At 61.0% G+C, this 56,163-nt stretch carries 54 protein-coding genes, 2 tRNA genes and 1 pseudogene (1 of these 57 cut by a window edge); 25 read left to right on the top strand and 32 right to left on the bottom strand.

Features of this window, described 5'->3' with window-relative positions; all coding sequences use genetic code 11:
- The 4 genes from QA637_RS15905 to QA637_RS15890 form a co-directional block, all read left to right on the top strand.
- On the top strand, positions 1-117 hold the 3' portion of the coding sequence (locus tag QA637_RS15905; protein ID WP_283064985.1) for a prolyl-tRNA synthetase associated domain-containing protein. 393 nt of this gene lie to the left of the window's left edge; 117 of the gene's 510 nt are visible here — the last part of the coding sequence; its start codon lies beyond the left edge, outside the window; its stop codon occupies positions 115-117.
- A 58-nt stretch (positions 118-175) separates the two neighbouring features.
- Positions 176-1,153, top strand: a complete 978-nt coding sequence (gene trxA / locus QA637_RS15900; protein ID WP_153436746.1) for a thioredoxin — start codon at positions 176-178, stop codon at positions 1,151-1,153.
- Between the two features lie 125 nt (positions 1,154-1,278).
- On the top strand, positions 1,279-1,959 hold the full coding sequence (locus tag QA637_RS15895) for an LON peptidase substrate-binding domain-containing protein (RefSeq protein ID WP_153436745.1): 681 nt from the start codon (positions 1,279-1,281) through the stop codon (positions 1,957-1,959).
- Positions 1,960-1,968: 9 nt separating this feature from the next.
- Positions 1,969-2,157 (top strand): Trm112 family protein, encoded by a 189-nt coding sequence (locus QA637_RS15890; RefSeq protein WP_153436744.1) that lies wholly within the window; start codon positions 1,969-1,971, stop codon positions 2,155-2,157.
- A gap of 56 nt (positions 2,158-2,213) precedes the next feature.
- On the opposite strand, the gene QA637_RS15885 is transcribed toward QA637_RS15890, so the two are convergent.
- On the bottom strand, positions 2,214-2,648 hold the full coding sequence (locus QA637_RS15885; RefSeq protein WP_153436743.1) for a metallopeptidase family protein: 435 nt from the start codon (positions 2,646-2,648) through the stop codon (positions 2,214-2,216).
- 167 nt (positions 2,649-2,815) lie between these two features.
- On the opposite strand from QA637_RS15885, the gene QA637_RS15880 reads away from it, so the two are divergent.
- From QA637_RS15880 to bfr, 5 genes are all read left to right on the top strand, one after another.
- The gene (locus QA637_RS15880; RefSeq protein ID WP_283062287.1) at positions 2,816-3,763 is read left to right on the top strand and encodes an ImuA family protein; all 948 of its coding nucleotides are present in this window, start codon (positions 2,816-2,818) and stop codon (positions 3,761-3,763) included.
- A 40-nt stretch (positions 3,764-3,803) separates the two neighbouring features.
- Complete coding sequence (locus QA637_RS15875) at positions 3,804-5,219, top strand: DUF6504 family protein (protein WP_184108661.1); 1,416 nt, start codon at positions 3,804-3,806, stop codon at positions 5,217-5,219.
- Positions 5,216-8,569, top strand: coding sequence for an error-prone DNA polymerase (locus tag QA637_RS15870; protein WP_153436741.1), 3,354 nt, complete (start codon positions 5,216-5,218; stop codon positions 8,567-8,569). Before QA637_RS15875 ends, QA637_RS15870 begins: the two co-directional genes overlap by 4 nt.
- Before the next feature lie 289 nt (positions 8,570-8,858).
- A complete protein-coding gene (locus tag QA637_RS15865) occupies positions 8,859-9,170 on the top strand; it encodes a (2Fe-2S)-binding protein (protein WP_136505458.1) in 312 nt (103 codons plus the stop codon).
- Entirely contained in the window at positions 9,136-9,621 is a 486-nt protein-coding gene (gene bfr, locus QA637_RS15860) for a bacterioferritin (protein WP_153436740.1), read from the top strand. The genes QA637_RS15865 and bfr overlap by 35 nt, the downstream gene beginning before the upstream one ends.
- A 162-nt stretch (positions 9,622-9,783) precedes the next feature.
- Here the strand turns inward: bfr and QA637_RS15855 are convergent, their stop codons facing one another.
- The 10 genes from QA637_RS15855 to obgE form a co-directional block, all read right to left on the bottom strand.
- The gene (locus QA637_RS15855; RefSeq protein WP_283062285.1) at positions 9,784-10,311 is read right to left on the bottom strand and encodes an RNA pyrophosphohydrolase; all 528 of its coding nucleotides are present in this window, start codon (positions 10,309-10,311) and stop codon (positions 9,784-9,786) included.
- A gap of 135 nt (positions 10,312-10,446) precedes the next feature.
- A complete protein-coding gene (locus QA637_RS15850; protein WP_283062284.1) occupies positions 10,447-11,658 on the bottom strand; it encodes a divergent polysaccharide deacetylase family protein in 1,212 nt (403 codons plus the stop codon).
- 151 nt (positions 11,659-11,809) lie between these two features.
- Entirely contained in the window at positions 11,810-13,132 is a 1,323-nt protein-coding gene (locus QA637_RS15845) for a S41 family peptidase (protein WP_153436737.1), read from the bottom strand.
- A complete protein-coding gene (locus tag QA637_RS15840; protein ID WP_283062282.1) occupies positions 13,122-14,549 on the bottom strand; it encodes a murein hydrolase activator EnvC family protein in 1,428 nt (475 codons plus the stop codon). Before QA637_RS15840 ends, QA637_RS15845 begins: the two co-directional genes overlap by 11 nt.
- Positions 14,550-14,659: 110 nt before the next feature.
- Complete coding sequence (gene rlmH, locus QA637_RS15835; RefSeq protein ID WP_283062280.1) at positions 14,660-15,142, bottom strand: 23S rRNA (pseudouridine(1915)-N(3))-methyltransferase RlmH; 483 nt, start codon at positions 15,140-15,142, stop codon at positions 14,660-14,662.
- 160 nt (positions 15,143-15,302) lie between these two features.
- Entirely contained in the window at positions 15,303-15,782 is a 480-nt protein-coding gene (gene rsfS / locus QA637_RS15830; RefSeq protein WP_153436735.1) for a ribosome silencing factor, read from the bottom strand.
- A gap of 56 nt (positions 15,783-15,838) precedes the next feature.
- The gene (locus tag QA637_RS15825) at positions 15,839-16,429 is read right to left on the bottom strand and encodes a nicotinate-nucleotide adenylyltransferase (protein ID WP_283064982.1); all 591 of its coding nucleotides are present in this window, start codon (positions 16,427-16,429) and stop codon (positions 15,839-15,841) included.
- A gap of 58 nt (positions 16,430-16,487) precedes the next feature.
- Positions 16,488-17,771 carry a glutamate-5-semialdehyde dehydrogenase gene (locus QA637_RS15820; RefSeq protein ID WP_283062279.1) on the bottom strand — a complete coding sequence of 428 codons (1,284 nt, stop codon included), beginning with the start codon at positions 17,769-17,771 and terminating at the stop codon, positions 16,488-16,490.
- Positions 17,764-18,945, bottom strand: coding sequence for a glutamate 5-kinase (gene proB / locus QA637_RS15815; protein WP_283062277.1), 1,182 nt, complete (start codon positions 18,943-18,945; stop codon positions 17,764-17,766). Before proB ends, QA637_RS15820 begins: the two co-directional genes overlap by 8 nt.
- Position 18,946: 1 nt before the next feature.
- A complete protein-coding gene (obgE, locus tag QA637_RS15810) occupies positions 18,947-19,957 on the bottom strand; it encodes a GTPase ObgE (RefSeq protein ID WP_283062276.1) in 1,011 nt (336 codons plus the stop codon).
- Between the two features lie 69 nt (positions 19,958-20,026).
- Here obgE and QA637_RS15805 point away from each other — a divergent pair.
- Positions 20,027-20,886 (top strand): annotated as a pseudogene (locus tag QA637_RS15805) (endonuclease/exonuclease/phosphatase family protein).
- A gap of 43 nt (positions 20,887-20,929) precedes the next feature.
- On the opposite strand, the gene QA637_RS15800 reads toward QA637_RS15805, so the two are convergent.
- The 4 genes from QA637_RS15800 to rplU form a co-directional block, all read right to left on the bottom strand.
- Complete coding sequence (locus QA637_RS15800; protein ID WP_283062274.1) at positions 20,930-21,514, bottom strand: GNAT family N-acetyltransferase; 585 nt, start codon at positions 21,512-21,514, stop codon at positions 20,930-20,932.
- Positions 21,511-22,143 carry a GNAT family N-acetyltransferase gene (locus QA637_RS15795; RefSeq protein WP_167528129.1) on the bottom strand — a complete coding sequence of 211 codons (633 nt, stop codon included), beginning with the start codon at positions 22,141-22,143 and terminating at the stop codon, positions 21,511-21,513. Before QA637_RS15795 ends, QA637_RS15800 begins: the two co-directional genes overlap by 4 nt.
- A 132-nt stretch (positions 22,144-22,275) precedes the next feature.
- Positions 22,276-22,545, bottom strand: a complete 270-nt coding sequence (gene rpmA / locus QA637_RS15790; protein WP_012709652.1) for a 50S ribosomal protein L27 — start codon at positions 22,543-22,545, stop codon at positions 22,276-22,278.
- A gap of 33 nt (positions 22,546-22,578) precedes the next feature.
- Positions 22,579-22,953: a 50S ribosomal protein L21 gene (gene rplU, locus QA637_RS15785; protein WP_283062270.1), complete on the bottom strand. Its 375-nt coding sequence runs from the start codon at positions 22,951-22,953 to the stop codon at positions 22,579-22,581.
- 305 nt (positions 22,954-23,258) lie between these two features.
- On the opposite strand from rplU, the gene QA637_RS15780 reads away from it, so the two are divergent.
- From QA637_RS15780 to QA637_RS15770, 3 genes are all read left to right on the top strand, one after another.
- Positions 23,259-23,348, top strand: a tRNA-Ser gene (locus QA637_RS15780).
- 173 nt (positions 23,349-23,521) lie between these two features.
- Positions 23,522-24,046, top strand: coding sequence for an ImmA/IrrE family metallo-endopeptidase (locus QA637_RS15775; RefSeq protein WP_283062269.1), 525 nt, complete (start codon positions 23,522-23,524; stop codon positions 24,044-24,046).
- Positions 24,047-24,105: 59 nt separating this feature from the next.
- Positions 24,106-25,209: a hypothetical protein gene (locus QA637_RS15770; protein WP_283062268.1), complete on the top strand. Its 1,104-nt coding sequence runs from the start codon at positions 24,106-24,108 to the stop codon at positions 25,207-25,209.
- A gap of 57 nt (positions 25,210-25,266) precedes the next feature.
- Here the strand turns inward: QA637_RS15770 and QA637_RS15765 are convergent, their stop codons facing one another.
- Positions 25,267-25,959, bottom strand: a complete 693-nt coding sequence (locus tag QA637_RS15765) for a DUF6998 domain-containing protein (protein ID WP_283062267.1) — start codon at positions 25,957-25,959, stop codon at positions 25,267-25,269.
- Between the two features lie 56 nt (positions 25,960-26,015).
- Positions 26,016-27,032: a hypothetical protein gene (locus QA637_RS15760; protein ID WP_283062266.1), complete on the bottom strand. Its 1,017-nt coding sequence runs from the start codon at positions 27,030-27,032 to the stop codon at positions 26,016-26,018.
- Between the two features lie 175 nt (positions 27,033-27,207).
- Here QA637_RS15760 and QA637_RS15755 point away from each other — a divergent pair, with 175 nt between their 5' ends.
- The gene (locus QA637_RS15755; RefSeq protein ID WP_283062265.1) at positions 27,208-28,200 is read left to right on the top strand and encodes a site-specific integrase; all 993 of its coding nucleotides are present in this window, start codon (positions 27,208-27,210) and stop codon (positions 28,198-28,200) included.
- Between the two features lie 1,201 nt (positions 28,201-29,401).
- On the top strand, positions 29,402-29,935 hold the full coding sequence (locus QA637_RS15750; protein ID WP_283062263.1) for a hypothetical protein: 534 nt from the start codon (positions 29,402-29,404) through the stop codon (positions 29,933-29,935).
- A gap of 15 nt (positions 29,936-29,950) precedes the next feature.
- Here the strand turns inward: QA637_RS15750 and QA637_RS15745 are convergent, their stop codons facing one another.
- Positions 29,951-30,532 carry a recombinase family protein gene (locus QA637_RS15745; protein ID WP_283062261.1) on the bottom strand — a complete coding sequence of 194 codons (582 nt, stop codon included), beginning with the start codon at positions 30,530-30,532 and terminating at the stop codon, positions 29,951-29,953.
- Between the two features lie 222 nt (positions 30,533-30,754).
- On the opposite strand from QA637_RS15745, the gene QA637_RS15740 reads away from it, so the two are divergent.
- Positions 30,755-31,126: a hypothetical protein gene (locus QA637_RS15740; RefSeq protein WP_283062260.1), complete on the top strand. Its 372-nt coding sequence runs from the start codon at positions 30,755-30,757 to the stop codon at positions 31,124-31,126.
- A gap of 220 nt (positions 31,127-31,346) precedes the next feature.
- On the opposite strand, the gene QA637_RS15735 is transcribed toward QA637_RS15740, so the two are convergent.
- The 5 genes from QA637_RS15735 to QA637_RS15715 all read right to left on the bottom strand — a co-directional run bounded on the left by QA637_RS15735 (position 31,347) and on the right by QA637_RS15715 (position 39,201).
- Complete coding sequence (locus QA637_RS15735) at positions 31,347-31,649, bottom strand: hypothetical protein (RefSeq protein ID WP_283062259.1); 303 nt, start codon at positions 31,647-31,649, stop codon at positions 31,347-31,349.
- 147 nt (positions 31,650-31,796) lie between these two features.
- On the bottom strand, positions 31,797-33,251 hold the full coding sequence (locus QA637_RS15730; RefSeq protein WP_283062257.1) for a type I restriction-modification system subunit M: 1,455 nt from the start codon (positions 33,249-33,251) through the stop codon (positions 31,797-31,799).
- A 9-nt stretch (positions 33,252-33,260) separates the two neighbouring features.
- Positions 33,261-34,940, bottom strand: a complete 1,680-nt coding sequence (locus QA637_RS15725; RefSeq protein ID WP_283062255.1) for a DUF262 domain-containing protein — start codon at positions 34,938-34,940, stop codon at positions 33,261-33,263.
- 56 nt (positions 34,941-34,996) lie between these two features.
- A complete protein-coding gene (locus QA637_RS15720) occupies positions 34,997-36,463 on the bottom strand; it encodes a restriction endonuclease subunit S (RefSeq protein ID WP_283062254.1) in 1,467 nt (488 codons plus the stop codon).
- Entirely contained in the window at positions 36,463-39,201 is a 2,739-nt protein-coding gene (locus QA637_RS15715) for a type I restriction endonuclease subunit R (protein ID WP_283062252.1), read from the bottom strand. Before QA637_RS15715 ends, QA637_RS15720 begins: the two co-directional genes overlap by 1 nt.
- 142 nt (positions 39,202-39,343) lie before the next feature.
- Between QA637_RS15715 and QA637_RS15710 the strand changes: the two genes are divergently transcribed.
- Both QA637_RS15710 and QA637_RS15705 read left to right on the top strand, forming a co-directional pair.
- Entirely contained in the window at positions 39,344-40,288 is a 945-nt protein-coding gene (locus QA637_RS15710; protein ID WP_283062250.1) for a DUF4357 domain-containing protein, read from the top strand.
- A gap of 95 nt (positions 40,289-40,383) precedes the next feature.
- Positions 40,384-40,473, top strand: a tRNA-Ser gene (locus tag QA637_RS15705).
- Positions 40,474-40,500: 27 nt separating this feature from the next.
- On the opposite strand, the gene QA637_RS15700 is transcribed toward QA637_RS15705, so the two are convergent.
- Positions 40,501-41,301: a DUF429 domain-containing protein gene (locus tag QA637_RS15700; RefSeq protein WP_283062248.1), complete on the bottom strand. Its 801-nt coding sequence runs from the start codon at positions 41,299-41,301 to the stop codon at positions 40,501-40,503.
- A gap of 37 nt (positions 41,302-41,338) precedes the next feature.
- Positions 41,339-41,848, bottom strand: a complete 510-nt coding sequence (locus QA637_RS15695) for a hypothetical protein (protein ID WP_283062246.1) — start codon at positions 41,846-41,848, stop codon at positions 41,339-41,341.
- A 470-nt stretch (positions 41,849-42,318) separates the two neighbouring features.
- Here QA637_RS15695 and QA637_RS15690 point away from each other — a divergent pair, with 470 nt between their 5' ends.
- Positions 42,319-42,480, top strand: a complete 162-nt coding sequence (locus tag QA637_RS15690) for a hypothetical protein (RefSeq protein ID WP_283062244.1) — start codon at positions 42,319-42,321, stop codon at positions 42,478-42,480.
- Between the two features lie 17 nt (positions 42,481-42,497).
- Here QA637_RS15690 and QA637_RS15685 read toward each other — a convergent pair whose 3' ends face one another.
- Positions 42,498-43,805, bottom strand: coding sequence for an amidase (locus tag QA637_RS15685; RefSeq protein WP_283062242.1), 1,308 nt, complete (start codon positions 43,803-43,805; stop codon positions 42,498-42,500).
- A gap of 226 nt (positions 43,806-44,031) precedes the next feature.
- On the opposite strand from QA637_RS15685, the gene QA637_RS15680 reads away from it, so the two are divergent.
- From QA637_RS15680 to ppa, 5 genes are all read left to right on the top strand, one after another.
- Positions 44,032-44,253 (top strand): KTSC domain-containing protein, encoded by a 222-nt coding sequence (locus QA637_RS15680; RefSeq protein ID WP_153436725.1) that lies wholly within the window; start codon positions 44,032-44,034, stop codon positions 44,251-44,253.
- Positions 44,254-44,545: 292 nt separating this feature from the next.
- Positions 44,546-46,108, top strand: a complete 1,563-nt coding sequence (locus tag QA637_RS15675; protein ID WP_283062240.1) for an alkaline phosphatase D family protein — start codon at positions 44,546-44,548, stop codon at positions 46,106-46,108.
- Between the two features lie 199 nt (positions 46,109-46,307).
- A complete protein-coding gene (gene typA, locus QA637_RS15670) occupies positions 46,308-48,134 on the top strand; it encodes a translational GTPase TypA (RefSeq protein ID WP_153436723.1) in 1,827 nt (608 codons plus the stop codon).
- Between the two features lie 326 nt (positions 48,135-48,460).
- A complete protein-coding gene (locus QA637_RS15665; protein WP_153436722.1) occupies positions 48,461-48,967 on the top strand; it encodes a GNAT family N-acetyltransferase in 507 nt (168 codons plus the stop codon).
- 293 nt (positions 48,968-49,260) lie between these two features.
- Positions 49,261-49,794, top strand: coding sequence for an inorganic diphosphatase (gene ppa / locus QA637_RS15660; protein WP_153436721.1), 534 nt, complete (start codon positions 49,261-49,263; stop codon positions 49,792-49,794).
- Between the two features lie 172 nt (positions 49,795-49,966).
- On the opposite strand, the gene QA637_RS15655 is transcribed toward ppa, so the two are convergent.
- Together QA637_RS15655 and QA637_RS15650 are read right to left on the bottom strand one after the other, a co-directional pair.
- Entirely contained in the window at positions 49,967-50,278 is a 312-nt protein-coding gene (locus QA637_RS15655; RefSeq protein ID WP_283062237.1) for a DUF167 domain-containing protein, read from the bottom strand.
- Positions 50,279-50,575, bottom strand: a complete 297-nt coding sequence (locus QA637_RS15650) for a YggT family protein (protein ID WP_136505441.1) — start codon at positions 50,573-50,575, stop codon at positions 50,279-50,281.
- 133 nt (positions 50,576-50,708) lie between these two features.
- Between QA637_RS15650 and QA637_RS15645 the strand changes: the two genes are divergently transcribed.
- Positions 50,709-51,953 (top strand): MFS transporter, encoded by a 1,245-nt coding sequence (locus QA637_RS15645; RefSeq protein WP_283062234.1) that lies wholly within the window; start codon positions 50,709-50,711, stop codon positions 51,951-51,953.
- A gap of 7 nt (positions 51,954-51,960) precedes the next feature.
- Here the strand turns inward: QA637_RS15645 and QA637_RS15640 are convergent, their stop codons facing one another.
- Genes QA637_RS15640 through QA637_RS15625 form a run of 4 tightly spaced genes read right to left on the bottom strand, consistent with a single transcriptional unit; the run spans position 51,961 to position 56,126 of the window.
- The gene (locus QA637_RS15640) at positions 51,961-52,719 is read right to left on the bottom strand and encodes a glutamine amidotransferase (RefSeq protein WP_153436719.1); all 759 of its coding nucleotides are present in this window, start codon (positions 52,717-52,719) and stop codon (positions 51,961-51,963) included.
- 1 nt (position 52,720) lies between these two features.
- A complete protein-coding gene (locus tag QA637_RS15635) occupies positions 52,721-53,203 on the bottom strand; it encodes a tellurite resistance TerB family protein (protein ID WP_153436718.1) in 483 nt (160 codons plus the stop codon).
- A gap of 24 nt (positions 53,204-53,227) precedes the next feature.
- The gene (locus QA637_RS15630) at positions 53,228-54,844 is read right to left on the bottom strand and encodes a heme biosynthesis protein HemY (RefSeq protein WP_283062232.1); all 1,617 of its coding nucleotides are present in this window, start codon (positions 54,842-54,844) and stop codon (positions 53,228-53,230) included.
- Positions 54,845-54,863: 19 nt separating this feature from the next.
- Positions 54,864-56,126, bottom strand: coding sequence for a COG4223 family protein (locus QA637_RS15625; protein WP_283062230.1), 1,263 nt, complete (start codon positions 56,124-56,126; stop codon positions 54,864-54,866).
- Between the last annotated feature and the right edge of the window lie 37 nt (positions 56,127-56,163).

The raw sequence follows: 56,163 nt of genomic DNA, 5'->3' as shown, positions 1-56,163 counted from the left end.
ACGATCAACGGCCACCCGCTCTCGAACGACCAGACGACCTCGATCGCGTCGAAAGACATGCTGCGTTTCATGGAAGCGACAGGGCATGAGCCGCTTGTCTTGAAAGTGACGAGCTGACATACGATCTTTGGCGCGGATGCATGAAGTCGGACGGCAAGTCCGCGAGGAGAGAAGAATGAGCGGTAGCGACAATCCCTATGCAGGTTCTTTCGGCAACCAGATGACGGCTTCGGCTTCGTTCGGTGGCCAGCCGGCGCCGAAGGCCGCAGCCGCAGGCGATCTGATCAAGGAGACGACCACCGCCACCTTCTCCCGCGACGTGCTGGAAGCCTCGCGCCAGCAGCCGGTCCTCGTCGATTTCTGGGCGCCCTGGTGCGGACCCTGCAAGCAATTGACCCCGGTGATCGAAAAGGTCGTGACGGAAGCTGCCGGCCGGGTGAAGCTCGTCAAGATGAATATCGACGACCATCCCTCGATCGCGGGCCAGCTCGGCATCCAGTCGATCCCCGCCGTCATCGCCTTCGTCGGCGGACGCCCGGTCGACGGCTTCATGGGTGCGGTTCCCGAAAGCCAGATCAAGCAGTTCATCGACCGTATCGCGGGACCCGCCGTGAGCGATGGCAAGGCCGAGATCGAAGCCGCACTGACCGATGCCAAGGCATTGCTCGATGCCGGTGAGGCGGAAAACGCCGCCGGCCTCTATGGTGCCGTCCTCCAGGCGGAGCCGGAAAATGCGACCGCCATTGCCGGCATGGTCGAATGCATGATTGCGCTCGGCCAGCTTGCCGAGGCGCGCCAGGCGCTTTCGGAATTGCCGGAGGAGCTTGCGAAGGACGCCGCCATCGGCGCCGTCTCGAAGAAACTCGACCAGATCGAAGAAGCACGCAAACTCGGCGATCCGACGGCGCTCGAGCATCAGCTGGCGCTCAATCCGGATGACCACGCGGCGCGGCTGAAGCTTGCCAAGATCCGCAATGTCGAAGGCGACCGGAATGCGGCGGCCGACCACCTGCTTTTGATCATGAAGCGCGACCGCAGCTTCGAGGACGATGGCGCCCGGCGCGAGCTCCTGGGCTTCTTTGAAGTCTGGGGACCGAAGGATCCGGCGACGGTCGCGGCGCGGCGCAAGCTTTCGTCGATTCTTTTTTCTTAAGCGGCAAGACTGCAGCAGGATCCGCGTCTTTTTCCCTTGAGATTTTCAAGGGACGCACCATTTCTTGATCGGGGGTCGTGCCTGCGATGAGGCGCGGCAATCCGGTATCTGCAAGGTCTACCAGAATGCATGTCGGAAATGCGCGCTACCTCGGTCCTCAGGACTTGCCGGAGATCCTTCCGGTATTTCCGCTGACGGGCGCGCTCCTGCTTCCAGGCGCGCAACTTCCGCTCAATATCTTCGAACCGCGCTATCTTGCGATGTTCGATGACGCGCTTGCCGGAAACCGGCTGATCGGCATCGTCCAGCCCTCCTTCTCCGAGGGGCGCAACGATATCGACTCGGGGCCCGTGCCGGCGCTTTGCCAGGTCGGCTGCATCGGCCGCATCACCTCCTTTGCGGAGACCGGTGACGGGCGCTACATCACCTCGGTCACCGGTGTGTGCCGCTACCGCCTCTTCGCCGAGGTGGCTGGCTGCCGCGGCTATCGCCGCTTCCGCATCGGCCCCTTCGCAACCGATCTCGAAAATCCCGACGATGAGGGCCTGGTCGACCGCGAGGCGCTGCTCGCCGCTTTCCGCGCCTATCTCGACGCCAACAAGCTGGAGGCGGACTGGGAGAGCGTCGAGCGGGCGAGCAACCGCACGCTCGTCAATTCCATGGCGATGATGTCGCCCTACGGCCCGGCGGAAAAGCAGGCGCTGCTGGAAGCGCCTGACCTGAAGACCCGCGCCGAAACGCTGATTGCGATCACCGAGATCGTGCTTGCCCGCAATTTCGGCGACCTCGACAACATCCTCCAGTAGGGCAAAGCCATGGATGTCAATGCCATCAAGGTCGATCCGAAACTCCTCGAACTGCTCGTCTGCCCGCTGACGAAGGGGCGGTTGAGCTATGACGCGGAAGCGCAGGAACTGATATCCGAAAAGGCCCGTCTCGCTTATCCGATCCGCGACGGCGTTCCGATCATGCTCGTGTCGGAAGCGCGCAAGATCGAAGACTGAGGCTTGCGTTGAAAGTCAGGTGAGGGACGGAAAACTGTTACACGCTTTTTCCTGGACTACCCGCCCACGTGTTCGACGCTGGCCTCGATCCGCTCCATGTCGTCGTCGGAAAGGCCGAAATGGTGGCCGATCTCATGGATCAGCACATGGGTGATGATGTCACCCAGCGTTTCCTCGTTTTCCGCCCAGTAGTCGAGGATCGGGCGGCGATAGAGCGTGATGCGGTTCGGAAATTGGCCAGTCTCCATGGTGAAGCGTTCGCCGATCCCGCGGCCTTCGAACAGGCCAAGCAGGTCGAAAGGCGTTTCAAGCGCCATGTCTTCGAAGACGTCGTCGCTTGGAAAATCGGCGACTTCGATCATGAGATCGGTCGTCAGCTTGCGGAATTCCTCCGGCAGATGGCTATAGGCTTCGAGCGCAAGCAGTTCGAATGTGCTGAGCGTCGGTGCGTGGCGTTCCCGCCAATCATCGGTCTGGTCAATGCGGGCCATGGGCACTCCTTGTTGCCCTTCATATAACGATTTCTCCTTTGTTTTTCGAGTGTTGAATTCTGCCAGGGCAGGATGAGGAATAAATTCTCAAACATCGTTGTTGACTCTTGCGGCGGGCTCTGGAATCCATAGGAACATAAAGTGAACATCTGGTGGAGCCGACCGTCATGGCCGAGAAAGCCGTGCAGCGGGAAACCGTTCTTTCCCTCCGCGAAACCATTGCGCAGATTGAAAATCGCCGGCTGCCCGGGGTCCTGCGTGCAGCCAAGGCGGCCGATCCTGCCGGTTTCCGGCGCCAAAGAGAGGAGGCATCCCGCAACAAGATCCTGCCCCTTGGCGTCCCGCCGCTTGATGACGTGCTCGAAGGCGGGCTGCCGCTTGCGGGCATGACGGAAATCCGCAATGCCGAAACGCGCGATGCGGGTGCAGCCGCCGGTTTCGTGACGGCGCTTGCGGTGCTCTGTCAGCGGCGAAAGAAGGAGAAAGGTCATCTGGCACCGGTCCTGTGGATCAGTCAGGCGCTTGCCTCTCGTGAGGCCGGATTTCCATATGCGCCGGGCCTCAAATCCTATGGGCTCGACATCGAGCGCTTCCTGTTCGTTTCGATACGTACGGTCAAGGATGCGCTCTGGGTTGCCGAAACGGCTCTTTCGGTACCGGTCTTTGCGGCCGTCGTTCTGGAAATCCGCGGCAATCCCGCCTGTCTCGCCTTGAGCGAGAGCAGGCGCCTGCATGTAAGGGCCCGGGCGGGCGGAGTGCCTCTTTTCCTCTTCCGGCAGGCGGGCGAGGAGGAGGCCAGCAGCGCCTTTTACCGGCTACAGATCAAGCCGGCATCGGCCGGCGAGCGACCTCTTCCCGATGGCGCGATGCTTTGCGGCAGCATCGGTCATCCAGCCTTTCACGTCCTTGTCAAAAAAAGCAGGGCTTACGCCTCTGCCGATATCTTTCTGGAATGGAATGCCCATGACCGCCGCTTCTACCCCATCGAGCAGTCCGTCGCTTCTCAGGCAGACGGGCAATCAGAGAATTCTGTCGATCCATTTTCCGCATCTGTCGGCCGATCGAGTGGCGCGGATTCGATGGGGCGCCTCCTGGCTTACGCAAGGGCGTCCTGATCATCCGCCCGTCGTGTTCGCTGCCAAGATCGACAATGCCATGCGGCTGGTCGCTCTCGACACGCTTGCCGAACGGGTGGGCCTGAAGCGGGGCCAGGGGGCGGCGGACGCCCGCGCCATGTGTCCGTCGCTCGACGTGATCATCGACGATCCGGCGGCGGACCGGGCCCTTCTGGAAGGGCTTGCCGACTGGTGCGATCGCTATACGCCGCTGGTCGCGCTCGACGGAAAGGATGGCCTGTTCCTCGACATCACCGGTTGCGCCCATCTTCACGGTGGCGAGAAAGTGCTGGTCAATGACGTGCTTTCGCGTCTCTTCCTGCTCGGCGTCGAGGCGCGTGCGGTGATCTCCTCCTCTGCGGGCCTCTCCTGGGCGGTTGCCCGCTACGGCAGTGCGGCCGTCATCGCGCCCGAGGATGCCGAACGGGTTCTCGCACCCTTGCCGGTCGCCGCCCTGCGCCTGCCGGAGGAAACCGTCGCCTTGCTCGATCGGGTCGGGCTGAAAGAGATCGGTGATCTTCTTCAGGCGCCGCGCGCGCCTCTTACCCGCCGCTTCGGCTCCTTGCTTCTCCTGCGGCTCGATCAGGCGAGGGGCCACGCGGACGAGCCTCTCTCGCCCCGTCTTCCCGTTCCGAGCTTTTCTGCCGAACGCCGCCTTGCCGAACCGCTTCAGGACGAAGAGCACATTCTTGAACTGGCGCGGCATCTTTCCGGTGATGTCCGTCTCTCGCTGGAGCGGCATGGCGAAGGCGGGCGCCTGTTCGAGCTTCTTCTCATTCGCGTCGATGGCCGGGTGTTCCGCATTCAGGCGCATGCGGCCGTCCCCTTGAACGACGCCGATCGGATCGCGGCTCTCTTTCGCGAGCGGTTGCAGGCGGTTCATGATGACCTCGATGCCGGATATGGTTTCGAGATCCTTCGGCTGTCCGTCCTTAGAAGCGAAAGGCTCGATCCTGCCCAGGATGACTTTTCCGGCGTTCCCGATGAAAGCCAGCCGCTCGCCGCCTTCGCCGACAAGCTGTGTGCCCGCTTCGGGCCGGATTGCCTGACCTTTGCGACCCTTGCCGAAAGCCATCTGCCGGAACGCGCGGGCGGATTTGCGCCCCTGACGGATGTCGCGACGGTCATCGGATCTCGTCCGGTCGATGAAAAAGCCTGTCCCGAAAACCGCCCGCTCCGGATTTTTACGCATCCCGAGCTTGTCGAAGCGACGGCCGAAGTGCCCGATGGCGCGCCGCGCAGCTTCAACTGGCGCAAGACCCAGTATCGTGTCGCCCGTGCCGAGGGACCGGAGCGCATCGCCGCCGAATGGTGGCTCGATGGGGAGGGGCATCCGACCCGCGACTACTTCCGGGTCGAGGATCAGGAAGGCCGCCGTTTCTGGCTGTTCCGCGAGGGTCTTTACGGACGGGAGACATCCTCGCCCCGCTGGTTCATGCATGGAGTTTTCGCATGAGCGCGGATCCTGCCTTCTACGAACTTGGCGCGCGTACGAATTTCTCCTTTCTGGAAGGAGCAGCACCCGCCGAGGAGATGATCGTCTTTGCCAAGAAGGTCGGGCTTGCCGGCCTCGGCATCGCCGATCGCAACAGCGTCGCGGGCGTCGTCCGGGCCCATGCCAAGGCAAAAGTGGAGGGCTACCCTTTCCGGCCGGGCGCCCGCCTGGTTTTTGCCGACGGCACGCCGGATATCCTCGCCTATCCAAGAAACAGGAAGGGGTGGGGGCATCTGTGTCGCCTGCTCAGCGCCGGAAACCTGCGCTCAAAGAAAGGGGAGTGCACGCTTTATCTCGCGGATCTTTTCGAGTGGCAGGAGGATCTTCTCCTTATCATCATGCAAGGCGAGGGGCGACCGGACGCAGGCTTTCTTGGAGGTATCCTGGAGAAGCTGCAGCAACAGGCGGGCAACCGGCTCTATCTCGGAATGACGCCGCGTTACGACGGCTTCGACCGGCATGATTTCGCCGTTCTTGCCGCTCTCGCCCGGAAGGCCGGTGTCCGGCTTCTGGCCACCAATGACGCGCTCTATCACGATCCGCAATACAGGCCGCTCGCGGATGTCGTCACCGCCATTCGGGAACATGTGGCAGTCGCGAGCGCCGGCTTCCTTCTCCAGAAGAATGCCGAGAGGCACCTGAAGGGCCCGAAGGAAATGGCCCGGCTTTTCAGCGACTACCCCGAGGCGATCGTCAATGCGCGCAAGTTCTTCAAGCGGCTCGCCTTCAATCTCGACGAGCTCAGCCACCAGTATCCGGATGAAAACGCCGAAGGCGAAACGCCGGCGGAAACCTTGAAGCGGCTCGTCGCCGAAGGTGCGGCCGAACGCTATCCCGCCGGCGTGCCGGAAAAGGTGACGCGGCAGATCGAATATGAGCTGGAACTCATTAACGACAAGAAATACGAGCCCTATTTCCTGACCGTGCACAAGCTGGTGAAATTTGCCCGCGAGGAGAAGATTCTTTGCCAGGGGCGGGGATCCGCGGCCAATTCCTCGGTCTGCTTCTGCCTCGGCATCACCGATGTCGATCCGCAAAAGTTCACCCTGCTCTTCGACCGGTTCCTGTCCCGCGACCGTGACGAGCCGCCCGATATCGATGTCGATTTCGAACATGAGCGGCGCGAGGAGGTCATCCAGCATATCTACAGGACCTATGGCAAGGAGCATGCCGGCCTGACCGCCGCGGTGATCAGCTATCGCTCGCGTTCCGCCGGGCGCGAGGTTGCCAAGGCCTTCGGCCTTTCGGAGGATGTCCAGTCGGCGCTGGTGAGCTCGATCTGGGGCTGGAGTTCTTCGGCCTTCACCGAGGAGCAGGCAAAGGCTGCGGGTCTCGATGCCTCGGACCCGCTGACGAGGCGCGTTCTCGGCTATGCCAGCCTTCTCCTGAACTTTCCGCGGCACCTATCGCAGCATGTCGGCGGCTTCGTGATCACCCGCGACCGGCTCGACGAGGTGGTGCCGATCATGAACACGGCCATGCCCGACCGTTACATGATCGAATGGGACAAGGACGACCTCGACCATCTGAAGATCCTGAAGGTCGACGTGCTGGCGCTCGGCATGCTGACCTGCCTCGCCAAGGCCTTCAAGCTATTGGAAGCGCATTACGAGGAAAAGAAAGAGCTGGCTGAAATCTATCAGGATCAGAAGAAGGTCGTTTATGACATGATCTGTCGCGCCGACACGGTCGGGGTCTTCCAGATCGAAAGCCGGGCGCAGATGAGCATGCTGCCGCGTCTCCAGCCGCGCGAAATGTATGATCTGGTGATCGAGGTCGCGATCGTCCGCCCCGGCCCCATCCAGGGCAACATGGTGCACCCCTATCTGAAACGGCGCGAGGCGCAGCGTAGGGGTGAAAACGTATTCGATTTCCCGAAACCGGAGTTGAGGCCGGTCCTTGCCCGGACGCTCGGCGTGCCGCTGTTCCAGGAACAGGCGATGCAGATCGCGATCACCGCCGCCGGCTTTTCGCCCAGCGAAGCCGATCAGCTCCGCCGCGCCATGGCGACTTTCAAGCGGACCGGCACGATCCATACCTTCGAGCGAAAGATGATCGAGGGCATGGTCAAGAACGGTTACGACAGGGAGTTTGCCGAGCGCTGCTTCAACCAGATCAAGGGGTTCGGTGAATACGGCTTTCCCGAGAGCCATGCGGCCTCCTTCGCATCCCTCGTCTATGCCTCGTCCTGGTTCAAGGCCTATTACCCGGACGTCTTCTGTGCTGCGATCCTGAACTCGCAGCCGATGGGTTTCTATGCGCCGGCGCAGCTCGTGCGCGATGCCCGCGAACATGGGGTCAAGGTGCTGCCGGTCGACATCAATTTTTCGAGCTGGGACGCACTGCTTGAGGGCGAAGGCATGTTCAAAAAGGCCGCGATCAGTCCTCGTCATGCCGGGATGGCAGGCGTGATCCGGACTGAAAAGGCCGTCCGGCTGGGCTTCCGGCTGATCAAGGGGCTAAGGCAAGAGGATATGAATGCACTCGTTGCGCATCGCGACAGGGGATACCGCTCCGTCCATGATCTCTGGATGCGGTCCGGGCTTACCCGGTCCGTTCTGGAACGCCTTGCCGATGCCGATGCCTTCCGTTCCATCGGCCTTGATCGGCGTGCGGCCCTCTGGGCGGTGAAGGCGCTGGACGAGGCGTCAGCGGTCGAGCGCCTGCCGCTTTTCGATGGCGCGGGTTCCGCGGACCTGCAGGCCGAGCCGGCGGTCACTCTGCCCGATATGCCCCCTGGGGAGCATGTCATCAACGACTACCGCTACCTGACGCTTTCGCTGAAGGCTCACCCTGTTTCCTTCATGCGGGAGGATTTCTCGCGAATGGGCATAGTTGCCAATCGCGATCTGGCGAGGACCGCCGCAGGAAGAAGGGTCACGGTCGCCGGCCTTGTGCTCGTTCGCCAGCGCCCGGGTTCGGCCAAGGGTGTCATCTTCATGACGATCGAGGACGAGACCGGCGTCGCCAACATCATTGTCTGGGAAAAAATGTTCAAGAAATACCGGGCAGAGGTCATGGGCTCGCGGCTCGTGAAGGTCCGTGGCCGCTTACAGAGCGAAAGCGATGTCATCCATGTGGTGGCCGAGCATATCGAGGACATAACGCCCATGCTCGGCCTCTTGCGCACGCAAGCACGGCGTTTCGCAGCCAACGACCGTGCGGACGAGGCCTTGCGGCCGACAGCCGATGCCCGCGAAAGGAAAGCGCTTAAACAATTGCGCCTGGCCCTGCCCGCCCGCCCCAATCAGCACGCGGAAGCGACAACCGACGTGGCCGATGTCATACCGAAAGGGCGCAACTTCCACTGAGTTTAGGTGAGATCACGCCCTTCGCCTGGTGAGTTCCACAAGGTTTGCGGCGCCTGGGTTCGTCCTGTGTAAAAATGTCGCAGGCTGTTCGGCAAAAATTGCAAGTTCTGGAAAAAAAACCGTCTCCTTAGAATCGGCTAATGCGATGAAAATGCGATGATTTCCGTCAAGTTTAGAACCGATCTAACATACCCCTCAACTTTACGGGGAGGAGTTTTTTCTTGACGGCAAATATCCTCTTTTGCTTAATGCGAGAAATCAGGGCGTTGCGTTTGATAGGCAAGACGAGATGCTGGTTTGCAGCTGCAATTTCATCACTGAAAAAGAGATCGAAGATACGATCATCAGCCTCCTCGACGAAGACTGTTGGCAGTTGATCGTGCCGGCGAAAGTCTATCACGCGATGGAAAAGCGCGGCCGTTGCTGCGGCTGCTTTCCGAACGTCGTCGACATCATCATCCGCACCACCGAAGAATATCACGCCCGTCGCGACTCGACGGAAGCCGAGATATTTGATTTCATGATCCGCCTAAAACAATTCCACGAGGAAAACCGGAGGGCGGATTTTGAAAGGCGACAAAAAGGTCATCGAGCAGCTTAACGAAGCGCTCTTTCTCGAACTTGGTGCCGTCAACCAGTACTGGCTGCATTACCGCCTCCTCGAAGACTGGGGTTACACGCTGCTCGCAAAAAAAGAGCGTGAGGAATCCATCGAGGAAATGCACCATGCCGACAAGCTCATCGACCGCATTATCTTCCTTGAAGGCCATCCGAACCTGCAGACGGTCGCGCCGCTGCGGATCGGGCAGAATGTCAAGGAAGTGCTGAAGGCTGACCTCGCCGGCGAGTATGATGCGCGCAAGGCCTACAAGAATTCCCGCGATGTCTGTCACGCGGCCGGCGACTATGTCTCGATGAAGCTTTTCGAGGAGCTGCTTGCAGACGAGGAAGGCCATATCAACTTCCTCGAGTCGCAGCTTCAACTGCTCGACACGATCGGCGAGCAGAAGTACGGCCAGCTCAACGCCGCCCCCGCCAACGAAGCCGAATAAGCGTTGATCTTTCTCTGACGCGAGCGCCGTCGCCTTGAAAGGCGAGGCGCTCTTTCTTTACCGGTCGAACTGGGCGTCACCTCGGCCCGCCGCCCGCAGGCGGAAGGAAGGTTCCGGCAGCAGGATCAGCGGAGAAACGCGCGCGAAAAATCGCCGATTTCCTCAACGCACCAGATGGGAGAAGGCTGCAACGACTTCCTCGTACACCTTGCGCTTGAAGGGCACGATCAGATTCGGCAATTCGTGCATCGGCTTCCACTCCCACGCGTCGAATTCAGGATCGTGGCCGCCGGGCGGTGGATTGATGGCGATTTCGCTTTCCTCGCCTTCGAAGCGGAAGGCATACCAGCGCTGCGTCTGCCCACGGTACTTGCCCTTGAGGCCGATCCCGATCAATTGCGGCGGCAGATCGTAGTTGATCCAGTTCGGCGCCTCGGCCAGCAGTGATACCGAGCGAATGCCGGTCTCTTCGTAAAGCTCGCGGTAAGCGGCCTTGAGCGGATCCTCGCCCTCGTCGATACCGCCCTGCGGCATCTGCCACAGTTGCGGCGAGCCGTCATATTCCGAATTGCCGACGGCGAGCCGATGCCCGACCCAGACAAGGCCTTCGCGGTTCAGGACCATGACCCCGACGCAGGGCCGGTAGGGCAGGTCTTCCGCCTTCACGACCTTGCTTTTGTCCTTGCTCATACTGACTTCCTTCTCTCGCCCCCTACGGCGCCGCGCGTCTTACCAGATGCGGAAACATTGCAATGGGCCCCACAAATCAACGCCATAGCGATACAGCAGCCCGATCGGGAGCGCCTTCTCTTTCGCCCGCTTATCTCATTTTTGTTGCGGATCGTTGACGAGCGCCGAAACGCCGACGAATTCGATGCCGCGCCCGCCCGCCTCCTGCATCCATTCGGAGATTGCCGCCACGCTTTCATCGAAGGCGGAGGCGACGCCGATCGCCGTGCCGTTTCGCCTTGCGACGCGCTCCAGTTCGTCGAGCTTGCGCAGGATTGCGCCGCGGCTGAGCTCACTGTCGACAACGACATCGGCAAAACCATGCGGCACGTCGAAGGCACCGGCGAGCGTGCCCGAGAGTGACTGTGCCGATGTGCCGTCGTCGAGGAAGAGCAGCCCGCGCTTGCCGAGGTCGCGCATTACCGGCTCGAGCGCATCGGCGTCGGAGAGGAAGCGTCCGCCGAGATAGTTCATGATGCCGGTATAGTTGGTGATCTGGCCCATGCTCCGGTGCAGTTCTGCGAGGTTCTTGGTGGCGCCCAATGAAACGCGGAGCGCGTGCGGACCCGGATCATTGTCCGGATAGTCGAAGGGCTCCATCGGAACCTGCAGCAGGATCTCATGGCCGTCGCGTCGCGCGTCCTGCACCCAGCGCTGAAGGCTGTTGCCGGCGGCGGCGAAGGCGAGCGTCACGTCCGGCGAAAGGTCGCGGATCGCCCGTTGCGTTCCGGTCTGGCTGAGGCCGAGACCGCCGACGACGAGCGCAATGCGGGTGCCGCGCGCGCCGGACCACGGGCGCGCATACTGGTCCATCGGTCTCAGCCCGTCCGGACCGGTAATCGGCAGACGGCCCTGGGGGCTTTCCTCCAAGAGATCCTCGTTCGGCAGCGCCGCCATGCGCGGATCCTGGCCGCGAACCGGTCCGACGTTGATGAATGCCGGGCCGTCGCTTTCGCGTGATCGCGGCGTGTACTTCGTCACCGTCGCCCCGTCGTTCGTCAGCATCTCTTCGACATGGGCGCCGGAAAGTGCTCCGTTCGGGCGAAGAGGATTTTTCCGCCTTCCTGCGGAATCAGCGGTTCCAGCCGTCGTCTCTCCGGCGGATGCTGCGCCTTTTGGGGCAACTTCCGACGCCTTGGGCGCATGGGTAAGCCCGTCTGGCGCCAGAGCGCTCCAGGCGGAAAGGCCGACGACGGTGACGGCACAGAGGCTTGCGAGCGCATAGCCGAAGAAGCTGCGGAAGTCGCGCCGGCGGGCAGGCTTTACCTTCCTGTTCTGGCCAAGTGGGGCATTGAGATCGGTTCCCAAACGGAGCCTCGGTCGACCTGAAGGAAGTTGCTCTTGAAAGACGCCGCTCACGAAGAATCATCGGATCTTCGCTGGCTGTTGCCGTTGCATAATATAAAGGCGCCGGGTTGAACAGCCCGGCGCCCGCGTTGACGAATTTCTCGAGCTTCGCTTACTTCTTGAGTTCGGCCTGTTCCGGGTTGGCCGGGAAGGACGGATCCGTCTTCTTGCCGCGCAGGAGATCGAGCGCGTAGTTGAGCTGGATGTCGTCCTTGGCTTCCGGCGGGACATAGGCCACGGAGCCGGAACCCTCATCGTCCTCGTTCTGGCCCTTGATGTGGCCACGCAGGTCGGATTCGCCCTGCGCTTCCACCTTGCCCAGAAGCTCCGGCGGCAGCGGCTGCTCGACCTTGATGTCCGGCGAGATGCCGGTGCCCTGGATCGATTTGCCGGACGGCGTGTAGTAGAGCGCCGTCGTCAGGCGCAGCGCGCCGGCATCGCCCAGCGGAATGATCGTCTGAACCGAGCCCTTGCCGAAGGACCGCGTGCCAAGCACCGTGGCACGCTTCAGATCCTGCAGCGCACCGGCAACGATTTCCGATGCGGATGCCGAGCCGCCGTTGACGAGGACGATGACCGGCTTGCCGTCGGCGAGATCGCCGGGCGTCGCATTGAAGCGACGGGTCTCGTCCGGGTTGCGGCCGCGGGTCGAAACGACCTCGCCGCGCTCGAGGAAGGCGTCCGAAACGTTGATAGCCTGATCGAGCAGACCGCCCGGATTGAGGCGAAGATCCAGCACGTAGCCCTTCAGCTTGTCCGCCGGAACGTCCGCCTTGATCTTCTCGATGCCCTTTTTCAGGTCGTCGAAGGTCTTTTCGGTGAAGGAGATGACGCGCAGATAGCCGACGTCGCCTTCGGTGCGGTATTTCACGGCACGGACGGCGATCACGTCGCGCACGATCGTCAGTTCGATCGGCTTTTCGGCGCCCTTGCGCAGAATGGTGAGCTTGATCGGCGTGCCGACGGCGCCGCGCATCTTGTCGACAGCTTCCTCGAGCTTCAGGCCGCGAACGTCTTGGCCGTCGATCTTCGAGATGAAGTCGCCGGCAAGCACGCCGGCGCGCGCCGCGGGCGTATCGTCGATCGGGCTCGTCACCTTGACGAGATCGTCTTCCATGGTCACTTCGATGCCGAGACCGCCGAATTCGCCGCGCGTCTGCGTGCGCATGTCCTCGGCGTCCGTCGAGTTCATGTAGCTCGAATGCGGGTCAAGGGAGGAGAGCATGCCGTTGATGGCATTCTCGATCAATTTGTCATCCTGCGGGGGCGTCACATACTGCGCCCGCACACGCTCGAAAACGTCGCCGAAAATCGCCAGTTCGCGGTACGTCGACGAGTTGGCTGCCTCGGCCGGAATGGTCGCCGAATAGACGACGCCCATCGCCGTCGCACCCATCAGCGCCCCGACCAGAACAAGTGAAGCTCTACGTATCATTTCGCGCCTTTCCAACCTCTGCTGCGGACCACCACGGTCGGGAATCGACCGGTTTTCCGTCTTTTCGGAATTCAATGTAAAGCGTTGGCCTGTCTGTTTCCAGCGCCAAGGCCGCCGCACTCGCCACTCTTTTTGCACCCATCGTCGCCAATGGCTCGCCGGCCACGACGAATTGTCCCGTCCGGACGCTGACATTTTCCATTCCCGACAGAACGATATGATACCCGTCGCCGGGATTGAGAATGATCATCTGCCCGTAGCTGCGAAAACTTCCCGCGTAGACAATCCACCCGTCCGCCGGCGTTGTCACCAGCGCGCCTGCATTGGTTTCCAGCATGATGCCCTGCAGCGAATGCCCGGTGCCGTCCGCATCGCCAAACTGCCGCAGGAGTGACCCCGCGACGGGATAGGCAAGCCTTTCCCGCAACTCCGAAAACACATATGCGGGCGCAATGCGGTTTTTGTCGGGCACCGCGTTGCGGGCGATCTCGCGGGCCTCTTCGCGCTCGGCCTCGCTCATCCGCCGACGCTCTTCTTCCTGTGCGCGAGCGGCCGCGGCGGCATCCCGCACCGAGGAGATCTCGTTCTCCAGCGACGAAATCAGTCCTTCGAGATTGGTCGCCTGCGAGGCCAGTTCCTGGGCCTTGCGCTGCTCGACTGCAAGTTCGTTCGCATTCTGCTGCCGCAACTTTTCCTTCTCGGTCACCAGCATCGACATGCGGCGCTCTTCCTCGAGATTGGCCGTCATCGCCGCCGTCAGTTCCTCGCGCTGCTTTCCGATGCCGCCACGAATATCCGCGAGCGCCTTCAGGTCGGCGACGAGGCTGTCGGTCTGCTCGCGCATCTCCGGCACAACGGCGCCAAGGAGGATTGCACTGCGAACCGAGGCCAGTGCGTCCTCCGGCGTGACGAGGATGGCAGGCGGCGGGTTGCGCCCCATGCGCTGCAGGGCGGCAAGCACTTCTGCAAGCACGCCGCGCCTGCCACGGAGCGATCGCCGCACCACGTCCTCTTTCACGCGCAGGTCGTTAAGCTTGTTTTCGCCATCGGCGATCTGCTGCTCGAGCCCGCGTCGTTTGCTTGCCGACTCGACGATCGCGGCGCGCAGCGCCTCGCTGCTCTTGTCGATCTCGGCGATCGTTTGTTCCAGCGCTTCGGCGCGCTCACGCGACAGCGTTATGGTCTTCGAAAGCGCGTCGAGCTCGCTGCGCGTGCTGTCGCGCCTGAGCGCCAGATCGGCTGCGGGATCTACCGCTTTCTGCTCGTTCGACGGCGCGCCCGCGGGGTTCCCGGGGGCTGTGTCCTGGGCTACAGCCGGCGCGGCGATCACGCCCAAGAGAACGGCCAATGCCGCGGCACCGCGTCCGACACGACGCACCGCCCATCCCAAGTCGGCACATTTTTCTCGGCGCGTCATACGGCCCGATGCTTTCCTGCAATAATTAGGTGAGAGAACCCTAATCTGATTTGGCTCGGCCAACCAACACATAATCGTGTTATTGCATCCGCGAATAAACAAGCGTCTCTTCAAGCGCGGTGATAGGGATGGCCCGACAGGATCGTTACGGCACGGTAAAGCTGTTCGGCGATCAGAATGCGCACGAGCTGGTGCGGCCAGGTCATCTTGCCAAGACAGAGTATAGCGTCAGCGCGCGCATGCAGCGCCGGGTCCAGGCCATCGGCGCCGCCGATCGCGATCATCAGATCGCGTTTTCCGCTGTCCCGAAAGGTGCTGATGAGCGAAGCGAAGCCTTCCGAATCGATCGCCTTTCCACGTTCGTCGAGCAAAACGAGCAGGCTGCCGTCCGCGAGCGCCTTTTCAAGCTGGGCCGCCTCCTCGCGCTTGCGCGTCTCCGCATTGCCGGCACGGCTTTCGTTGACTTCCACGACCCGCGCAAGCTCCAGCCCCACCGCGGACCCCGCCTTGGCGAAGCGGTCGAGATAGCGGCCCGCGAGATCCTTTTCCGGCCCCGCCTTCAGGCGGCCGACTGCGAAAAGTCCGATACGCACGACCCGATCATCCCCACCGGTGCCAGCCCGATCCTGCAAAGCGACTGGCAAAACCACTCTTGCTGTCATCGGCCCAGCCGGGCGATGACAGCCGCATTTTCATTCGACACCGGCGCAGTCGCTCCGTCCTGAGGTTTGGGTCAGGCTCGGGCGGCGCGTCTCAGTGCAGGGTACCGTCCTCGATTTCCGGGGCCGCCCACATCTTTTCGATGTTGTAGAACTCCCGGATCTCCGGCCGGAAGATGTGAACGATCACATCGCCGGTGTCGATCAGCACCCAGTCGCCACCTTCAAGGCCTTCGACGCGGGAATTGCCAAACCCTTCGTCCTTTAGGTCCGTGATCAGGTGGTCGGCAATCGCCATCACATGCCTGTTCGACCGCCCGGAGACGACAACCATGAAGTCTCCCAGCGCCGATTTTCCGGCAATGTTGATGGTGACGATATCTTCTGCTTTCGAGTCCTCTAGGCTTTCGAGGACCAGGTTAAGCGCACGGACAGCGGCTTCGTCGCTTGATTCCGTGCTGCGCGGGTATGCGGTTGCCGCATAACCCTTGGCGTGTACTGTTGTCAGGGTCTTTCCTTTCCAAAAGAACAGAACAGGCACTTCCGATTCGATGATCAGGATCGAACCGTTCATAAATGTAGGCACCAAACCATGAGGGTTTCAAGACGCGAGAAATGAATCATGGCAATTCATGCGGATTTCGCGTCTGATGAGGCGCGCGGCGCTGTAGAGCGAAGCGCCGTGGAACTCAGCGGCGAGCGTGGTCCGTGAATGAATGTCCAGGCGGGCGCGGGGTGGAAGGCGAGCGCCAGAGCATCGTCCTCGTCGATACGGGCATAATCGAAGGTCCGCGCCATGCGCGAGGAAAGATAGGCAAGCGTCGAGCCCGGCCTGTCGATAACCGCGATCGGAAAGGTCGCGACAATCTTGCGCCAGCTCTGCCAGCGGTGGAAATTCTTGAGGTTGTCCGCCCCCATGACCCAGACGAAGCGCACATCGCGGTTACGCGCGCGTACGATTTCGAGCGTGCGGGCCGTGTAGCTCTGGCCGAGCGCCTGCTCGAACGCCGTGACCTTGATGCGCGGGTTGGGAGCGATCTTCTCGCTAAGCGCGATGCGTTCCGCCAGCGGCGCGAGATCGTTGTGGTTCTTCAGCGGGTTGCCGGGCGTCACCATCCACCAGAGTTGGTCGAGACCAAGCTTGCGCAGCGCCGTTTCGGCTACGAGGAGATGGCCGCCATGGGGCGGGTTGAACGAGCCGCCGAAGAGGCCGACCGTCATCCCGCCTTCGACATGCGGCATGCGCAGATAGCGCGCGTTCACTCGAGGCGGAATCACGTCAGGACCGCACCTGTCCCGTGCCGCGCACGCGGTATTTGAACGACGTCAGCTGTTCGACGCCGACGGGCCCGCGTGCATGCATCTTGCCGGTGGCGATGCCGATCTCGCCGCCCATGCCGAACTCGCCGCCGTCGGCAAACTGCGTCGAGGCATTGTGCAGCAGGATGGCGGAGTCGATTTCCGAGAAGAAGCGTTCCACGACGGCCGGATCTTCCGCGATAACCGCTTCGGTATGCGCCGACGACCAGGTGTTGATGTGGTCGATGGCACCGGAAATGCCGTCGACCAGCTTCGCCGAAATAATCGCGTCGAGATATTCGGTTGCCCAATCCGCGTCTGTCGCGGGCTTCAGGCCCGGCAGCAGCGCTTCCAAGTCCTTCGAAGCCCGGACTTCGCAGCCGGCGTCAACGAGCGCCTGAAGCAGCGGCTTCGCCAACCGATCCGCGGCATTGCGGTCCATGAGCAGTGTTTCGGCGGCGCCGCAGATGCCGGTGCGCCGCATCTTGGCGTTGACCACGATCTTCTTCGCCATGTCTAGGTCGGCCGAGGCGTCGACATAGATATGGCAGAGGCCTTCGAGATGCGCGAAGACCGGCACCCGCGCCTCGCTCTGAACGCGAGCGACGAGGCTCTTTCCCCCGCGCGGCACGATCACGTCTATCGCGCCGTTGAGGCCGGTGAGCATGGCGCCGACGGCGGCGCGGTCGGCAACCGGCACCATCTGGATGGCATGCTCCGGAAGACCCGCGGCCTTCAGCCCCTCGACCAGGCAAGCGTGGATCGCCCGCGACGAATGAAAACTGTCGGAGCCGCCGCGCAGGATCACGGCATTGCCGGCCTTGAGGCAAAGTGCGCCGGCATCCGCCGTGACGTTGGGCCGGCTTTCGTAGATCACGCCGATCACGCCAAGCGGCGTGCGTACGCGCTCGATATGCAGACCGTTCGGGCGGTCCCATTCGGCGATCACGTCGCCGATCGGATCCTTGAACGCGGCGATCGCACGGATGCCGTCGGCCATGTCGCGGATGCGATCCCGGTTGAGTGTGAGACGATCGATGAAGGCCTTGGCGACACCCGTCTTCTCGGCATTTTCCAGGTCGACCATATTGGCCGCAAGGATTTCGTCCGTGCTGGCGACAATGGCATCTGCCATGGCGATCAGGGCGGCGTGCTTGCGCTCGGCACTCGCAACGGCGAGCGGCCGGCTTGCCGCCTTGGCCCGGCGGCCGATTTCCAGCATGACGTTGTTGACGTCCTCGCCGTTATTGACCGCGTCAGGCATGAACCTCGCCCTTCCTCTCGTCTTTTCCGTCGTCCAGACGCGTCCCGGCGGGACCCGTCATCACCAGATCGTCACGGTGCACCATCGCCGCGCGGCCGGCATAGCCGAGGATCGCGGCGATCTCGGCCGATTTCTTGCCGGCGATCTGGCGCGCCTCGTCGGCATCATAGCCTGCGAGGCCGCGGGCGATTTCGCGGCCTGACGAGCCGAGGATCGCGATCGTGTCGCCACGGCTGAAGCTGCCCGTTACCTGCCGGACACCGGCCGGCAGCAGGCTCTTGCCGGAGCGGAGCGCCGTTTCGGCCCCGGCGTCGATGGTAAGCGTGCCAGCCGGCAGAAGCTGCCCAGCGATCCAGGTCTTGCGCGCGGTCACCGGCGAGCCGGCCGGCGCGAACCAGGAGGAGCGGGCGCCGGATTCGATCGCCGCCAGCGGATGTTCGGGCTTACCCGAGGCGATGATCATCGCGCAGCCCGCAGTGGTCGCGATCTTGCCGGCATCGATCTTGGTGCGCATGCCGCCGCGCGAAAGCTCGGAGGCCGCACCCCCGGCCATCGCCTCGATCTCCGGCGTGATTTCGGCGATCGTCTCGAGAAAGCGCGCGTCGGGATCGAGATGCGGCGGGGCGGTGTAAAGGCCGTCTATATCGGAAAGCAGCACGAGCAGATCGGCGCCGACCATCGTCGCCACCCGGGCGGCCAGCCGGTCGTTGTCGCCGTAGCGGATCTCGGTGGTCGCCACCGTGTCGTTCTCGTTGATGATCGGCACGGCGCCGAGCTTCAGCAACTGGCTGATGGTCGCGCGGGCATTGAGGTAGCGGCGGCGCTCTTCCGTGTCGCCGAGCGTCAGCAGAACCTGGCCCGCAATGATTTGATCGGTCGAGAGGCTTTCCGACCATGCACGCGCCAGAGCGATCTGGCCGACGGCGGCGGCCGCCTGGCTTTCCTCGAGCTTGAGCGCCCCGGCCGGAAGATCGAGCACCGTCCGCCCGAGCGCAATCGCGCCCGAAGAGACGACGAGCACCTCCACGCCCTTTGCCTTCAGTCCGGCAATGTCGGTGCACATGGCGTCGAGCCAGGGCTTTTTCAGTCCCGATTTGCGATCGACCAACAGCGCCGACCCGATCTTGATGACGACCCGGCGGTATTTTTGCAGCGGCTTGCGGGTCCTGGTCATGCTACGCGCTCTCTTCTCCGGCCTTGGCGGCGGAAATGACGCTGCGAAGGGCCCGGAGTGCCTCCGTCATACCCTTGCTCGTGACCGCCGAAATCGTGAGCGGCGGCGAGCCGCAGGCCTTGGCGAGCGCCTTGGCCTTTGCCTTCAGTTCCTCGTCATCGAGCACGTCGATCTGTGCCAGTGCGACGATTTCCGGCTTGTCCTCCAGCCCGCCGCCATAGGCTTCGAGTTCGTGCTTCACGGTCTTGTAGGCCTTGGCGACATCCTCTTCCTGCGCCGAGACGAGATGGAGGAGCACGCGGGTGCGCTCGACATGGCCGAGGAAGCGGTCGCCGATGCCGACACCCTCATGGGCGCCCTCGATCAGGCCCGGGATGTCGGCGAGGATGAACTCCTGGCCATCGACCGTTGCGACGCCGAGGTTCGGATGGAGCGTCGTAAAGGGATAGTTGGCGATCTTCGGCCGAGCGCGGGTGCAGGCGGCAAGAAAAGTCGACTTGCCCGCATTCGGCAGGCCGACGAGGCCGGCATCCGCGATCAGTTTCAGCCGGAGCCAGATCGTCTTTTCCTCGCCCTCAAGGCCCGGATTGGCCCAGTTCGGCGCCTGATTGGTGGACGACTTGAAGTGGGCGTTGCCGAAGCCGCCATTACCGCCGGCGGCAAGCCGATAGCGCTGGCCTTCGGCCACCATGTCGACGATCAGCGTTTCGTTGTCTTCCTCGAAGATCTGTGTGCCGACCGGTACCTTCAGCGTCACGTCGGCGCCGCCGGCACCGGTACGGTTGCGGCCCATGCCATGCGTGCCGGTCTTTGCCTTGAAGTGCTGCTGGTAGCGGAAGTCGATCAGCGTGTTGAGGCCATTGACCGCCTCGACCCAGACGTCGCCGCCGCGGCCGCCATCGCCGCCGTCCGGTCCACCGAACTCGATGAATTTCTCGCGGCGGAAGGAGACCGCGCCTGCGCCGCCGTCCCCGGACCGGATATAGACCTTTGCTTCGTCGAGAAATTTCATCTGGCTGCCATCTGTTCAGTATATTTGCGCCATCGATATAGGCGGTTACCCTGGAGGTCAAAGACTATCGTGCGCTTCACAAGCTACAATATTCAATACGGCATCGGTCTCGACGGGCGTTTCGACCCCGAGCGCATCGCCGCCTCTCTCCGCGAGGCCGACATCATCGCCCTACAGGAAGTGACGCGCAACTTTCATCGCAACGGCAATGCCGATCTCGTTTCGGTCTTCGAAGATCTGCTGCCGGACTATTTTTCCGTGTTTCATGCGCCCTGTGAGATCGATGTCGGCTCGGCGATCGAGAATGGCCGCGCGATCAATCGCCGGTTCCAGTTCGGCAACATGATCCTGTCGCGCTGGCCGATCCTTTCGACGCGGCTGATCGCCTTGCCGCGGACGCGCACGGTCAGCCCCATGAACCTGCAGCGCGGCGCGACCGAAGCGCTGATTGCGACGCCGACCGGCCCGTTGCGGGTCTATTCCGTCCACCTCGACCATGTGCTTCCGGGCGAACGCATCAGCCAGATCGAGTTTCTGAAACAAAGGCTTGTCAACTATCCGCTCGAGGGCGGCGCGATTTCGGGTGCCTCTGATTTCGGCTTTGCCGAGCCGCCGCATCCGGAGGATTTCGTCGTGATGGGCGATTTCAACATGGTGCCGGAATCGCCCGAATACAATGCGATGGTCGGGACGCGCGACGCCTTTTACGGACGCTCGCTGCGCATCGGCAATCCGGTCGACGCGCTCGCCCATCTCGGCCGGCTGACGCCGGAAAGCTATAGCTGGATTCATCCTGAAGATCATCAGCGGCGAATGCATCTCGACTATTGCTTCCTCAGTGCCGGCCTCGTTCCGCGTCTGAAAGATGCTGGACCGACTATGATGCGACGGGCTCCGACCACCTGCCGGTCGGAATCGAGCTCCATTGAGCGGAAAAACAACCCGCGAAGGCTCACCTTCGCGGGTTTCTTTTTAGTTTGGCCGACGCAGGTCCGCCGCCGTCAGCCGCGTCTCGATATGCGCGACCATGGCGTTGCGGGCGAGAGCGTAGATCTGGCTGCAGCCGGTGATCTTGAACCCGAGCTTTTCCTGGACTCGGAGCGAGCCCGGATTGTCGGCAAAGACGCCCGAATGGAGCACCGTCTCCGGCATGCGCCGGAAGAAGCGCTTGACTGCGGCATGAACCGCCTCGCTCGCCAGCCCCTTGCCCCAGTAGAACCGGTTCAGCCAGTAGCCGACATGCCACTGACCATGGCGGAGCTCGATGCCGACGCAGCCGATATGGACGTCGTCGCCGGTGGTGACGGCGAGCGTCCAGTCGGGCAGGACGTTGGCCGCCTGGCGGTTCAGCCAGTCGAGCGCATCCTGATGATCATAGGGCGCCGGGACGCGCGCCAGCATGCGCGCGACCTGGAAGTCGCCGAGCGACTGGGCGATCGCCTCCGCATCGGCAAGCCGATGCGGCCTGAGCCTGAGCCGCTCGGTTTCGATGATCGGTGAGGGGCCGGGATCGGGACGGACGATAACCCGCGACCGTTCGGGAACGAGCGCGTTCATCGCATGCCTCCCCAGCTTCTCAGCGAAACCCAGGTCTTGCGGTCGAGCCGGTACCATTCGACCGACATCATGCCGCCGAGCGCCAGGCTTTCGACCATGCCGGAGCCCTGGAACTGGAAACCGCACTTCTGGATGACCCGGCGCGAAGCGATGTTCATGACCCGGCAGCGCGCATCGATCTGGTCGATGTCGCGGGTGCGGAAGGCCATGTCGGTCAGCGCTTGCGCGGCTTCCGTGGCGTAGCCCTGGTTCCAGTAGGGCTCGCCCAGCCAATAGCCGAGTTCGGCCGTCTTGCCGTCGGGATGCGGCTCGATGCCGCAGCAACCCAGGAATGCGCCATTGTCCGCCTTGGTGATCGCGTAGACGCACTTGCCAATCGTGCCGGCTTTTGCGCGTCGCACGAAATCGGCCGCATCCGCCGTGGTGTAGGGGTGCGGCATGCGCGAGACCATGGTGGCGATATTGGCGTTGTTGGCAAGATGGGCAAGGGCGTCGATATCGTCTTCGTGGGGCGCGCGCAAAACGAGCCGGGGCGATAACAATATCGGGCAATCGGTCCTTGACCGCTGAGGCCTCAGCCTTTGTTCGGGAGACCGGGATTGGTCTTCCCTCAAGAGCTCGGTTTGCATGGTTCTTCCTCCAGACATGCGAAAAGGGGAGTTGGGTACCGTCCCATCTCCCCTTTTGAAGTCTGGCTTTTGAACCTTGCAGGTGCTTCAGCCGGGTCGATGAGACGCCGGCTGTTTTAGAGCGCTACCGGCTTATTCCGCTGCTTCCGCTTTCGGCATTACAGACACGTAGACTCGGCCATTGGCCTTCGTACGGAAGTCCACGTTGCCTGCCGTAAGCGCAAAAATCGTATGGTCCTTGCCGAGGCCGACATTGGCGCCCGCATGCCACTTCGTGCCGCGCTGGCGCACGATGATGTTGCCCGCGATAACGGCTTCGCCGCCGAACTTCTTCACGCCAAGGCGCTTGGACTCAGAATCGCGACCGTTGCGCGACGAACCGCCAGCTTTTTTGTGTGCCATTGGTGTTCTCCTTTAAACCTTCGATCCCGGAACTCAGTTTGCAGCTTCTTCAGCGGCGGCTTCGGTCTTCTTCGAAGCCTTCTTTGCCTTGCCGCCGGCAGCAGCGATGTCCAGGATGCGGACGGTCGTCTGATGCTGGCGATGGCCGCGCGAACGCTTGGAGTTCTGGCGGCGGCGCTTCTTGAAGGCTATGACCTTCTTGGCGCGGCCCTGTTCCACAACTTCGGCGCTGACAACGGCACCTTCGACAAACGGAGCACCGATGGTGGCACCGGCGCCGGCGCCGACCATCAGGATCTCGGTGAATTCAATCTTGTCGCCTTGAACGCCTTCCAGCTTTTCGATGGTGATGACGTCGTTGGCTGCCACGCGGTACTGCTTACCGCCGGTCTTGATGACTGCGAACATATTTTATCCTTTCATGTTCGGTCCGGCTCTTTACCTTAAAAAGGCAAGGCCGTCTTTTTATCAGTCGTTACATTGAGCGGAGCGTCTCGGAAAACCCTTGACCTCCACCAGTGGGTGGGCACAAACTTTTACCCTTCGCGGTGCGGTCAGACCACACCACTTCATTGCGCGGATTACGGGAATCGCTCCTCCCTGTCAAGGCGAAAGCCGCGGTTGGGCAAGATATTCTTTTCACGGCCCCTTGCCAGGGCGCAAATCTGCCGCTATGAACCCGACCGCGCCGACCAAGCGCCAACCAGACCTGCGGAGAGGTGGCAGAGTGGTTGAATGCACCGCACTCGAAATGCGGCATGGGTGCAAGCCCATCGGGGGTTCGAATCCCCCCCTCTCCGCCAGAAAATCGTTATAAATCAGCTATTTACGTTCTGGGGCGAGTCCTAGTATCCGAGTCAGGTCGCGGCGCCGGTGTCTCGAAGAGACTTGCGGGCCACAATTTAGGCACTAGGTCAATTGGCAGATTCGCCAAATCAACGTAGAATCGATTTGCGAAACGCGAGGCAAGTTACACATGGCCTATAGCCAACCTGTAGAATGCGGACTCAATAAGAGCTCGGTTGACGCCTTGGCCGCTGATGTTGCTCGCCAGGTGGGATACGAGCCAGGGGCTGATCTGATCCCGATCGTCAAACAGCTCGGCGGGCGTATTGCGGTAAATGACGTATGGGACGTGTCGGACGCCACTTCAGGTTCGATCACTGTCGAAGAAAACGGCTCATTCGTCATAGCTCTGGCCTCCCACACAGGGATGGAGCGGGATCGGTTCACGATCGCTCATGAGCTCGGACACTATGTCCTTCACTATTTATGGCCTCGTCACAATGGCAAGTCTGTCGGGGCGATGGAGGCGCGGCGCTACGGGTCCGGTCGTGTTGAGTGGGAGGCTAATTGGTTTGCCGCTGGTTTCCTGATGCCGGCCGAACTATTCAAATCCGCTTGGGTAGAGCTCGACGGCGTATTAGGTGAACTCGCCGATCGGTTCGGGGTGTCAACTGAAGCAGCGCGAATTCGAGCGGAAACTTTGGGCCTTAAGTGAGTTCTCCATCTGTCTCGCCAAGCTATGACGGCCCGCTTGTATCGACCCTACGCTTGTTCATGAGCGTGGATCTGGTTGGATCAACTGCCTTCAAGCAGGCCAATCAAAGAGCCTTCAAATCCGACGAAAAGAGCGAGGCGTCGCTTGCGGAACCCTGGTTCTCTCCGATTGCTCAATTCTACAAGGAAATCGAACGACTATTTGCACGCGAGTGGCAGTCTTACGTCGATGGGCTTGCCGCTCGATTGAGGTGGCCGCCTGGACCCGCGCCGGAGCTTTGGAAGAGTGCCGGCGACGAGTTGCTGTATGTTAAGGTCCTAACAGATCACCGTCAGGCGGCTGCGTGTATTTTATGTTGGAAGAGGACCGTTGAAGAGTATAGAGTTCAGCTGAAAAAGCACTACCCATCCTTGGACTTGAAGTGCACTGCTTGGATAGCTGGATTTCCGATTACAAACACAGAAGTTGTATTTAGTAAAAGCGTCGATGCCGGAGAAATACCAGACGATGATGATCCTCTATACGTAAATCTTGACCTCCTTCACCGATATTATCTCAATTCAAAAGACCCTAATCTTACAAAGGACTTCATTGGCCCCTCTGTTGATACTGGCTTTCGCCTTTGCGGTCTAAGTAGCCCGCGCAAATTTGTCATATCGGTCGACCTTGCCCTAATGATTGTCCATGCCATTCGTGCACGACCGCCTGGAGCCGAGGAAATCAGTATCGTGCTCCACTATCAGGGTCGAGTGCACTTGAAAGGCGTTCTCGGTGGAAAGTCATATCCGGTATTTTGGATAGACATGGCGGTCGACTCAGGCCTGGACCGGTTGGAAGATCGGCTGTTGGAAATTCAGCCGCGTAACACAGATGATATCAAGTTGTTCTGCGAAGAGTTTTTTAGCTCTCACTCAGGTAGTGTAATGATCCCGTATATCGCGGGAAATCCAGATCCGTATTTTGCGAATATACCGGAGTGGCACATCGAGAAGATTAATAGGCTTAGGGAGTATTGGGAGCAAGAGTCGCACAGACGTGCTCTGGAGCAGGAAAGCTTAACTTCTGAGGGTGGGGGTAAGGAACCTGAGAAGGAGCAAGTTGCAAGCCTCTTCGCTTCTCTGGTGAAGGTAATACTCGACAACAGCCCGACGAAGGGGAATTAGGGCGTTTTAGCGCCGGAATTGAGCTTGGAGATAATCCCGAAGCGACTTCGCCGATGATCATCTGTTGTCTCGCGCATTCAAGGCGCGAATAACATCAGCTCCGAGTTGCTGAGTGTTCTTCAACCCACCCTTCGAGTTGAACAGATCCACACCCACCTCGGTTGCTATTGGTCTCAAGATCTCCTTGACGACGAGCGGCTGCACTTCCCCATTGCGACGGATGCGGATCGCGCCGCTTTCGTATTGAACGATCGCAAGGTCGGCGTAGGAGGCGCGAGCAGTAATCTCCAGACCTTCGACTGGTCGTTCTTCCCGATTTCCGCGAGCGATCGGATAAATGAACTTGCCGCCCTGGGAGCGCATCCGTTGTTGGGCATCATGAGCAGAAGTATCGAGGAGTTCTTCGACCGAAACACCTTTCTCATCATCAATGTTGACCCGCAGCACCATTATGCGGTCCACATGGTGAAACGTGTTCTGGTTGAAGCTAACGTGGTTAGAGGTCGTGACGGTCTTGACCGATACTCGTTCATTGGATGCCGAAACGACGTCATATCCGCGCTGATTGGTATCGAGGGCCATTTGCCCACGAGTGATCATCGCGGCGTAAAGCTCACCAATTCGACCGGTGAGGTGATTGAGTTCGCCTGGGCTAACACCCCAACTGACTTCTTTTTCGAACCAGGAGAGCGCTTCAGCAAGTGACTGGATAATCTGCACCTGGGTGAGGGTTGGGCGGTCAGACTTCATGAGCACTTCCAGAATCGAACAGGGTCTGGAGCGTGCTCCAGTTGTGGATCAGTGATTTATCTATCTGTGCGCCTATGTCGCATATGGCGACCAATACGCACGCGGATACCTCGCTCTTGTAGTTCTTGTTGCATCAGAACTGCAAACTTCTGTTCCCAGCCCGCGGAATGAACTATCCGGTCAAATTCTGAGTGAGGTAGCTTTAAAAGCTCACTTCGAGGGCGACGAGAGAGGTCCTCCCAATTGGCATACATTACATACAGCGCATTGCCGTAGCGCAGGTTTTCGAACGCCACCAGGTCCTCGGCAAATTTTGCCCCTATGTATTGGTCATTGCCGCCCAAGCCCTGGAAGTATTCAAGCGGTTTAAACTGCTCGAACAGTTCAAGGCGCTCGCGAACCGTTTCTGGGTCTATTCCGGCAATTCGGCTCCCAGCCGCCGCCGCAACGATTCTTCCAAGATCGCCAGGCGGGAACACAGTCCAATTTAAAACCGACGTGAAAACGAACTCCGGATTCTCGGCGCTCACTACGCCAGCAGTCCCTGTGTTCTCTTGCAGTAAATTTAGAGCAAACAGAAGATCGGCGTTGAAAGACGCACTTTCACGATCGAAAATTTGGTCAATCGAGAAAACAATTCCATAGGTATTCTCGTCAACCTTCTCTTGAATAGATATGTTTAGTTGGAACAGGTAGGGAGGCATGGAGTCTTTATGGTAAACCTCTCTCGGTATTGCTACCGTTGCCCATCCGTTTCGTGAGGCATCACCATAAATGGGTATATCTTGATAGAAGTATTTTTTATACTTCGGTAGATCCTTTCGAATTGTCTCCCATCCCTCTTGATTTCGACCGGAGATGAGACCCACTTCCGCAGGAGGAATTAAGTCCCACTGAGTTCCAGGAATTAGCTTGTTTTCATCGAGTCCAATGTGGAGATACTCGCCGTCTCGAACATCTCTTGCAGTTATCCTTTTTCCGGCGAGCACCTGTATGTTCTGAGTGGGTATTTCACCGAGCTTGACTTCGACAGAGCGTGGAATCGCTCGAAATGATTTCTTCCAATTCCCCATTGGCTCTCCGACGATGTCTATATGCAATAAGTTGAAGTTTCGATTTGCTACACGTGACTTTCCGTTGTCAATAGTTCGCTCGCCGCAACTCCAGCTTTCGCTTATGGCTGGAAAAATCCTTGGCCCCACCTTCGGGGCGTCCTACGCGTGGTCTCATATACACACCGGAGATCATATGGCGACGATTCGGAAGCTCAGGGGACGTTGGCAAGCTCAGGTGCGCCGGCGCGGGATGAAACCTCGCTGCAAGTCATTCGACAGCAAGCTCGAAGCCGAGAAGTGGGCGCGCGAACTTGAAGCCCAGGTCGACAGGTTCGGTGCCGCACCGGACACGAAAGTCCTGGAGAACACAACACTCGGCGAGCTTCTGGAACGTTATCAGCGCGAGGTGTCGCCGACCAAGCGCGGCTCGGTGCAGGAGATCCAGAGGATCGACGTCCTACGGCGTCACGAGCTTGCTTACCGGACCATGATCGGGCTGAGCCAGCAGGACATCGCTTCGTTCCGTGACGAGCGGCTTCGCAGCGTAGCTCCATCTACCGCCGTCCGCGAACTCGCGATCCTCAGCCACGTCATCGAAGTTGCGATCCGCGATTGGGGTCTGCCGCTAAGTCGCAATGTCGTGAAGCTCGTGCGCCGCCCGGTCATTCGGAATGAGCGCAGCCGGCGACTGACGGGTGACGAGGAACAGCGCCTGCTCGACGCATGTGCCGGCGGGAAAATACCGTTCTTTAAGACACTCATCATTCTTGCCATCGAGACCGGGATGCGCCGTGGAGAGATCCTCGGGCTGCAATGGTGCGACATCTCTCACAATCGTCGGGTGATCTCGTTGAAGATGACGAAGAACGGATCCGGACGAGAGGTGCCTCTGTCACCGCGCGCGTTCGACGCCCTGACGGAGTGGAAGACGCGGGCGGATCCGGACCAGCCCCGCGTGTTTCCGATGGCTCCAGGTTCGCTGGAGCAAGCGTGGTATCGTCTTCTCACCCGGGCTGAGGTTACAGAGCTGCGGTTCCACGATCTACGTCACGAAGGGGTCAGCCGCTTGTTCGAGCGTGGGCTCAACGTGATCGAGGTCAGTAGCATCTCAGGGCACAAGGAACTCCGGATGCTCAAGCGCTATACGCACCTGAGCGCTGACGATCTTGTCGGACGTCTCGGATAGCTCAATCTACAACTCCGATGCGTCGCGCAGCCCTGCGCGACCTTTACCTTTTCCCGATCGCACGCAAGGTTTGTCAGGTTCGTAGACGAAAACCGTTGCAAAATACCTATCGGTGGTTGCGTTCGCTGGTGTGCAGACGTTGTCAATTGACGCCGAAGCCTGACGAACCTTTACGCTAACTTTACGCTAACTTGACAGATCCGCGCGATTTCTGCGTTTTTGCCCAACGCGTAAAGGTTCTATAGCCCGCTTTGGTTGTGTCGAGCCGAAGCTTAGCCTGGGCGTTCTTGAGACGGTGCCGGACACAAGGTGCATTTGCCTACGGTGTGGCAGGTTGGTCAGTCCAGGTCTCTCAAAACCCCTTGATTCCCAGTGTCGAAAACATATCCAAGTGCGTCACCGGGTATGGAGTAGTAGATCTATCTACAAGCGATGCGGCCTCGCCATTCCCGGTATGGATTGGCTCGGGCTGCCCCAAACAGCGTCATACTTGGGATTGATTGACATTCTCGCCTACGATCACCCGCAGCTCGCCGCCCTTCTGTTCGCCGCCATCCGGTGCCGGGGAGCCTCCTGTGCCGACCCGATGCTGGGCACCGGGTGAAGCTCGCCGATCATCGAAGTCCTAGGAAAATTCAACTCCCATGATGGGGATGTCTTCCGTGCTGGCGACAACGCGAGGTCCAAACCTCCCATGCCGAAAATCGACAGAGACGATCACAGGCGAGCGCCAACAGCCGGGTAGCATAATTCTGCATCTTGAGTGACGGATCGCGCCTACGCGAATCCTCGAGTCAGTGAGTGGTCGTTGACATCATCACTTCTACAGGGGCGCCGCGAGCAGCATCGCTTTCATCGTTTCGGACAGGGCCGCCGCAAATTCCTGTCTGATGCGAGACAGGCCCGCGACCGGAGCGCGGCCGGAGTCCTCTTATTGGTGTAGATGCTTTCCGCCGAGGCCTCTTTCTCTTCCGTGGAGTATCAAGGCATAGAGATACGCCCGGAGCGTGAACTTTTGGCCGATTTATCCAGTATTTATATAAGTATATTCTTGAATAGATATAACTAAACAGATTAAGACGGCCAAAAGTTCACGCTCCCGGTTTTTCAAAATTTATTCCTTCCGTTCATGACTTGAAGCGGTTCCTCCGGCCCGCCGCTATAAGTCTCGTTAAAGACAACTGGCAGAGGACTCTCCGGCATGGAAAATCTGAACGATGACGACACGTATGTTCTCGAACCTGCAGTAATCAAGCTCACTCCGTATGACCGCCGGTTGCAAGAACTTCGTGCTTTGCAAGACAAGCGCGATGAGCTTTTTCTGTATCCGGATAGCCAGCGCCGCATTGCTGAACTGGATCACCAGATCAAGGAGGCGAAGGAGCGGTTCGAGAAAGAAAAGAGGCGCAGCACTGATGATGACTGGCGCAGATTGCGTGACATTGACGACTGGCGCTCTCGCGACGGTAGGGAATTGCGCAATGCCAGTCGGCGCAAGGTTCGAAGTAAGCCGAATGAAGGCTTGTCGCACTTGACGCCCGAGCAGAAAGAAGAACGCAAGCGCTTCCAGCGTGCGGACGCAAACTTTATCAAGCGCCAGGAGCAGAAGGGCGTGTCGGAGGCTGACATTCAGGCAGCTCTTTTGGTTCGGCAGCAGCAGCGTGACGCCAAGCGTAGTGCGGTGGCAGAAGTCGAACGTCAGTTGGCGACGAATCCGGCTTACGGAATGTTTTGATCTCGGGACGATCTCTCATGCCGAGATGCCGGGACAGGCAGATTGCTTTCGCAGCAACCGCCCAAGGGTGCGCGGGTGAACCTGATAGTCATCCGCCACCTCGGTGACGGAACGCCGGTCGCGCTCGATGGCTGCTTTGGCCTCGGCGAGCTGCTCGGCCGTCATGGCCGGCCTTCTGCCGATCCGTCTACCGCGAGCACGGGCGGCAGCCATGCCCGCCCGCGTTCGCTCGCTGATCAGAGACCGCTCGAACTCGGCCATGCTTGCCAGGACGTGCAGAAGCAGCCGTCCGGCGGACGTGCTCGTGTCCATGCTCTCGCTCAATGAGCGGAATTCGACACCGCGCTGGTTGAGGTCGCTGACCAGCTTCAGCAACTCAAACAGCGACCGTCCGAGACGATCCAACCGCCAGACGGTGAGCGTGTCGCCGCTGCGAAGCGCTCGAAGCAACTTGCTCAGACCAGGACGGGAAAAGTTCGCGCCCGAGAAGCCTTCGTCAGTGAGGATCTTCTCGCAGCCTGCTGCCTTCAGTGCCGTGAGCTGCAGATCGAGGTTCTGCTCGGCCGTGCTGACGCGAGCATATCCAAAGTTGCGCATATACCGCCTATATCAACGACTGTCGGAAAACGTGTTCTCCGACTGAGAATACCCGCCAAGGTATTGATTTAAAGGAACCTTTTTGTGCGGCATGGGGTTTCTGTGGACCGCAGAGGCAGAGCTGAAGGATATCAGCGAGTTAGTGCGGGGCGCGGGTTGCGGGGTTCGTTATGACGGAACCCTTCCCTTTTGTGCGGTGCTCTAACCGAACCTGAGTTGTCGATGAAACAGACCTCTTCGCTCGCTGCCGCCATTTTTCTGGCCATGTATCCCATGATCCAAGCTCAAGCTGACGACGACCTTTCCACCTCCGTGGATGTTCTGGCTATGAACGTCGCCACGATCCGCGTCATCTCCGAGAACTGCCGGCTTGAAATCGACCCAATGCTGGAGGGAAGGGTATTTGAGGCACTGGCAGCGGTGGCGGAAATTCAGATGAGCGATCTTGTCTCTCTATTCCTCCAGCGCCACAGGAACGAAGTCCATGCTAGAGGACGTAAATGTTACCCAGGCGACGTGGATCACCTAAAATCGCTGACGAACATCTACCAAATGAGCATAGCGAACCTGAAAGAGCTCGTTGCTGCTCGATGAGCGGCTTGATCGACAAAATCGCGCGCGCCTCATAAAGAGGCGTTCGCTGCAAGCCACTTCTGCAGGGCGAGGATTACGTCGGGCTGAAGGCGCGTTCCTCGCGCCAATGCCATTCCGACCGATGCGTTGAGCGGTGGATATCCCAGCTCCACCATGAGATCTCCCATGGCCAGGTGCCGCTTCGACATGATCAGCTCGATCCGCCGGCCAGCTACTGGTGTCAGCCGCCGATCGATTGCAAACCAGCGGTGCCGGCACTGGGCATCGAGGGGAGTGAGCCCGCCGACAGGGCGCCCGATGCCATCAACCACTTCAAGAAATCTGCTTGCTCGGCAGTATCCGCCTTCGACCAGGCATTCTTCAGTTCGAGTAAGCGCGTTCTTACTTTCTTTATCCCGGCAGCTACAGCGGCATCCGTCACCGTGCGGTGCTTTCCGGCTTTGAGATCAGCATAGACCGACGGGTGATCTCGTTTTAGGCGGTCCTCATAATACGCGCGATCGCGCGCCTGCTTCTTCGCCATTTTAGTATCCGTCAAGAACCGTCGCCCAATCCGTCAGGGAGACTCGCTGGCGCGTTTGGCACGTCCGGCGATGTAGTGCAGTGCGCAGAACGCGCGGAACCAGCCGTTGAGCGTCTGTGAGTCAATGGTGACGCATCTACGATCCGATCACGCGCCAGCCGCGCCAAGGGCCTTCGCGACGCCTCGAAACTTATCCAGCGCGAGCTCCAGGCTCTCGACAACTTCGGCGGCGACCTCGTCGGGTGGGGGCAACAGGTCGGGGTCGTCGAGGCTGTCGTCCTTCAGCCAGAAGAGGTCGAGGTTAACCTTGTCGCGGGCGAGGAGGGCTTCGAGTGGGTAGCGTTTGAAGCGCGCACTCTCCTCCCGCTCGTGCCGACGACCGGACCTGTAGCAGGCGACGAAGTCGTTGAGGTCGGCGCGGGTCATCGGGCGCTCTTTCAGGGTGAAGCGCTTGTTGGTTCTCAGGTCGTAGATCCAGAGATCCTTGGTCGCGGCCGCTTCGGAGGGCGGCTTCTTGTCGAAGAAGAGCACGTTCGCCTTGACGCCCTGCTTGTAGAAGATGCCGGTCGGCAGGCGGAGCAGGGTGTGGAAGTCGAAGTTCTGCAGAAGGCGCCTGCGGATCGTCTCGCCTGCTCCACCTTCGAAGAGCACGTTGTCGGGCAGGACGACGCCGGCCTCGCCGTTCGGCGCGAGCACCGTCATGATGTGCTGCAGGAAGTTCAGCTGCTTGTTCGAGGTGGTGACGAAGAAGTCCTGGCGATCATAATCCTCGCGCTCGGTATCGATTTCGCCGTCGTTTCGGATGACGCGATAGCTCTGCTTCTTGCCGAAGGGCGGGTTGGCGAGCACGACGTCATAGGTCTTGCCGCCGGCCCCGAGCAGGGCGTCCTTGGCCTCAACGATCGATTCTACGCCGGTGATACCGTGCAGATAGAGGTTCATAGCGGCGAGTCGCACGACTTCGGGCACGATATCGACGCCGGAGAACTTGTTCTTGAGCGCCGAATAGACCGCCCGGTCACGGGCCTTCGGATGCTTCTTCATGTGCTGCCAGGCGGCGAGCAGGAAGCCAGCGGTGCCGCAGGCTGGATCATGAACCGTCTGGTGTGGCTGGGGGTCGACCACCTCGACCATGGCGTCGATCACCGCGCGTGGAGTGAAGTATTGGCCGGCGCCGGATTTGACGTCCTCGGCGTTGCGGGCGAGCAAGCCTTCGTAGATGTCGCCCTTCACGTCGACCGGCAGGCCGAGCCAGGTCTCGCTGTCGATCAGGCCGACCAAACGCTTAAGCTTGGCCGGATCCTGAATCTCGTTCTGGGCCTTGAGGAAGATCGCGCCGATGATGCCGCCCTGCTTCGACAGCGTCTCCAAGAGGTTGCCATAGGTGGTGCTCAGCGCCTCGCCGGAGAGATCGCGGATATCCGACCAGCAGGCGCCGTTCGGCAGCATGGAAGCCTCGCCGATCTGCGTCACCCGCTCGTCGTCCATCTTGAGGAAGAGCAGGTAGGAGATCTGGCTGATGTAGGCCTGATAGGAAACGCCCTGGTCGCGCAGCACATGTGCGAAGTTCCAGACCTTGGCGACGAGGGTTTGGGAATTCATAATGCGTCCTTAAGCTAACCGCCAGAGCTTCTCGATAGCTCCAATCAACTCGACCTGACGCTTTTGCATCGTGTCGAGGTTCCAAGTTGTCTCTGCAAGGACTTTGCTGGTCAGCGCAAAATTCGCCACACCTGCCTTTGTCGAGAAGTATTTGGACTTCTTGTCGGCGAAATCATAATTGCTGGCCTGGGAATTCTTTCGTCTGGTCAGCAATACCAGGTTGGCGAGTTTGTGGACCCACTGCTGTCTGTCAGCATCAGTCGGGAAGTCAATCGACCATTGGCTAGCTGCCGGCGGGTTCTGTGGCAGCACATGCTCTACACTGACAACCGGCGTATTGTAGACCGCACTACCACCAGATAGCAGTTCGTCAAGCCGCAGCAGGAGCGGAAGCCTTATGCGCGTCACAGTGTAGATATCCCCTCCGAGGGATTTACGCACTTCAAGCTTTTCATTGTCGTCGAGCTGGAGAGCAGAACCCTCTGCGAAAAGATCGTCCTTTGCCTGTATCGCTGCCAGCAGCTTGCCGTATCGTCGTATGCGCTCGGAGGGATCCCTGCGCATCAGGAACATTCCGTAGGCGAGCCGTTCAAGGTCCGACAGGAACTGGAGAATAAAATCAGGGTTGTCGCGATAGCGGGCAATGACTTCAATTGCCGGTGGCTGCCAGTCAAAATTGTCAAGACGCGAAAGGTGGGTGAGCTGCCGATTAATCGCGTCCGCGTTTTTGAAGCTGGAGAAGCTCCGATCCGTGATTTCCTCGTAAGCGCTGGCATATGGGGACAGCTCATTATCGATGAAGTTTGCCGGGTCCTTCCGCGTCGGCACAAACTCTCTGAACTCTGCGATGAGTGTTCCTTGCATCTTCTGTTTGCGATGGATCATGCGAATATGGCCGAACAACTCGGCGAAGCGGGCGCGACCGAGTTCGTCTTCCATGTCCTCCCATTTTTCAGTGTATTCCTCCTGCCTATCAGCAGACAGCGCACCGATGATCTCTGCCTTCAGGACGTCCGCCGGTGAGAGGTCCAGGCCCCTGGAGTTCATGACGGAGAAGATGCGAAAAGCGGAGTCCTGATCCGAGGCAGCAACGAGGACAAGATAGCAGCGCTGGGCGATGAACATTGTCAGCCGCCGGCATTGTTCCTCGGACAATTCCTTCAGTCGTTCGCGTAAAAAGGTGGCGTTTTCCACCATACGTGCGCGCGCGTCCTTCAAATGGCGCACGTCCGGCAAGGTTGCGGTCGCTCCTTCAGTCTGGATCGCAGCTCGAAAAAAACCGGCGTCACGCTCTCGGGTTGTCAGCCGAAAGACATCCTCTGTCCCTTTTATCGGATCGCCTGTCTGGCAAATGTAGCCATGGATTGCGCTGGCGATCTTTGGTTCAGCCAGATCCCGTAGGACGCCGAGCAGGATCGTGAGGGTCGTCAATCTCTGCTGGCCATCAACCACGTCTGCTTCCGGTTTCTGCGGATCTTTGATCAGCACCACGCTTCCCAGGAAATAGGGGCTTGCATCGGCAACGTTGCCACTGGTCCCGCAGGCGGTCTGGATATCGTCCAGCAATTCGCTAGCTTGTTCCGTGGTCCAGGCATAAGGCCGTTGATAGGATGGGATCCGAAATAGATACTTGTCGCAGAATATATCGAGGATCGGTTTTTCACTGGCTTCGATCGTGTGGCGTGTCATGCGCTGCTTCTTCCCCTAGGGCTTTTTTGCTTGAGCACCATGGCGCTTGGATAACTTTAGGGTGCGATTATCTTGGCGAGTAGCACCGAGGCGGGCTCGTCATGCGGATCCTGGAGCGCGAGTGTGCCTTCGAAGGCGGACTTTAGGATCGCTTGACGGAGGCGAGCGGCATCCAAGGACGACTTATCCAGCTCGGTAAGAGCGTCATCAAACGCGGTCTGCAATTCAGATGTTACGTGCAGGATGGCGCCGATTTCGTCCAGCGGTGGCAATGGTATCCGGATGTTACTAACCTTACCGGCATTGAGCGCCGGCTGATTTCCACCCTGACTAGCCTTCCGCGAAGCAGTGTATTGTTGCTCCAGGACGCAATAAATATATTCGGGAGGTATGGGTGTCGCGGACACTCGTATGGCGGCACAGTTTTGGTTATTGGCTGCGGGCACATCGAGGATGGCACACTGGCCCCGCGTCTTGCCTTCTCCGATCATCGCCAGGAGAACTGTTCCAGGAGGATGGAGGCGCGTCGATGCATTTCCCAGGCCCGCCCGAGAAATCGTTTCCTTTGTATGACGAATGCGGCAAAAGGCGACCTCGCCACTGCTTACCCAAGATATTCCGCCATTCCAAAGAGTCGGGTCTGACCTGGAAGGGGTGGAGCCAGTGCTGACGTCAAAAAGATCACCAATTCTAGCCCACGCCCACCCCTTCGGCAGGTCTGGCAACTCCGAAGTGTCCAGCGGCTCGTTCACCTGCGCGCGCTTGCCTCGTCCTTTGGATGTGTTCGCCTCGCGCTCCGCCCTGATGCGGGCGAGCAGGTCGTGGCCGGTCTCGGTCGGCTTGTTGGTCTCGCGCCAGTCGCGGGTGAGTTCGCCAGTGACGGCGGCCTTCAGCAGGGAGCGACGGAAGGTCTCGAGCCCCCTGCGCGCTTCTTCAAGCGCTGCCTCGCCCTCGGCGATCTCGGCAAACAGGGTATCGATGCGTTCGACGATGCGGCGTTGTTCGGGAAGCGGTGCCAGCGGGATTGAGCTTTCACGAAGAAAACCTGCGGGGACGCGAAGCTGACCTGCCGACCCGCTCATGTTTCGCTGTGCCTCGTGACGGAACCTTCGGCTGACAAGCCAATACCATAGGAACCTCTGGGCAACGGCTACAGGTCTGAGAACGTGAAATTCAGTCGAGCCGGCGGCAAAGCGTTCGGCAAGTTCTGGGACCGGGGCGACCTTCCCGTTTTCCATGCACGGAGTAATTTTGGCAAACAGCACATCGCCCTGTTGAAACCGCATGTAACCCTTCGCCACTGCGGCGACCGGGCGCCTTGCTGACAAGTTGATTGCTCCGGTCTCCTCGCTGACGGCTGCCATAGGCACAAAGCTCAGCTCGCTATCGGCTGGAAGCTCTTCGAATGTCGTGGACGGGTTGACCGGTGCTACCGTCTCAATGGTCGTCCAGCACCAGCCCCTCGGCAGTTCCCAGGGCTCGTCGCTCGAGCCACCCTCCCGCTCCGCCACCGTCATGTCCATCACGCCACCAAGACTTCCGTCAGTTCATCGAGCAGGGCCGGCAGGCGTGCGCCGAACAAGCCTCGCGCCTTGATCATGCCGCCGCGCCCGGAAAATTCCGGCGCGTCCATGATGTCTTCCGGGCGGATTTCGATATTGACCGCCAGATGATCACGGATTGCCAGGAGCCAGGCACGCTGCTCGTCGCTATAGGTTCGCCCGGCCTTTTCCTCGCGGCCGAGCCAGAGATTGAATCTCCCGGCCACAAGCGACGTCAGCGGCTCCAGCGATTCGGCCTCTCCCATAGCATAGCGCACCAGCATGACGATATCGGCAAGCGTGCCGGCCGGGTTGCCGCGCACCATTTCCGAGGCGAGGCGATTGTAGGCGCGCCAGATGTCAACCGGTTCCAGAAGCCAGGGCGGTCGCTTCAGCGCATCGCGCAGCTCGTCCACCGCTTCATAGGTGAGCCGCCTCTGCGCATAGGGCCGATGGTAGAGGATCTGCAAGGCGACGAGCTCATCCTGCTTTTCCTCCAGGAAGGCCTTGAAGCGCTTCACCGTGTCGCCTGCCTTGGCTTCGTCCCAGCCGGAGGAGACGACGGCATCGACCGAGACGGTATCGATGCGGATATCGGCGGCAGCCTTGACGTCCTTCAGGAGCGTGCGCAGCTTCGGATCATCGAAGAGCATGGCCGCCTGTTCCTTGACCGCGTCCTTGGCGCGCTGTTGCTCGGGCTCGGGCGCCGTCTTCGGGATATGGGCGGCGAGCGCATCCGGATCGATGGCATCGAGCAGGCGGGCGGCGATCGCCTTCAGATCCAAGCCGCCCGTCGCTTTGACAACGGCGGCGCGATCCTTGTCGCCGATGCGGCGGTCGAGCGCTGAAAGGCGGGCGGCCAGCGTGGCAAAGGCATCATCATCGCGTCGTCCCGCGGCGATCTCGTCGATCAGTTTGTCGAAGGAGATGGCGCGGTTGCGCTCCAGCGGCTGCGATATACTCTTCAGGCTCTCCGAGACGCCGACGGCATCGACCAGGACGAAGCGCGTCTTGGCGTCGGCATCCGGCGTCACCTCGCGCAGCTTTTCCGGGCTGATAGTGCGCGCGCCGCGCCCCTTCATCTGCTCGAAATAGAGCTCGGACTTGACGTCGCGCAGAAAGATCAGGGCTTCAAGCGGCTTCACGTCGGTGCCGGTCGCGATCATATCGACGGTGACGGCGATGCGGGGATTGTAGTCGTTGCGGAAGGCGCGAATCAGCTGTTCGGGGTCTGCGCCGTCGATCTTGTAGGTGATTTTCTTGGCGAAGTCGTTGCCCTTGCCGAAGACGTCGCGGACGATGGTGACGATCTCTTCGGCATGATGATCGTCCTTGGCGAAGATGAGGGTCTTCGGAACCTCCTGACGACCTGGGAAAAGCTCGGTGAACAGCGAGTCGCGATAGGTCTCCAGCACCGTGCGGATCTGGTTCGGAACGACGACCGTGCGGTCGAGCTGGTCGGCCGTATAGGCGAAGTCCTCGCTCAGCGTTTCGTATCGCTCGGCGCGCGTGCGCTTGTCGCGGACGGGGAGATCATAGCCGGCTTTAACGGTCGCGCCGCGTTCGCCGATTTCGGTGCGGATGCGGAATATCTCGAAGCCGACATTGACGCCGTCGACCACGGAGCGCTCGTAGGGGTATTGCGCGACGAGATTGCGACCGAAGAAGCCAAGCGTGTGTAAGGACGGTGTCGCCGTCAGGCCGACGATGAAGGCGTCGAAATAGTCGAGCACCTGGCGCCATGTGCCGTAGATTGATCTATGGCATTCGTCAGTTATAACGAGGTCGAAGCTTTCGATCGGGATTGACGGATTGTAGCTGACGAAGCGCTCCTGCCCACCCGGGACGGCTTCGAAAGCCGACGCTTCTTCCTCGTCGTCATCCAATTCCTTTCCCGTCAGCACCGAATAGACACGCTGGATGGTGGAAACGACGATCTGCGCATCCTTGTCGATGCCGGCGCTGCCGAGCTTCTGGACATTGTAGATCTCGGAGAAGGATCGCCCAGTGCCGGGCGGGCGATAGGCGAGATATTCGTCTCGCGTCTGGCGCACCAAGTTTGCCCGGTCAGCGAGGAAGAGGATACGATTGAAGCCGGAATGGGCGAGCAGGCGATAGCTGAGCGTCGCGGCCGTGAAGGTCTTGCCAGCGCCGGTCGCCATCTGCACCAGCGCACGCGGGCGGTTCTGGGCCAGCGACTGCTCGAGGTTGGTCACCGCATCGATCTGGCAGCCTCGCAGATCGTCTTCCACAAGAGGCGGCATCTGCTGCAGGCGGGCGCGAAGAGACTTCGGCTCGCGCAGCCAGAGCTCCAGGGTTTCGGGTCGATGAAAGGTAAAGACTCGACGGGAGACAGGCTCCGGATCAGCATGATCGCGAAACAGCGTCTCGCTGCCGGATGCGACATATTCGAAGCGCACCTGGCCATCCTCGCGGACCAGATGGCCCGGCATATCATGAATGTAACGGGCGGCCTGATCCGAGAAGCCGGAGAGCGTCGTTCCCTCGGCCTTGGCCTCGACGACACCGCAGAGCCTTCGGCCGACGAAGAGAGCGTAATCGACGGGACCGGACGCCGTCTGAAACTCGCGCACCGCGACGCCTGGGCCGGCGCCGAGATTCATTTCCGAGCGCGACTGAACCATCCACCCACAAGCGACCAACTGCCGGTCGATCAGCGAGCGGGCACGATCCTCAGGATGGAATGCGGCGTCGTTCATGGGTGAGACATTACGAACCACGCCAGCAATAGGGAAGTCATTTTGCACGCAAAAGCTGAAAAGTTTCAGTCAAGGCTTTGACTTACGGGCAAGCCTGCGCGTTACTGCACTTCAATCGCAGGCGTGGGTGGGTGCTTTGTTCATGAGTTACGGTGAAGCTGTCGGTCGGGTCGTGAAGATCTTCATCACCGGTCAGGATCCTCGAAGTCTTCGCACGGTCGAGCTCGACAACTGGACAGGCGTTGCGATCACCGGGCAACCGGAATTCTTCAAGAAAGCTCTGGAAGCCGAGGTTCTGAGCCGTTCCTGTGTCTATCTGTTGATTAGAAGCGGCGCCGATGACGACCTGCCGGAGATCTATGTCGGCGAAAGTGACGACTTTTCCCAGCGTTACACGAACGGCAAGTTCCCGATCGAATTCGATACTTTCCTGATCTTCACGAGCAAGGACGACAATCTCACGCGAGCGCATGTGAAGTGGCTGGAGCTGAAGCTGTGGTCGATCCTGCGCGGCAACAGCGGCAAGGTGGTGGTCGCGAATGCCAACAAGCCGACGAGCTCCAATTTGCCGCGCGCTGATATCGCGACCATGCAGACCTATTTGGGGAACATGATCTACGTGCTCGAGGCCCTGGGCTATGACCTCTTCTCCGTCCAGGAGCGAACGTCGACGTCGCCAGCCAAGCAAAACGATCCGGCCATTGTTGAGGTGCCGACCTTGTCGATCGACCTTTACGCGACACTGCCCAAGCGGCCGGATGATCGGGCCTACCTCAGATATGCTGACGGTGCCTACGTGCTCTTGACGGGCTCGAAGATCAACACGAAGACGACGGAGAGCCTGCCGGCGAACGTTAAGAAGCTTCGGGACCAGCTGATCGGAGATGGAGGGCTCCTTCCTAGAGGAGATCACTTGGAGCTGACGCGAGATATACCTTTCTCCAAACCCTCACCGGCGTCTGCTCTCGTGAAGGGGCGAAGCTCGACCGGATACGGCGACTGGCTCCGAGAAGGGGATAGCGTGCCCCTGGGTGCAGTCCTCGGAATTGCTGCCGCTTCCACTGCCGTCGACGATCCGGCACAATGAGGCCACGCCCATCGTGCCGGTTCAGTGATGATAGCGGCTATACTAACCTGCCGCTATGAACCCGACCGCGCTGTCCAAGCGCCAACCGGCCCCGCGGAGAGGTGGCAGAGTGGTTGAATGCACCGCACTCGAAATGCGGCATGGGTGCAAGCCCATCGGGGGTTCGAATCCCCCCCTCTCCGCCAGTAAATGACGCGATGGCTAAACAACGCCTAGCTGCCCGTTGTGCCACTCGCCGACACGGCTGCCCTGTTCTCCGCCAAAGCCTGTCTCGCCCACTCCGCCCAAAGCTCCGCCGGCGGTAGCCAGAGCCAACCTCCGGCGTCGTCCCCGACGATTTCGGACTTGCCTGCGGCGGCGGTTGCCGCTGTCAGTAGGCAGATCCACGCTGCCCGTTTTTCATGGTCTCGTTCGGTTGTGACCTTCTGAAGCAACGTCTCATTGTTCCAGCCGATGGCGCGAAGAAGCCTGTCGAAGACGCGGCTTTCAACCGAATGGTCGTACAGCCAGTCGAACTTCCTGCGCTTCGCCGCCTTCGACATGGCAAAACGCTCATTCTCAAGAAGGACGCCGAGAAAGGCGTTGGGGAAAGCTTCGATGATTGCGGCTCCGGGGATGACGGACTTGGCGATCATCGGTGCGGCCGCAAGGTGCCTGACCTGCGCTGCCGTCTCGGCCGCGGCTTTTCTCAGGGCGAGACCATGGCCGTGGTGGCTGAGTCCCGGCTTGCAGCGCGTTTGGAATGCCCCGCGGATAAATAGGCGTTCGCAGAAACGACCGAGGTCATCGGGCGCGTCAGGCGGCATCAAGGGGCCGTCGATGGCGATAACCGAGAATGTCGTCGACGCCGGAATGTGGCGCTGTCGGCGGTCCCAGTCACTGTGCGTCCGTGCGCAGCCGAAGTTTCCGTCGACACACCACGCAACGCCCGTGGTCGGCCGCGACCGCGAGTATCCGACGTCGATGCCGAGCAGTTGGTCGGAGCGGGTTTCCTTCAACGTTGCAACTCCCATGGCAAGCGCTGCTCGTGCCGAAATCACACCTGTAGGCTCATCCCGGCGCGTTCGTGCGCAGCCATGCCTCCAACGCGGCGATCACCGCCAATCTGAGGCTTGCGCCGCGGGCAAGCGCATGGGCGAGGGAACGGTCGTCGGGGGCGAACCCGATTTCCTGCATGACGTCGCCCGGCTTCAGCCGGCGTTGGGCCATGATCGCTTTGATCTCCGTGATCGCGGAGGGCAGCAGATAGCGGCCGCTTGCGATCGGAGCCTCCACGGCAGCCGCAGAGGGCGATGGGGCGGGGGAATGCGCAGCAGCCGTTGTTGACAGCGCGCCCCTGGCCGCGAGCCAGTTCAAAAAGGCATCACGCTCGGCGTCGGTCGCCTTCCCCCAGGAATTCTTGAGCTTATCAAGCCGGGTGCGCTCCGGCTTTATGCCGGCGGTCACGAGGGCCTTGCGCAAGGATGGGATCCTGCCGGAAAGAAAAGCGCCATGGACATCGGGGAACTCGGATCTCAGCCGCTGCAGATAATGTGTATTGTCGGTTTTCTTCTTCGCCATCCTCACATCCGCCGTCGAGTTCCGTGATCCTCTATCGTGCCTGCAATGCAAGGGCGAGCAAAAAGCGTACCCCACAGGGGGCACAGCCGGAACAAATAGCAATCCAAAGCGCTACAGCATCCTTTGCGCGCCTGATGACAGTACACAGTAGCGCAACGGGTTTGACGAATGTGTTTCTGCCGTGATCCCTGTGCTTGTCACAGGTATCCAGCAGCGCCGCGTCCGCGGCGCAGAAGAGTCATTCAGCCCAAGGACTTGAGTTGGCTGGATTCCTGTGACAAGCAGGAATGAGGCTTGAGGAGAAGCGTTGCCGTACCGCGGCCGACGAGGCAGCACTACCCTGCTGTCGTGTAAGACAGGCGGCGCTGCAGCGAGCGGTGATTTGCGCCGTCCCACAAGCCCTGCACAAGTCGGCCTTCCTATCACCGTCTCAACTGCCGGAATGTGACGCGGCGAAAGAGGACGATGAGATGTCAAATGATGTTCAGCACTACAGCGACCCGCAGGATGCCGCTCTGGCCCTGCTTCTCGCCAACAATCGCGGCGACGAACTCACGGACATTCTGGTTGCCGCGCTCGAAGATGCATTTCGGATCCTCGACGAGGATGGGGCGTCCGAGGCTGTGCATTGAAGCTTAGGCCGCATCATTCAGCCGGCTTGCAGCAACCTTTCGACGGACGCCGCTGCGGCCAGCAGCGTCCGGTCCGTCCCGCTTCGTCCGACCAGCATCAAACCCGCCGGTAGGCTTGTGCCAGCCATCGGCAGCGTGACAGCCGTCAGGTCGAATTGATTGGCGACCTGCGTGTTGCGCAGGAGCAGGTCTTCGACGCGACGATACTCCTGTTGGTCATGTTCCACAGAGACAATGCGGACGGCGGGGATCGGCATGGTCGGAAGGACGATGAGGTCGTAGGGCGCCAGCCGCTCGTGCATGGCGCGAATGAGGACCTGTCGCGTCTGCAGCAGCTTTTCCAGTGTGGCATCGGGTACGGTCAGGCGCCGGCGCAGCGTGGATGTTACCCGGGTATCGACGGGTGCGTCCCCGTCGTCAAGCCAGTCGCGATGTATACGGCTGCCTTCGATGGCGGCGATCGAGCCGATCTGCGTTGCCTCGGCAAAGCGGAGGAGCAGATCGTCGATGCTGCATTCGGCGATTTTTGCGCCGGCGCGGGAGAGCGTTTGCAGGCTCGCCTCGAAGGCCCTGGCGATCTCCGGCGCGAGGTCGTCGAGGAGCAGGCCTTTCGGAAGCCCGAGCGTCAATCCGTCGAGGGCCAGCGGCGTCAACGGTCCTGGCGTATCGCCCGCCATGATAGCATCGGCAAGCGCGCAGTCGGCGACCGTGCGTGCGAGGGGGCCGATCGAATCGAGGCTTGGCGATAGGGGGAATGCGCCGTCGAGGGGTACACGCCTTGCGGTCGGCTTGAAGCCGACGAGGCCGTTCAACGCCGCCGGAATGCGCACCGAGCCGCCGGTGTCCGAGCCGATGGCGATCTCGCTTGTGCCTTCCGCCACAGAGACGGCCGCGCCGGACGATGAGCCGCCGGGTACGAGGCGCGCGTCGATCGCATTGCCGGGTACCGGATAGTGCGGATTGAGGCCAACGGCGGTAAACGCGAATTCGGTCATGTGCGTCTTGCCGATGATGACGGCGCCGGCGGCGCGCAGCCGCTGGACGACCGCCGCGTCCGCCGCAGCCGGTTCTGCCGCCCGGCGAATGACCGAGCCGGCAAGCGTCGGCTCGCCGACGACGTCGAAGAGGTCCTTGATCGAGACGATCCGGCCGTCGAGCGGGCCGAGGCTCTTTCCATCGCTCAGCCTTCGGTCGGCGGCGTCGGCCTCCGCGCGGGCGATGTCTGAATAGAGTTTCACGAAGACACGTTCTTTGGCCCGGCGCGCATCCAGGCGGGCGAGAACGGCTTCGAGCCGGTCGCGAGAGGGGGTGTTCGATTGGGCCAAGGAGAAGACCTCGTGAATGGGATAGCCGCTATTTGCACGATTCCGTAATTCGGGACCCGAGTTATGGACAATTCATGCGGCAATTCAAAGTGCTGCGTCTTCATTGCCCGCGGCTGCCTTGCGCGGGACGCCGGCGCCAGGCGGCGCAGCGTCGTTTAAAAATCGCGGCCATTGATGTATGATGTCAGGTGTCAGCGACTTCTGGAAATCAACCGGGAAGACGCCAATGCCAATGTTGCAATCGTCCGCGATCCTGGACTCTTCCGCGATCCAACGTGTCAATTACGACGCGCGCCATCGGACGCTCAGCGTCTGGTTCGTCGGCAATCGCAGACCTTACCATTACCTCGATGTTCCGGAGAGCATCTACGAGGAACTGGTGCATGCGGACTCCGCCGGCGGCTATTTCAACCATCACGTCCGGGATCACTACGATTTCACGCACTGATGCGGGAATGAGGTGAGGCGGCTTTCGGCGCATCTGCGCCCTGCCAGTCGCTTCGGTGGCGCAAGGCCGCCGCGGCAGCTGTACCCGCCAGCGTGACGACGGAACATCGCCCCTCCCCAACCCTATGGTGATAGGCGGCCATAGGCGGGGTTCGCCTTACCGCCGCTCTTTCATAGAACTGTCGCCAAACCGTTCAAATAGTTTCATCCCGCTGTAAAGCCGCTGACATGCGGCTCGCCAATGGTCCGCCGCGAGAACCCGATGATTCGCGAAACGGTACCGGAGGCAGAATTTGGCTGACATTCGAAGCACGCTGACCAGGCGCTCTTTCCTCTTCTCCGCCGGCGCCGCCGGTCTCGTTGCTTCCTCCGGTGTTGCGACACCCTTCTATGCCCGCGGCTATGGGCGGCCGGAATTCCTGCATGGCGTGCAGTCCGGTGACGTCGATACGCAATCGGGCATGGTCTGGACGCGGGTCGACCGGCCAGCGCGGGTAGCCGTCGAATATTCGACCACCGAAAGCTTCTCGAATGCGGTCCGGCTTCCCGACATCGACGCGACGCCGCAGACCGACTGCGCGATCAAGGGCCGGCTCGACAACCTGCTGCCGGACCAGGACATCTTCTACCGCTTCACCGCGACCGATCTTTATGACCCCAATCGCGTGTCCGAGCCGATCGTCGGACGTTTCCGCACGGCGCCGTTGCGCCGACGGTCGGTGCGTTTCGTCTGGTCCGGCGACACGGCAGGCCAGGGCTGGGGCATCGACGAGGTCGGCATGAAGACCTATTCGACCATGCAGCTTCACGAGCCGAATTTCTTCATCCATTCCGGGGACACGATCTATGCCGACAATCCCATCCCGGACGAGATCAAGCTTCGGGACGGGGGCATGTGGAAGAACCGGATCGTCACGCCCGAGAAACGTGACGTCGCCCGTACGCTCGAAGAATATCGCGGCCAGTGGAAATACAATCTGCTCGATGAGCACGTGCGCGGGCTCAATGCCGTCTGCCCCACCTTCTATCAATGGGACGACCACGAGGTCTTGAACAACTGGTCGGCCTCGACCGATCTCAGAGACGATCCGCGCTATCCGGAAAAGGACGTGGCGGTCTACGCGTCGCGTGCTGCTCGTGCCTTCCACGAGATGACGCCGATCCGCACCTTGCCGACACAGCCTGGACGCATCTTCCGCAAGGTTGCTTACGGCCCATTGCTGGACGTCTTTTTCGTCGATCTGCGCTCCTATCGCGGCCCCAACCAGGGGGAGGGCGACGGCGGTCTCTTCGGCTGGCGGCAGGCGGACTGGCTGAAACGGGAACTGGCTGCCTCGCGCGCCACCTGGAAGGTGATCGCCTGCGACATGCCGATCGGCCTCGTCGTCTGGGACGATTATTCGGCAAGACGCGGGTCGGACGCGATTTCCAACGGCCAAAACGGCGCGCCGATGGGAAGGGAGACGGAATTCGCTGACCTGCTGCGGTTCATCCGTGACAACGCGATCGAGAACGTTGTCTGGCTGACGGCGGACGTCCACTATACGGCCGCACATCACTACGATCCGTCGCGCGCCGCCTTCAAGGAATTCCTGCCCTTCTGGGAGTTCGTGTCCGGCCCCTTGCATTCCGGCACCTACGGTCCGAAGGAACTCGACATGACCTTTGGCCCCGAGGTCCGCTTCATCAAGGCGTCCGGCGGCGGCATCGACAGCAACCTGCCGCCATCTGCCGGCCTGCAATTCTTCGGCATCGTCGACATCAACGGCCGGACGCAACAGATGACCGTTCGGCTGATGGATCGCCAGGATAAGGAGCTCTGGCGCGTGACGCTCGATCCGGCGGCCGTTGCTTGAGCGATTCAGAAAGGTGTACCGGATATGGATGGGAGAAGCGCGGATAACCCCCTCTGGCCGGCAGGCCAGAGGGGGTCCAACGCAGCCCTGCTATGTGCGCTGGCCCCTTTCGCTCCTGCAAAAAAACCTGTATGAGCGCGGCAACTGAAAAGCGGTACCCGCCTTGTCGCGCGTGCCCACGAACTTTCCGAGACAAAAAATGAGCATTCGTAACATCGCGATCATCGCGCACGTCGACCATGGGAAGACCACGCTCGTCGACGAGCTTCTGAAGCAATCGGGGTCCTTCCGCGAGAACCAGCGCGTTGCCGAACGTGTGATGGATTCTAACGACCTGGAAAAGGAGCGCGGCATCACCATTCTCGCCAAGGCGACCTCGGTCGAGTGGAAGGGGACGCGCATCAATATCGTCGACACCCCCGGTCACGCCGACTTCGGCGGTGAAGTCGAACGCATCCTGTCCATGGTGGATGGCGCGATCGTGCTCGTCGATGCCTCCGAAGGCCCGATGCCGCAGACGAAGTTCGTCGTGGGCAAGGCGCTGAAGGTCGGACTGAAGCCGATCGTCGCGATCAACAAGATCGACCGCCCGGACGGCCGCCACGAAGAGGTCATCAATGAGGTCTTCGACCTCTTCGCCGCGCTCGACGCCACCGACGAGCAGCTCGATTTCCCGATCCTCTACGGTTCCGGTCGTGACGGCTGGATGAACGTCAATCCAGAAGGTCCGAAGGACCAGGGAATGGCGCCGCTGCTCGACCTGGTTCTGAAGCATGTTCCCGAGCCGACAGTGGCGGAAGGCCCGTTCCGCATGATCGGTACGATCCTTGAGGCGAACCCCTTTCTCGGCCGCATCATCACCGGCCGCGTACACTCCGGCTCCGTCAAGCCGAACCAGGCAGTGAAGGTGCTGGGTCAGGATGGCAAGCTGCTCGAATCCGGTCGTATCTCGAAGATCCTCGCTTTCCGCGGTATCGAGCGTCAGCCGATCGAGGAGGCCCATGCCGGCGACATCGTCGCCATCGCCGGGCTGACCAAGGGCACCGTTGCCGACACCTTCTGTGATCCCTCGATCGCCGAGCCGCTCGAGGCGCAGCCGATCGATCCGCCGACTGTCACCATGTCCTTCATCGTCAACGATTCGCCGCTTGCCGGCACCGAGGGCGACAAGGTGACCTCGCGCGTCATCCGCGACCGCCTGTTCAAGGAAGCAGAAGGCAATGTGGCGCTGAAGATCGAAGAATCCTCCGAGAAGGACTCCTTCTTTGTCTCCGGTCGCGGCGAACTGCAGCTCGCAGTGCTGATCGAAACGATGCGCCGCGAAGGCTTCGAGCTTGCCGTCTCGCGTCCGCGCGTCGTCATGCACAAGGACGAGAGCGGCCAGCTGCTCGAGCCGGTCGAAGAGGTCGTGATCGACGTCGACGAAGAGTATTCCGGCGTCGTCGTGCAGAAGATGTCGGAGCGCAAGGCCGAGATGGTCGAGCTTCGTCCGTCGGGCGGCAATCGCGTTCGTCTCGTCTTCTTTGCCCCGACCCGCGGCCTTATCGGCTACCAGTCGGAACTGCTGACCGATACACGCGGCACGGCGATCATGAACCGCCTCTTCCACGACTATCAGCCCTACAAGGGCGAGATCGGCGGCCGCATCAACGGCGTGCTGCTGGCGAACGAGGCGGGCGAAGCCGTGGCCTACGCGCTCTTCAACCTCGAGGACCGCGGCCCGATGGTGATCGAACCGGGCGAGAAGGTCTATGAGGGCATGATCATCGGCATCCACACCCGCGACAACGACCTCGAAGTCAACGTCTTGAAGGGCAAGAAGCTCACCAACATGCGCGCCGCCGGCAAGGACGAAGCCGTCCGCCTGACGCCGCCGATCAAGATGACACTCGAACGGGCGCTTTCCTGGATCCAGGACGACGAGCTGGTGGAAGTGACGCCGAAGTCGATCCGGCTCAGGAAGCTCCACCTCGACCCGCATGAGCGCAAGCGCTTCGAAAAGGCCCGGACCGCCGGCGCGGCGTAACTACCCTTCTGTCGCAGGACGCAGCGCAGGCCCCCATCCGCCTGCCGGGCCGCCTCAGTCCCCTCGCCCCGCTTGCGGGGAGAGGGTTAGGGTGAGGGGCAACTGCCAATTCCTGCTGCGATAGGCGGCCCCCGAAATCGGAAAACATTTACAACCCCGGAGCGATCCGGGGTTTTTGCTGTGCGTGCCGATCGCGGGCGGCTTGCGGATAAAGTTAAAAAGGCGTTAACCTTCATTCGGATGCCGTTAAAGTTGCCTGTGGGTTAACGCCGCCCGGCAGCCCGGCGGGATTCCGGTTCGCCGTGTCGTGTGTTTAGAGTCGAGTCATGAAGACTGTTTCGATCGAGGTCAGGCCCGGGGAGCCACATGAGGCGGCGGCGATTGCCGAGGTGCATCGCGTTTCCTGGTTGCAGGCCTATGGCGGCATCATTCCGCATCGACCCTTGATCCAGATGGTCAACCGCCGCGATGAAACCTGGTGGCGCAAGGCCACGCGCGGGCCGGCAACGCTGCTCGTCGTCGATGTCGCCGGAACGATCGCCGGCTATGCCACGTTGGGCCTGAGCCGGGCGAGGGCCCTGCCGCAAGAGGGTGAGATCTACGAAATCTACCTGCGCCCGGAATATCAGGGCATCGGCCTCGGGCGCATCCTCTTCCGGGAGGCGAAGAGCCTCTTGAAGTCGCTTGGATGCCGGGGCCTTGTCGTCTGGTGCCTCGAAGACAGTGAACATGCCTACAGCTTCTTCCAGGCGGCCGGCGGCAGCGACATTGCCGAGGGCATGGAAGATTTCGGCGACAAATACCTGAAGAAAGTCGGCTTCATCTGGAACTGACCGGCCCGCGTCGTGCCTGCATCGGTTCAGAGTGCTACGGCGTCCTTTGCGCGTCTGATAAGACGCGGGCGCCGTGGTCCTTGGGATGAAGAGACTCTTCCGCAAAATGCCCCGGTGCCGCCCACTTTTGGCCGCGCCGCCTGCCTACTTCAAGCTATGGCGACTTTGCCCGCACGGCGAGACGGGCGGCGCTGCAGGCCATTCCGCCCATCGGAACGAAAGTCATGTTGCATTGCGGCATGTTTCCCTTTATCCGACGGGGCGAATTTTTAAACCGACCCCTGGAGGTACTTATGCGGATCGACGCGATTTCCATCGGAAAGAATCCACCGGAAGATGTCAATGTGATCGTGGAGGTTCCGGTCGGCGGGCATCCGATCAAGTACGAAATGGACAAGGAAGCCGGCACGCTGGTGGTCGACCGCTTCCTCTATACGCCGATGACCTATCCGGGCAATTACGGCTTCGTCCCGCACACGCTGTCCGACGACGGCGATCCGATCGACGTGTTGATCTGCAACACCCGCCCGCTGGTGCCGGGCTGCGTCATCAATGTCCGCCCGATCGGCGTGATGATGATGGAAGACAATTCCGGTCAGGACGAGAAGATCATCGCCGTGCCGTCGAGCCATCTCACCAAGCGCTACGACAAGGTCCACGACTACACCGACCTGCCGGAAATCACGCTGAAGCAGATCGAGCACTTCTTCGAGCACTACAAGGATCTGGAGCCCGGCAAGTGGGTGAAGATCTTCGGCTGGAAGGATGCAAGCGTCGCCAAGCAGCTGATCCAGGAAGCGGTCGAGCGCGCCAAGACCAAGAAGTAGTCTATTTTAGCTATACCAGATCACGCAATTCCGGACGGAAAACCGTTACACACTTTTCCTGGAATTGCTCTACAGCGCCGTGCGTCCTTAAGGACGCACAAAGGACGCTGTAACTCTTTGATTCCACGCATCGTGCTTTCCGAAAATCGGGTCCGATTTTCGGGCCGATGCGCTAGCCGACGATTTCGGCGAGCCGCTTGATGATGTCCTCCGGATCGGCCTCGATCCGGAGGATTTTTTTGCGCTGCGTGTCGCCGGAGACGAGCGCGATCCTGTTTTTGGCAATGCCGAATTGTTTTGCCAGCAGGGCAATAAGCGCCTGGTTCGCTTTGCCCTTTTCCGGCACGGCGCGCACGCGAACCTTGAGATATTCGCCGCCGTCCGCAGCACTTTCGAAGCCGTCGATCGCATCGCGGCCGCCGTTCGGCGTCAGCCGAACGGTCAAGCGGATATGGTCGTCAAGTCTCGTCAGTGCCGCGTGCACTTATATGCCGATTACCGCCGAAGCGACCGTGGTGTTGAGGAAGTACCAGATGAAATAGAGGATCACCAGGACCACGAGCGGCGAGAGATCGACGCCGCCCATGTCCGGCAGGAAGCGGCGGATGGGCCTGTAGAGCGGCTCGGTCAGCTGATAGAGCGAGCGGCCGATCATGTTGATCGCGTGGTTGTTCACGTTGATCACGTTGAAGGCGTAGAGCCAGGAGAAGATGGCCGACGCTATGATCAGGAACCAGGCTATGTTGATAATAAAGTTCAAGGTTGCGATGACAGCAATCATGCCAGTCTCCAATTCGTTGTTGACAGACATGTAGACATTGGAAACTAAACGGGCAAGTACGACGCTTCGTCGTGCGCGATCATGTTTAACGGCATTGCGCCAGTGCTTTGCTGCCCCGAGGAGCTTCCCCCGTATGTCCGCCGTCCAAGCCGCGCATCGTTTCGCCGCCTTTAGGCATGTCGGCTATCGGCGGTATTTCTTCTCCCGCTTCCTCGCCTATTTCGCCATCCAGATCATGTCCGTCGCCGTCGGCTGGCAGATCTATGACCTGACGCGCGACCCGTTTGATCTCGGCCTCATCGGCCTCTTCCAGTTTTTGCCGTCGCTGGCGCTCATTCTGGTGACGGGTACCGTCGCGGACCGCTACAACCGGCGCGTCATCATGGGAATCTGCATGACGGTGAGCACGCTTTGTGCGGCCGCGCTGCTCCTGTTGACGGTGACAGGGCTGTTTTCGCCCTGGCCCGTCTATGCGATCCTCGTCGTCTTCGGGATCGAGCGGGCGTTTCTCGGCCCGGCCGCGCAATCACTCGCACCCAATCTGGTGCCAGTCGAACACCTGCCCAATGCGATCGCCTGGAACTCGACCTCCTGGCAGACGGCGACGATCGTCGGGCCGGTCGCCGGCGGCCTGATCTATGGCTTCGGTCCGACTGTACCGTACACGGTCAGTCTCTGTTTCTTTGCAGCGGCGGCCCTGATGGTCTTTGCCGTGCCGAAGCCCATGGTGCGTTCGCCCGCCTCGGGACAGAGCTGGCAGACGATCACGGCAGGTTTCCGCTACATCACCGCGGAGAAGGTCGTGCTGGGGGCGATCTCGCTCGATCTCTTTGCCGTGCTGCTTGGCGGGGCGGTCGCGCTCATGCCGGTCTTCGCCCGCGATATCCTGGCGCTCGGCCCGTGGGGGCTTGGCCTTCTGCGCGCCGCACCGGGAGTCGGCGCCGTCGGCATGGCGGTCTGGCTTGCCGCTCACCCGATCCGCAACCGGGCCGGTCTTTATATGTTTATCGGCGTTGCGCTCTTCGGCCTTGCGACGATCGTCTTCGGCCTGTCGGCGACGCCCTGGATCTCGATCGTCGCACTTGTCGTCATGGGCGCGGCGGACATGATCTCGGTCTATGTTCGCGAAATCCTGATCACGCTCTGGACTCCCGACGAACTGCGTGGCCGCGTGAACGCGGTCAACATGGTGTTCGTCGGCGCGTCGAACGAGCTTGGCGAATTCCGCGCCGGCATGATGGCGTCGGGCTTCGGTGCCGTCTTCGCCGTCGCCTTCGGAGGCGTGGGCACGCTTCTTGTGTCGTTGCTCTGGGCGGTCGGCTTTCCGCAATTGCGCAAGATCGATACGCTCGATGTTCCGGAGCACCAACGCATCTGATTGGACGTCACGCCGTGCCGTTACGCGCGATCTGCCTTTTCGGCGCGGCCGGCTCCCCGCCGCGCAAGAAAATCAGTTCGAGGAAATTCTCCATCCAGGTCCGCAAGGGGTGATCGTGGATCATGCGCCCCTCGAGGTGCGCCTTGCCGATCTGGGCGCCGGGCAGCACGAAGCGGTGTGCGCCGTGGACCACCCAGCGATGCATCATTGCGCGCGTCAGCTCGCCGTGAAACTGAATGCCCCAGGCGTTCTCGCCGTAGCGGAAGGCCTGGTTCGGATAGGTCTCCCCGGTCGCCAGCAACTCGGCGCCGGCTGGCAGATCGAAGCCCTCCCGATGGAAGTGATAGACCATGGCCGGCCAGTCCATCAGCGCCTTGCCGGCCGCGGTGGCCTTTAGCGGGTACCAGCCGATTTCCGTCATGCCCTCGTGATGCGGTGCGACCTTGCCGCCGAGGTTGCGGGCGAGCATCTGCGCGCCGAGGCAGATGCCGAGATAGGGCTTGTTCTCGAGGAGCGGGACCGAGAGCCAGTCGATCTCGCGGCGGACGAACTCCTCCTCGTCGTTGGCGCTCATCGGGCCGCCGAAGACGATAGTTCCGGAATGGGCTTCCAGCGTCGGCGGCAGCTCGTCGCCGAGGGCGGGGCGGCGGATGTCGAGCGCAAAGCCCTTCTGCTGGAGTATCTGCCCCACGCGGCCGGCGCTCGATCGCTCCTGATGCAGGATTATGAGGATGGGTCTTTTAACGTCGTCGGCCTCTGCGGGCATTTCAGTCTTCCTGCTGCGCGTCGTTCTCCTCCTTTGCGTCGATCTTGGCGGCAGCCTCCTGCCGCTTCAAGATGCGATCGCGACCGGATACGCCCAGGAGGTCGGCGATCCGCCAGATCACATGATCTTCCATTTCGTTGCGAACGCCATCGGCATAGACGATCTCCCACAGCATGCCGACAAGCTCGATCCGCTGCTCTTCAGACAGATGGCGCTTGATTTCGGCGGTGAACTTGTAGAAGTCGATCGCCTCGCTTTCGGCGGTCTCGCCTGCCGCGATGAGCGCATCGAGACCTTCGTCGTCGAGTTGATATTGTTCCTCGATGATATCGCGCATCTTGCGACGCTCGGCAGCCAGCACGGTGCCGTCGGCCTCCATGACCTGGACGCAGAGCGCGATCACGGCGACGCGCGGGTCACCTTTCTTAATGGACGCCGGGGGGCCCGCCAAATCTTCGAGAAACGCTCGGAACCGCTCTAACATCTTTCCGTCCACAGTCTTTGAGGTTCAAAACAGCCGCAAACCCGCCTTGTCCGACGCCTTCTCGCCGGCTGTTGCTTCGCGCACGCCGGGATCGTCCGGCGGCCGGCCGAAGAAGGGAGCCGGTTCTTCCTCCGTGGCCTCTTCCTTTTTCCTGGCGGGAGAGGGAGCAGGTTCCTTCCTTGCCGGAACCTTTATCATCGTCTCATGCTCGGCCTCCAGGACGGTAGGCGTTGCCGCTACTGGTGCCGGCTTCGGCGTCGCGGGTGCTGCCATCTGCTGGGCGGTCGCGACTGGCGGAAGGCTGCGGATCGCTTCGTCGGCGCTCGGATGACCATTTTTGAGCTTGTCGGAAAGCTGCAAGGCCGGGGCCTTCCATTCGAAGGCGTCGAGCCGGCCGCTGATCGGCGATACCGGCAGCCAGGACGGCGAGGTGACGCCGTCGGCGGTCCAGGCCGGATCGCGCGGACTGCGCAGCGCCTGCGCCATCCAATGGCGGATGCGGCCCTCGTCGCCGGTGTCGGCCTCCTCGATATCGGCGAGCAGCAGGAAGACGCGCTCCGTCGGTTCGAGCCGCGCAGCCGCTTCCGCCTTGGTGCGGGCAAGCGGCAGTTCGCGTGCCTCGAGTGCGGCCTCGGCGACCGTTGCCAGTGCGACCGCATTGTTGCTGCGGAGCGATTCGAGCTTCTTCGCACGCTTCAAACGGTCGAGGGCGGAATCGCCTCCGCGCGCTCTGACATAGAGCCTTGCTACGTCCGGATGCGGTTGCTGCTTCCACATCCTTTCGAGGATCCCCGCGCCCTTGCGCAGATTGTCTTCGCGGAACAGGGCCTTGGCCGTTACCAGCGCCGCCGGCACCAGGCCGTCGTCGAGTTTCAGCGCGGCAAGGCCATCGTCGCGCGCCCCTTTCGGGTCGGCGTCGAGCTTCGTCATTGCGCGGGCGGTCAGAAGCACGGCCTTCTTCCGGTCCGCCTCCTTGCGGTCGAGGATATTGGCGGCGCGGCTCTGGTCGAGGAGGCGGATCGCCTCGTCCCATTGTCCTGCCTGGCTGCGGTGATCCAGCGTTGCCAGCGTCGCCCACGGCAGCTGCGGCGCCTTCTCCGCGGCGCGCTCCGCATATTGCCGGGCCGCCTCGTTCGCGCCGAGCCGCTTGGCTTCGAGGAAGAGGCCGCGCAGGCCGAGCTCGCGCGTTTCGGGGTCGTCGGCCATCAGCTCGAATTTCTTGCGCGCGTCGTCATATTTGCCTTCGATCAACGCGGTCTGCGCCTCAAGCAGGTGGATGAGCGGCTCCTGGTCGGCGCTGATCAGGCCCCGGCTTCGTGCCGACATCTTGCGGGCAAGATTGGCATCGCCGGCACCCGCGGCGATCAGCCCGGTCGAAAGCGCCTGGTAGCCGCGATCACGCTTGCGGGCACGGAAATAACGCGTGACGGTATGGGGCGACATCCAGATCGTGCGGAGCAGCCAGATCACGATCAGGACGGCGGCAATGAGCGAGATCAGGATGGAGGCGGCGCGCATCAGGGTCATCTCGATCCGCTGTCCCTGCCAGATCAGCGACAACTCCCCCGGTCGATCGGCGAGCCACGCAAAGCCGAGGCCGAGACACAGCACGAGAAGGATGAAGAACAATATACGGATCATCTATTCTTCTTGCCTCCTTTTAGCCGGCGGTGCCGGTACGCGTCATGGTTTGCGCCACGGCGGCATCGATGGCGGTCTCGACCCGCAGGCGCTGATCGAGCTTCGCCTTGAAACCCGCGCCGGCCGACTTCGCCGCTTCGGGCAGGCCTCCCCACTCCAACGATGCGCCCTTGAGATCGCCATTATTGAGCTTGTCCTCGATGCGCGCGATCACGGCCTCCGGCGTGTCGCCCTCGACGCTGCCGACCGGCCGGATGCGGATGCCGGACATGGCGCTTGAAACGAGGCGAGCGAAAATGCCCTCGTTCGGATCGGGCTGGTTGAGCGCGTCGAGCATCGCGTCTGCCGTTTGCGGGAAGCCCGCGCGAAGGTCGGTCCGCGTCGCCACGCCGGTTCCGGCGTCTTGAGCCAGAGCCTTCACCGCCGCGTCGTCAGGCGCAATGCTGCGCAGCGCGTCGAGTTCGGCCAGGAAGGGCCCGCCGCGATCGATCGCGGTCTTCAGCGCCGTGACGGCGACGGCCTTCGCCATCTCTATGTCGTTGACCGGCTCGTTGAGCTTCTGTTCCGCCTGGTCGATGCGTCCGGCAAGCTCGGCCTTGGCGGCGGCTGCCGACTGTTCGGCGTCGGCGAGGCTGGCTTTCAGCCCGGCGACTTCCTTGGTCAGATTGGCGACTTCCGCTTCGAGCGCAGTGATCTGCGGCGCGCCCGCGCCGCCCGGCTGCTTGGCGGCCTGTTCCAGCGCCGCCAGACGGTTCTCCAGCGGGCCGATATCTGTCGCCGGCGCCGATTGCGATGCGATCTGCGTCTTGATTGCCTCGATTTCGCTGGCAAGGCTTTGCTCGAGGGCGGCGCTGCCGCGATCCGGTCCGAGCGGCGGAATATAACCGGCATATTGCAGCACGCCGGCGCCGGCGAGCGTCACGAGACCGCCGAGAATGCCGGCCGCTAGCGCGCCGGCGCTCGTCGCCTGCCTCTGCTGCGCCGGCTGCGCCATCGTCTCGTTGCTCAAATGCGGGGGCTCTTCGTCGAAGGCGGCCGCGGCGGCATCGGCGCGCTCCTCCTCCGTCTGTTCTTTTCCATCGGCGGCATCGGCGGCATCTGCCGCATCCGCTGCATTTTCGCTTTCTGCCTGGCTCGTCGAAATCTCGGCAGGCTCGTCAGTAATCGATTCCTGGCTTGCGACAGATTCGGCTTCGTCGGTCGCCGTCTTTTCCGCCTGGAGGTCGATCGTCAGCGGTTCCTTCTCGGATTTCGAGCGGCGCGGCGGGTTTTCCGATACCATGGTGACCTCTTACCGTTGTATTGCCAGTCAGCCTATT

This window comes from Sinorhizobium terangae, from assembly GCF_029714365.1.
Lineage (GTDB): Bacteria > Pseudomonadota > Alphaproteobacteria > Rhizobiales > Rhizobiaceae > Sinorhizobium > Sinorhizobium terangae.
The sequence above is the reverse complement of the archived record's forward strand: the minus strand, read 5'-3'. Positions and strand labels throughout refer to the sequence as shown.

Bases quoted from the DNA above. Each gene is read 5' to 3' on its own strand.
- QA637_RS15680 (WP_153436725.1), top strand. From the start codon at position 44,032: ATGCCAATGTTGCAATCGTCCGCGATCCTGGACTCTTCCGCGATCCAA.
- QA637_RS15770 (WP_283062268.1), top strand. From the start codon at position 24,106: ATGAGCGTGGATCTGGTTGGATCAACTGCCTTCAAGCAGGCCAATCAA.
- obgE (WP_283062276.1), bottom strand. From the start codon at position 19,957: ATGAAATTTCTCGACGAAGCAAAGGTCTATATCCGGTCCGGGGACGGC.
- proB (WP_283062277.1), bottom strand. From the start codon at position 18,945: ATGACCAGGACCCGCAAGCCGCTGCAAAAATACCGCCGGGTCGTCATC.
- QA637_RS15755 (WP_283062265.1), top strand. From the start codon at position 27,208: ATGGCGACGATTCGGAAGCTCAGGGGACGTTGGCAAGCTCAGGTGCGC.
- QA637_RS15865 (WP_136505458.1), top strand. From the start codon at position 8,859: ATGCTGGTTTGCAGCTGCAATTTCATCACTGAAAAAGAGATCGAAGAT.
- QA637_RS15725 (WP_283062255.1), bottom strand. From the start codon at position 34,940: ATGACACGCCACACGATCGAAGCCAGTGAAAAACCGATCCTCGATATA.
- QA637_RS15695 (WP_283062246.1), bottom strand. From the start codon at position 41,848: ATGGCGAAGAAGAAAACCGACAATACACATTATCTGCAGCGGCTGAGA.
- trxA (WP_153436746.1), top strand. From the start codon at position 176: ATGAGCGGTAGCGACAATCCCTATGCAGGTTCTTTCGGCAACCAGATG.
- QA637_RS15690 (WP_283062244.1), top strand. From the start codon at position 42,319: ATGTCAAATGATGTTCAGCACTACAGCGACCCGCAGGATGCCGCTCTG.
- rpmA (WP_012709652.1), bottom strand. From the start codon at position 22,545: ATGGCACACAAAAAAGCTGGCGGTTCGTCGCGCAACGGTCGCGATTCT.
- QA637_RS15760 (WP_283062266.1), bottom strand. From the start codon at position 27,032: ATGGGGAATTGGAAGAAATCATTTCGAGCGATTCCACGCTCTGTCGAA.
- QA637_RS15855 (WP_283062285.1), bottom strand. From the start codon at position 10,311: ATGAGCAAGGACAAAAGCAAGGTCGTGAAGGCGGAAGACCTGCCCTAC.
- QA637_RS15630 (WP_283062232.1), bottom strand. From the start codon at position 54,844: ATGATCCGTATATTGTTCTTCATCCTTCTCGTGCTGTGTCTCGGCCTC.
- QA637_RS15665 (WP_153436722.1), top strand. From the start codon at position 48,461: ATGAAGACTGTTTCGATCGAGGTCAGGCCCGGGGAGCCACATGAGGCG.
- QA637_RS15730 (WP_283062257.1), bottom strand. From the start codon at position 33,251: ATGAATTCCCAAACCCTCGTCGCCAAGGTCTGGAACTTCGCACATGTG.
- rplU (WP_283062270.1), bottom strand. From the start codon at position 22,953: ATGTTCGCAGTCATCAAGACCGGCGGTAAGCAGTACCGCGTGGCAGCC.
- QA637_RS15720 (WP_283062254.1), bottom strand. From the start codon at position 36,463: ATGGACATGACGGTGGCGGAGCGGGAGGGTGGCTCGAGCGACGAGCCC.
- QA637_RS15775 (WP_283062269.1), top strand. From the start codon at position 23,522: ATGGCCTATAGCCAACCTGTAGAATGCGGACTCAATAAGAGCTCGGTT.
- QA637_RS15735 (WP_283062259.1), bottom strand. From the start codon at position 31,649: ATGGCGAAGAAGCAGGCGCGCGATCGCGCGTATTATGAGGACCGCCTA.
- rsfS (WP_153436735.1), bottom strand. From the start codon at position 15,782: ATGAACGGTTCGATCCTGATCATCGAATCGGAAGTGCCTGTTCTGTTC.
- QA637_RS15740 (WP_283062260.1), top strand. From the start codon at position 30,755: ATGAAACAGACCTCTTCGCTCGCTGCCGCCATTTTTCTGGCCATGTAT.
- QA637_RS15885 (WP_153436743.1), bottom strand. From the start codon at position 2,648: ATGGCCCGCATTGACCAGACCGATGATTGGCGGGAACGCCACGCACCG.
- QA637_RS15845 (WP_153436737.1), bottom strand. From the start codon at position 13,132: ATGATACGTAGAGCTTCACTTGTTCTGGTCGGGGCGCTGATGGGTGCG.
- QA637_RS15710 (WP_283062250.1), top strand. From the start codon at position 39,344: ATGAGTTACGGTGAAGCTGTCGGTCGGGTCGTGAAGATCTTCATCACC.
- QA637_RS15820 (WP_283062279.1), bottom strand. From the start codon at position 17,771: ATGCCTGACGCGGTCAATAACGGCGAGGACGTCAACAACGTCATGCTG.
- QA637_RS15645 (WP_283062234.1), top strand. From the start codon at position 50,709: ATGTCCGCCGTCCAAGCCGCGCATCGTTTCGCCGCCTTTAGGCATGTC.
- QA637_RS15700 (WP_283062248.1), bottom strand. From the start codon at position 41,301: ATGGGAGTTGCAACGTTGAAGGAAACCCGCTCCGACCAACTGCTCGGC.
- QA637_RS15635 (WP_153436718.1), bottom strand. From the start codon at position 53,203: ATGTTAGAGCGGTTCCGAGCGTTTCTCGAAGATTTGGCGGGCCCCCCG.
- typA (WP_153436723.1), top strand. From the start codon at position 46,308: ATGAGCATTCGTAACATCGCGATCATCGCGCACGTCGACCATGGGAAG.
- QA637_RS15840 (WP_283062282.1), bottom strand. From the start codon at position 14,549: ATGACGCGCCGAGAAAAATGTGCCGACTTGGGATGGGCGGTGCGTCGT.
- QA637_RS15750 (WP_283062263.1), top strand. From the start codon at position 29,402: ATGGAAAATCTGAACGATGACGACACGTATGTTCTCGAACCTGCAGTA.
- ppa (WP_153436721.1), top strand. From the start codon at position 49,261: ATGCGGATCGACGCGATTTCCATCGGAAAGAATCCACCGGAAGATGTC.
- QA637_RS15800 (WP_283062274.1), bottom strand. From the start codon at position 21,514: ATGAACGCGCTCGTTCCCGAACGGTCGCGGGTTATCGTCCGTCCCGAT.
- QA637_RS15625 (WP_283062230.1), bottom strand. From the start codon at position 56,126: ATGGTATCGGAAAACCCGCCGCGCCGCTCGAAATCCGAGAAGGAACCG.
- QA637_RS15795 (WP_167528129.1), bottom strand. From the start codon at position 22,143: ATGCAAACCGAGCTCTTGAGGGAAGACCAATCCCGGTCTCCCGAACAA.
- QA637_RS15880 (WP_283062287.1), top strand. From the start codon at position 2,816: ATGGCCGAGAAAGCCGTGCAGCGGGAAACCGTTCTTTCCCTCCGCGAA.
- QA637_RS15890 (WP_153436744.1), top strand. From the start codon at position 1,969: ATGGATGTCAATGCCATCAAGGTCGATCCGAAACTCCTCGAACTGCTC.
- QA637_RS15715 (WP_283062252.1), bottom strand. From the start codon at position 39,201: ATGAACGACGCCGCATTCCATCCTGAGGATCGTGCCCGCTCGCTGATC.
- QA637_RS15825 (WP_283064982.1), bottom strand. From the start codon at position 16,429: ATGACGGTCGGCCTCTTCGGCGGCTCGTTCAACCCGCCCCATGGCGGC.
- QA637_RS15870 (WP_153436741.1), top strand. From the start codon at position 5,216: ATGAGCGCGGATCCTGCCTTCTACGAACTTGGCGCGCGTACGAATTTC.
- QA637_RS15745 (WP_283062261.1), bottom strand. From the start codon at position 30,532: ATGCGCAACTTTGGATATGCTCGCGTCAGCACGGCCGAGCAGAACCTC.
- QA637_RS15640 (WP_153436719.1), bottom strand. From the start codon at position 52,719: ATGCCCGCAGAGGCCGACGACGTTAAAAGACCCATCCTCATAATCCTG.
- QA637_RS15895 (WP_153436745.1), top strand. From the start codon at position 1,279: ATGCATGTCGGAAATGCGCGCTACCTCGGTCCTCAGGACTTGCCGGAG.
- QA637_RS15650 (WP_136505441.1), bottom strand. From the start codon at position 50,575: ATGATTGCTGTCATCGCAACCTTGAACTTTATTATCAACATAGCCTGG.
- QA637_RS15875 (WP_184108661.1), top strand. From the start codon at position 3,804: ATGCGGCTGGTCGCTCTCGACACGCTTGCCGAACGGGTGGGCCTGAAG.
- QA637_RS15765 (WP_283062267.1), bottom strand. From the start codon at position 25,959: ATGAAGTCTGACCGCCCAACCCTCACCCAGGTGCAGATTATCCAGTCA.